58 protein-coding genes and 3 tRNA genes (2 of these 61 running past the window's edge) are annotated in these 56,196 nt (G+C 67.4%); 43 read left to right on the top strand and 18 right to left on the bottom strand.

The annotated features are described in order from the left end of the window. Together ABZV40_RS03095 and ABZV40_RS03090 are read right to left on the bottom strand one after the other, a co-directional pair. Nucleotides 1–172: the 5' portion of a hypothetical protein gene (locus tag ABZV40_RS03095; protein ID WP_355434860.1), read on the bottom strand. Its footprint begins 8 nt before the window's first position; 172 of the gene's 180 nt are visible here — the first part of the coding sequence; its start codon is at nt 170–172; its stop codon lies beyond the left edge, outside the window. Continuing rightward, nucleotides 172–414, bottom strand: coding sequence for a hypothetical protein (locus ABZV40_RS03090; RefSeq protein ID WP_355434856.1), 243 nt, complete (start codon nt 412–414; stop codon nt 172–174). The genes ABZV40_RS03095 and ABZV40_RS03090 overlap by 1 nt, the downstream gene beginning before the upstream one ends. Before the next feature lie 139 nt (nt 415–553). On the opposite strand from ABZV40_RS03090, the gene ABZV40_RS03085 reads away from it, so the two are divergent. From ABZV40_RS03085 to ABZV40_RS03070, 4 genes are all read left to right on the top strand, one after another. Beyond that, a complete protein-coding gene (locus tag ABZV40_RS03085; RefSeq protein ID WP_355434853.1) occupies nt 554–1,423 on the top strand; it encodes a GntR family transcriptional regulator in 870 nt (289 codons plus the stop codon). Continuing rightward, nucleotides 1,416–2,093 carry an HAD family phosphatase gene (locus tag ABZV40_RS03080; protein WP_355434850.1) on the top strand — a complete coding sequence of 226 codons (678 nt, stop codon included), beginning with the start codon at nt 1,416–1,418 and terminating at the stop codon, nt 2,091–2,093. Before ABZV40_RS03085 ends, ABZV40_RS03080 begins: the two co-directional genes overlap by 8 nt. Nucleotides 2,094–2,413: 320 nt before the next feature. Next, complete coding sequence (locus ABZV40_RS03075) at nt 2,414–2,629, top strand: KOW motif-containing protein (protein ID WP_355434847.1); 216 nt, start codon at nt 2,414–2,416, stop codon at nt 2,627–2,629. A gap of 231 nt (nt 2,630–2,860) precedes the next feature. Continuing rightward, nucleotides 2,861–3,526, top strand: coding sequence for a protein phosphatase 2C domain-containing protein (locus ABZV40_RS03070; RefSeq protein WP_355434844.1), 666 nt, complete (start codon nt 2,861–2,863; stop codon nt 3,524–3,526). Between the two features lie 6 nt (nt 3,527–3,532). Here the strand turns inward: ABZV40_RS03070 and ABZV40_RS03065 are convergent, their stop codons facing one another. After that, nucleotides 3,533–3,886: a helix-turn-helix domain-containing protein gene (locus tag ABZV40_RS03065; protein WP_355434841.1), complete on the bottom strand. Its 354-nt coding sequence runs from the start codon at nt 3,884–3,886 to the stop codon at nt 3,533–3,535. A gap of 83 nt (nt 3,887–3,969) precedes the next feature. Here ABZV40_RS03065 and ABZV40_RS03060 point away from each other — a divergent pair, with 83 nt between their 5' ends. The 3 genes from ABZV40_RS03060 (at nt 3,970) to ABZV40_RS03050 (ending at nt 6,031) form a co-directional block, all read left to right on the top strand. After that, on the top strand, nt 3,970–4,791 hold the full coding sequence (locus ABZV40_RS03060) for an NAD(P)-binding domain-containing protein (protein ID WP_355434838.1): 822 nt from the start codon (nt 3,970–3,972) through the stop codon (nt 4,789–4,791). Beyond that, a complete protein-coding gene (locus ABZV40_RS03055) occupies nt 4,788–5,522 on the top strand; it encodes an SDR family oxidoreductase (RefSeq protein WP_355434835.1) in 735 nt (244 codons plus the stop codon). Before ABZV40_RS03060 ends, ABZV40_RS03055 begins: the two co-directional genes overlap by 4 nt. Nucleotides 5,523–5,605: 83 nt before the next feature. Then, nucleotides 5,606–6,031 (top strand): carboxymuconolactone decarboxylase family protein, encoded by a 426-nt coding sequence (locus ABZV40_RS03050; RefSeq protein WP_355434831.1) that lies wholly within the window; start codon nt 5,606–5,608, stop codon nt 6,029–6,031. Between the two features lie 111 nt (nt 6,032–6,142). Here the strand turns inward: ABZV40_RS03050 and ABZV40_RS03045 are convergent, their stop codons facing one another. After that, the gene (locus ABZV40_RS03045; RefSeq protein ID WP_355434828.1) at nt 6,143–6,352 is read right to left on the bottom strand and encodes a hypothetical protein; all 210 of its coding nucleotides are present in this window, start codon (nt 6,350–6,352) and stop codon (nt 6,143–6,145) included. 195 nt (nt 6,353–6,547) lie between these two features. Continuing rightward, nucleotides 6,548–7,339, bottom strand: coding sequence for a GNAT family N-acetyltransferase (locus tag ABZV40_RS03040; RefSeq protein ID WP_355434825.1), 792 nt, complete (start codon nt 7,337–7,339; stop codon nt 6,548–6,550). 15 nt (nt 7,340–7,354) lie between these two features. On the opposite strand from ABZV40_RS03040, the gene ABZV40_RS03035 reads away from it, so the two are divergent. The 12 genes from ABZV40_RS03035 (at nt 7,355) to rplA (ending at nt 15,302) form a co-directional block, all read left to right on the top strand. Continuing rightward, nucleotides 7,355–8,107, top strand: coding sequence for a PhzF family phenazine biosynthesis protein (locus ABZV40_RS03035; protein ID WP_355434822.1), 753 nt, complete (start codon nt 7,355–7,357; stop codon nt 8,105–8,107). A 159-nt stretch (nt 8,108–8,266) separates the two neighbouring features. After that, the gene (locus ABZV40_RS03030) at nt 8,267–10,873 is read left to right on the top strand and encodes an EAL domain-containing protein (RefSeq protein ID WP_355434819.1); all 2,607 of its coding nucleotides are present in this window, start codon (nt 8,267–8,269) and stop codon (nt 10,871–10,873) included. A 74-nt stretch (nt 10,874–10,947) separates the two neighbouring features. Then, nucleotides 10,948–11,023 (top strand) — tRNA-Thr (locus tag ABZV40_RS03025). 42 nt (nt 11,024–11,065) lie between these two features. After that, a tRNA-Met gene (locus ABZV40_RS03020) sits at nt 11,066–11,138 on the top strand. 224 nt (nt 11,139–11,362) lie between these two features. Continuing rightward, nucleotides 11,363–11,527, top strand: a complete 165-nt coding sequence (rpmG, locus tag ABZV40_RS03015; protein ID WP_015105301.1) for a 50S ribosomal protein L33 — start codon at nt 11,363–11,365, stop codon at nt 11,525–11,527. 70 nt (nt 11,528–11,597) lie between these two features. Beyond that, nucleotides 11,598–12,047 carry a MaoC family dehydratase N-terminal domain-containing protein gene (locus ABZV40_RS03010; protein WP_355434816.1) on the top strand — a complete coding sequence of 150 codons (450 nt, stop codon included), beginning with the start codon at nt 11,598–11,600 and terminating at the stop codon, nt 12,045–12,047. Then, complete coding sequence (locus ABZV40_RS03005) at nt 12,044–12,454, top strand: MaoC/PaaZ C-terminal domain-containing protein (protein WP_355434813.1); 411 nt, start codon at nt 12,044–12,046, stop codon at nt 12,452–12,454. Before ABZV40_RS03010 ends, ABZV40_RS03005 begins: the two co-directional genes overlap by 4 nt. Nucleotides 12,455–12,622: 168 nt before the next feature. Next, a tRNA-Trp gene (locus ABZV40_RS03000) sits at nt 12,623–12,695 on the top strand. A 34-nt stretch (nt 12,696–12,729) separates the two neighbouring features. Beyond that, entirely contained in the window at nt 12,730–13,146 is a 417-nt protein-coding gene (secE, locus tag ABZV40_RS02995; protein WP_355434810.1) for a preprotein translocase subunit SecE, read from the top strand. 40 nt (nt 13,147–13,186) lie between these two features. Further along, nucleotides 13,187–13,990, top strand: coding sequence for a transcription termination/antitermination protein NusG (nusG, locus tag ABZV40_RS02990; protein WP_355434807.1), 804 nt, complete (start codon nt 13,187–13,189; stop codon nt 13,988–13,990). An 87-nt stretch (nt 13,991–14,077) separates the two neighbouring features. Further along, nucleotides 14,078–14,512 carry a 50S ribosomal protein L11 gene (gene rplK, locus ABZV40_RS02985; RefSeq protein WP_030473500.1) on the top strand — a complete coding sequence of 145 codons (435 nt, stop codon included), beginning with the start codon at nt 14,078–14,080 and terminating at the stop codon, nt 14,510–14,512. A gap of 79 nt (nt 14,513–14,591) precedes the next feature. Continuing rightward, a complete protein-coding gene (rplA, locus tag ABZV40_RS02980) occupies nt 14,592–15,302 on the top strand; it encodes a 50S ribosomal protein L1 (protein ID WP_109628839.1) in 711 nt (236 codons plus the stop codon). A gap of 56 nt (nt 15,303–15,358) precedes the next feature. On the opposite strand, the gene ABZV40_RS02975 is transcribed toward rplA, so the two are convergent. Further along, complete coding sequence (locus ABZV40_RS02975; RefSeq protein ID WP_355434803.1) at nt 15,359–16,129, bottom strand: methyltransferase domain-containing protein; 771 nt, start codon at nt 16,127–16,129, stop codon at nt 15,359–15,361. Nucleotides 16,130–16,138: 9 nt separating this feature from the next. Then, a complete protein-coding gene (locus tag ABZV40_RS02970; protein ID WP_355434800.1) occupies nt 16,139–16,897 on the bottom strand; it encodes a hypothetical protein in 759 nt (252 codons plus the stop codon). A gap of 242 nt (nt 16,898–17,139) precedes the next feature. Here ABZV40_RS02970 and rplJ point away from each other — a divergent pair, with 242 nt between their 5' ends. The 15 genes from rplJ (at nt 17,140) to ABZV40_RS02895 (ending at nt 37,409) form a co-directional block, all read left to right on the top strand. Next, nucleotides 17,140–17,694, top strand: a complete 555-nt coding sequence (gene rplJ, locus ABZV40_RS02965; RefSeq protein ID WP_355434797.1) for a 50S ribosomal protein L10 — start codon at nt 17,140–17,142, stop codon at nt 17,692–17,694. Nucleotides 17,695–17,749: 55 nt separating this feature from the next. Further along, on the top strand, nt 17,750–18,139 hold the full coding sequence (rplL, locus tag ABZV40_RS02960; protein WP_355434794.1) for a 50S ribosomal protein L7/L12: 390 nt from the start codon (nt 17,750–17,752) through the stop codon (nt 18,137–18,139). A 346-nt stretch (nt 18,140–18,485) separates the two neighbouring features. Next, a complete protein-coding gene (locus ABZV40_RS02955; protein WP_355434791.1) occupies nt 18,486–19,541 on the top strand; it encodes an ABC transporter ATP-binding protein in 1,056 nt (351 codons plus the stop codon). Continuing rightward, nucleotides 19,538–20,323 (top strand): ABC transporter permease, encoded by a 786-nt coding sequence (locus ABZV40_RS02950; RefSeq protein WP_355434788.1) that lies wholly within the window; start codon nt 19,538–19,540, stop codon nt 20,321–20,323. Before ABZV40_RS02955 ends, ABZV40_RS02950 begins: the two co-directional genes overlap by 4 nt. A 3-nt stretch (nt 20,324–20,326) precedes the next feature. Beyond that, nucleotides 20,327–21,136 carry an ABC transporter permease gene (locus tag ABZV40_RS02945; RefSeq protein WP_355434785.1) on the top strand — a complete coding sequence of 270 codons (810 nt, stop codon included), beginning with the start codon at nt 20,327–20,329 and terminating at the stop codon, nt 21,134–21,136. Then, nucleotides 21,133–22,449 carry an MCE family protein gene (locus ABZV40_RS02940; protein WP_355434782.1) on the top strand — a complete coding sequence of 439 codons (1,317 nt, stop codon included), beginning with the start codon at nt 21,133–21,135 and terminating at the stop codon, nt 22,447–22,449. The genes ABZV40_RS02945 and ABZV40_RS02940 overlap by 4 nt, the downstream gene beginning before the upstream one ends. After that, on the top strand, nt 22,446–23,477 hold the full coding sequence (locus ABZV40_RS02935) for an MCE family protein (protein ID WP_355434779.1): 1,032 nt from the start codon (nt 22,446–22,448) through the stop codon (nt 23,475–23,477). The genes ABZV40_RS02940 and ABZV40_RS02935 overlap by 4 nt, the downstream gene beginning before the upstream one ends. Continuing rightward, a complete protein-coding gene (locus ABZV40_RS02930; protein ID WP_355434776.1) occupies nt 23,465–24,475 on the top strand; it encodes an MCE family protein in 1,011 nt (336 codons plus the stop codon). Before ABZV40_RS02935 ends, ABZV40_RS02930 begins: the two co-directional genes overlap by 13 nt. Continuing rightward, a complete protein-coding gene (locus ABZV40_RS02925; protein WP_355434774.1) occupies nt 24,472–25,638 on the top strand; it encodes an MCE family protein in 1,167 nt (388 codons plus the stop codon). The genes ABZV40_RS02930 and ABZV40_RS02925 overlap by 4 nt, the downstream gene beginning before the upstream one ends. Then, nucleotides 25,635–26,771 (top strand): MCE family protein, encoded by a 1,137-nt coding sequence (locus tag ABZV40_RS02920; protein WP_355434771.1) that lies wholly within the window; start codon nt 25,635–25,637, stop codon nt 26,769–26,771. Before ABZV40_RS02925 ends, ABZV40_RS02920 begins: the two co-directional genes overlap by 4 nt. Then, nucleotides 26,768–27,997, top strand: coding sequence for an MCE family protein (locus ABZV40_RS02915; RefSeq protein WP_355434768.1), 1,230 nt, complete (start codon nt 26,768–26,770; stop codon nt 27,995–27,997). Before ABZV40_RS02920 ends, ABZV40_RS02915 begins: the two co-directional genes overlap by 4 nt. Then, complete coding sequence (locus ABZV40_RS02910) at nt 27,997–28,497, top strand: hypothetical protein (protein WP_355434765.1); 501 nt, start codon at nt 27,997–27,999, stop codon at nt 28,495–28,497. Before ABZV40_RS02915 ends, ABZV40_RS02910 begins: the two co-directional genes overlap by 1 nt. A 29-nt stretch (nt 28,498–28,526) precedes the next feature. Then, a complete protein-coding gene (locus ABZV40_RS02905; protein WP_355434763.1) occupies nt 28,527–29,354 on the top strand; it encodes a hypothetical protein in 828 nt (275 codons plus the stop codon). A gap of 568 nt (nt 29,355–29,922) precedes the next feature. Then, nucleotides 29,923–33,408 (top strand): DNA-directed RNA polymerase subunit beta, encoded by a 3,486-nt coding sequence (locus ABZV40_RS02900; RefSeq protein WP_355434760.1) that lies wholly within the window; start codon nt 29,923–29,925, stop codon nt 33,406–33,408. 104 nt (nt 33,409–33,512) lie between these two features. Further along, nucleotides 33,513–37,409, top strand: a complete 3,897-nt coding sequence (locus tag ABZV40_RS02895) for a DNA-directed RNA polymerase subunit beta' (protein WP_355434757.1) — start codon at nt 33,513–33,515, stop codon at nt 37,407–37,409. 389 nt (nt 37,410–37,798) lie between these two features. Here ABZV40_RS02895 and ABZV40_RS02890 read toward each other — a convergent pair whose 3' ends face one another. Beyond that, on the bottom strand, nt 37,799–38,080 hold the full coding sequence (locus ABZV40_RS02890; protein ID WP_355434754.1) for a DUF4287 domain-containing protein: 282 nt from the start codon (nt 38,078–38,080) through the stop codon (nt 37,799–37,801). Nucleotides 38,081–38,186: 106 nt separating this feature from the next. Between ABZV40_RS02890 and ABZV40_RS02885 the strand changes: the two genes are divergently transcribed. After that, nucleotides 38,187–38,603 (top strand): hypothetical protein, encoded by a 417-nt coding sequence (locus ABZV40_RS02885; protein WP_355434751.1) that lies wholly within the window; start codon nt 38,187–38,189, stop codon nt 38,601–38,603. Here ABZV40_RS02885 and ABZV40_RS02880 read toward each other — a convergent pair. The 10 genes from ABZV40_RS02880 to ABZV40_RS02835 all read right to left on the bottom strand — a co-directional run bounded on the left by ABZV40_RS02880 (nt 38,600) and on the right by ABZV40_RS02835 (nt 48,846). Next, nucleotides 38,600–39,037 carry a hypothetical protein gene (locus ABZV40_RS02880; RefSeq protein ID WP_355434747.1) on the bottom strand — a complete coding sequence of 146 codons (438 nt, stop codon included), beginning with the start codon at nt 39,035–39,037 and terminating at the stop codon, nt 38,600–38,602. The two genes, ABZV40_RS02885 and ABZV40_RS02880, sit on opposite strands and share 4 nt — an antisense overlap. Then, nucleotides 39,034–39,480 carry a hypothetical protein gene (locus ABZV40_RS02875; RefSeq protein ID WP_355434744.1) on the bottom strand — a complete coding sequence of 149 codons (447 nt, stop codon included), beginning with the start codon at nt 39,478–39,480 and terminating at the stop codon, nt 39,034–39,036. Before ABZV40_RS02875 ends, ABZV40_RS02880 begins: the two co-directional genes overlap by 4 nt. 88 nt (nt 39,481–39,568) lie before the next feature. Then, complete coding sequence (locus ABZV40_RS02870; RefSeq protein ID WP_355434741.1) at nt 39,569–39,865, bottom strand: zf-TFIIB domain-containing protein; 297 nt, start codon at nt 39,863–39,865, stop codon at nt 39,569–39,571. A 38-nt stretch (nt 39,866–39,903) separates the two neighbouring features. After that, nucleotides 39,904–40,728, bottom strand: coding sequence for a phosphotransferase (locus ABZV40_RS02865; protein WP_355434738.1), 825 nt, complete (start codon nt 40,726–40,728; stop codon nt 39,904–39,906). A gap of 12 nt (nt 40,729–40,740) precedes the next feature. Further along, the gene (locus ABZV40_RS02860) at nt 40,741–42,309 is read right to left on the bottom strand and encodes a hypothetical protein (protein WP_355434735.1); all 1,569 of its coding nucleotides are present in this window, start codon (nt 42,307–42,309) and stop codon (nt 40,741–40,743) included. After that, the gene (locus ABZV40_RS02855; RefSeq protein WP_355434732.1) at nt 42,306–42,803 is read right to left on the bottom strand and encodes a hypothetical protein; all 498 of its coding nucleotides are present in this window, start codon (nt 42,801–42,803) and stop codon (nt 42,306–42,308) included. The genes ABZV40_RS02860 and ABZV40_RS02855 overlap by 4 nt, the downstream gene beginning before the upstream one ends. Next, nucleotides 42,803–47,464 (bottom strand): hypothetical protein, encoded by a 4,662-nt coding sequence (locus ABZV40_RS02850; RefSeq protein WP_355434729.1) that lies wholly within the window; start codon nt 47,462–47,464, stop codon nt 42,803–42,805. The genes ABZV40_RS02855 and ABZV40_RS02850 overlap by 1 nt, the downstream gene beginning before the upstream one ends. Nucleotides 47,465–47,482: 18 nt before the next feature. Continuing rightward, nucleotides 47,483–47,794 (bottom strand): WXG100 family type VII secretion target, encoded by a 312-nt coding sequence (locus ABZV40_RS02845; protein ID WP_355434726.1) that lies wholly within the window; start codon nt 47,792–47,794, stop codon nt 47,483–47,485. Then, nucleotides 47,791–48,351: a YbaB/EbfC family nucleoid-associated protein gene (locus ABZV40_RS02840; protein ID WP_355434723.1), complete on the bottom strand. Its 561-nt coding sequence runs from the start codon at nt 48,349–48,351 to the stop codon at nt 47,791–47,793. Before ABZV40_RS02840 ends, ABZV40_RS02845 begins: the two co-directional genes overlap by 4 nt. Nucleotides 48,352–48,396: 45 nt before the next feature. Further along, the gene (locus ABZV40_RS02835) at nt 48,397–48,846 is read right to left on the bottom strand and encodes a hypothetical protein (RefSeq protein ID WP_355434720.1); all 450 of its coding nucleotides are present in this window, start codon (nt 48,844–48,846) and stop codon (nt 48,397–48,399) included. A gap of 532 nt (nt 48,847–49,378) precedes the next feature. Here ABZV40_RS02835 and rpsL point away from each other — a divergent pair. The 8 genes from rpsL to rplW form a co-directional block, all read left to right on the top strand. Then, nucleotides 49,379–49,753: a 30S ribosomal protein S12 gene (gene rpsL / locus ABZV40_RS02830; RefSeq protein ID WP_030473471.1), complete on the top strand. Its 375-nt coding sequence runs from the start codon at nt 49,379–49,381 to the stop codon at nt 49,751–49,753. A 1-nt stretch (nt 49,754) separates the two neighbouring features. After that, complete coding sequence (gene rpsG, locus ABZV40_RS02825; protein ID WP_189259753.1) at nt 49,755–50,225, top strand: 30S ribosomal protein S7; 471 nt, start codon at nt 49,755–49,757, stop codon at nt 50,223–50,225. 78 nt (nt 50,226–50,303) lie between these two features. Then, the gene (gene fusA / locus ABZV40_RS02820) at nt 50,304–52,406 is read left to right on the top strand and encodes an elongation factor G (protein ID WP_355434717.1); all 2,103 of its coding nucleotides are present in this window, start codon (nt 50,304–50,306) and stop codon (nt 52,404–52,406) included. Nucleotides 52,407–52,554: 148 nt separating this feature from the next. Further along, nucleotides 52,555–53,748 (top strand): elongation factor Tu, encoded by a 1,194-nt coding sequence (gene tuf, locus ABZV40_RS02815; RefSeq protein ID WP_355434714.1) that lies wholly within the window; start codon nt 52,555–52,557, stop codon nt 53,746–53,748. A 588-nt stretch (nt 53,749–54,336) separates the two neighbouring features. Continuing rightward, nucleotides 54,337–54,642, top strand: coding sequence for a 30S ribosomal protein S10 (gene rpsJ, locus ABZV40_RS02810; protein ID WP_003938093.1), 306 nt, complete (start codon nt 54,337–54,339; stop codon nt 54,640–54,642). Nucleotides 54,643–54,669: 27 nt separating this feature from the next. Further along, nucleotides 54,670–55,320: a 50S ribosomal protein L3 gene (rplC, locus tag ABZV40_RS02805; RefSeq protein ID WP_109628779.1), complete on the top strand. Its 651-nt coding sequence runs from the start codon at nt 54,670–54,672 to the stop codon at nt 55,318–55,320. After that, nucleotides 55,320–56,006 carry a 50S ribosomal protein L4 gene (gene rplD, locus ABZV40_RS02800; RefSeq protein WP_355434710.1) on the top strand — a complete coding sequence of 229 codons (687 nt, stop codon included), beginning with the start codon at nt 55,320–55,322 and terminating at the stop codon, nt 56,004–56,006. The genes rplC and rplD overlap by 1 nt, the downstream gene beginning before the upstream one ends. Beyond that, nucleotides 56,003–56,196: the 5' portion of a 50S ribosomal protein L23 gene (rplW, locus tag ABZV40_RS02795; protein ID WP_030473465.1), read on the top strand. It continues 106 nt past the right edge of the window; only the first 194 of its 300 coding nucleotides appear in the window; it begins with the start codon at nt 56,003–56,005; the stop codon falls past the right edge of the window. The genes rplD and rplW overlap by 4 nt, the downstream gene beginning before the upstream one ends.

The following is a 56,196-nucleotide window of genomic DNA, read 5'->3' as shown; positions in this document are numbered from 1 at the left end:
CCTGCGACGACTGGTCGAGGTGCTGCAAGATCTCGAACGCCCGACCCGAGGTCACCACGTTCCCGTCCTGGTCGATCGGCCCGCGGTACCCCGACTCACGCAGGTCGAAGAACCTCGTCTCCGCCGGGGTCTCCGGCTTACCGTCCACACGACGGCTCGACCCGCGCCCCATCACGCGGCCTCCGTCCCGGACGGAACGGCCGTGGCCTGAACGCGCAATACCCGCACGGTGCGACCAGTCAGCTTGCGCGCCACCCGGCGCTCCCAGCGCACCGCCGCAACGCCGTCCAGCAACCGCGACGTCGGAACCGGCATGTCCGCCAGCTCCGCGTCCACCTCCGCGATCAACACGTCGATCGCGTCCTCGTCCAGCCCGTCCGGGCTGAACGTCGCGACCTCCTGGTTCCTGTACACCTGGTGCTCTCCTTCAGCTTGACTCACCTGGCTAGTCAGGTGGTGACTGAGGATGAGCTTGGCCTACATGGCTAGTCATGTCAAGCGGTTGGCTGAACAAAGACTGTCTTGGCTAGTCAGGCCCTGTATCCTCGTCCGCATGGATGCGCTCGACTACCTGGACGACCTGGACCCCGATGACCCGCGTACGGAGTCACAGCAGATCGCGAACAAGCTTCGTGCGGCGATCTTGACGCGGAAGCTCCAGCCTGGTGACAAGCTGCCTTCGCAGCCTGAGCTTGCGGCGAGGTACGGCGTCGCACGGGAAACGGTGAAGGCGGCGCTTCGAGTGCTTGCCGGTGAACGCCTGATCGTTAGCCGTCAGGGCAGCGGCACGTTTGTGCGCGCCCAGACGGAGCGTCCTGTCGGACTAAGGCCGCATGTCGAAGCAGCATTCGAGCGAAACCATGTGTCAATTGACTTTGCCGGGTTTGGCAGTGAAACGTTGCGCAACACGCTGTCTGAGGTGCTCGACAAGGTGCGTGCCGGTCGTTTGACGCCGGAATCAATTGCGGTTCGGATCATGGTTTCTGACATGGCAGTTCCTATGGCGTTGCCATGCCGGGCAGATACGGGAAAGGATGACCCTGACGTCCGGAAGCGACAAGCGCGCATTACTAGGCGAGCCATTGAGAGCATCGTTGACGAGGTGCAGGAACTGGCAGATCTTGGGCTGGTGAAGTCTGCAACCGCTCAGGTTCGCGTTCACGGGGTCGCACCAGTGTTCAAGCTGTATATTCTGAACAACGAGGAAGCTTTCTTTGGCTTCTACCCGGTTGTTGAACACTCCGTATCGATCAACGGTGAAGCGGTGCCGATCTATGACCCGATGGGCAAGGATGCAACCCTCTTCCAGTATTCGGTAAGTGCTGAGGATGACACATCAACGGCATCTGAGTATGTATCGCAGGCTCGAACGTGGTTTGACTCGCTCTGGAACACAATTGCGCAGGAGTATGCACGTGACTGACTCGTACGAGTTGTTGCACCGGGCAAGCGCTGTGTTGTTTGACTTCGACGGCCCGGTTTGCAGTGTCTTTGCTGGCTACCCTGCTCCGACGATCGCGGGTGAGCTGCTGCAGTACCTATTGGGCCAGAACGTTGAGTTGACGTCCGAGGTTGCGAGCGAGACCGACCCGATGGAGGTCCTGCGGTGGACGGGCGCCAATGAACCGGGTCTGACGGCACAGGTGGAGGACCGCTTGTCCGATGCGGAACGGAAAGCGGTAGAAACAGCCGCGCCGACACCCTTTTCAACGGAGGCAATCCAGGCTGCTCGCAGCCGAGGGCAACGTGTCGCGATCGTAAGCAACAACTCTGCTGGGGCGGTCGAGAAGTATCTGTCTGCACACGGCCTTACCGCTCAAGTCGAGTTGGTGGTCGGTCGGGCCTATGCGGAACCCTCGCGTATGAAACCGAATCCAGAACCGTTGCTGCGCGCGGTCGAAGCATTTTCCTTGAGGCCGGAAGACTCTGTCCTCATTGGGGATGCGCTAACTGATATCGAAGCTTGTAAGCGGGCTGGTGTGCGTTCGGTCGGCTATGCAAAGGACGAGACCCGCGAAGTCGCGTTGACTAGTGCTGGTGCTGAACTTGTCATTACCAGCATGAGTGCTGTAGCCGGAGGGGGATTGGTCTAGTGGGCGGGGGTCCTTTCCTCTCAAGTCCGTAACTGCCGTAACTGCCGTAACCTCCCTGGTCAGGCGGTTACGGATAGCCGATCGGGCCCGTAACCGGGTACGGCTATCCGTAGGCGGTTACGGATGCCCAGACTCATCCGTAACCGCCTGACCTGCATGGTTACGGCAGTTACGGCAGTTACGGACTTTGAGGGGACGGGGTAGCCGCCGGCGATTCGGTGTGGCATTGGTTCACCCCCTCCGGCTACAGCAGTTCTTGTCTTGGCGTCCACGCGATCGAGTGATGGCCGTCGACTCATGCGGGTCGTAGCGTCCGCGGGATGGACGTAGACACGGCTAGGCGTACGTTCCCGCACGGCACGAGGGTTCGCGTCGTGGCTGGGCCACTTGCCGGGCAGACCGGGGCCGTCGTCGGCATCGATGTTGAGGTGGCTGAACAGGTTGGTGAGGCGGTGCTGACGATCGACGTGGGCGCAGACTTCGACGAGTCCGTGGCGCCCAGCGAAGTTGAGATCATCGGGCCGCCGTCAGCCTGACCGGCAAGCTAGAGTGCCCGCTGTACCGAGGACGTACCGAGGTACAGGCCCAGACAAGAGTTTTGGCAGGTCAGAGGCGCCTCTGGTGGCGGTCTGTAAATCCGTCGCGAAAGCTACAGAGGTTCGAATCCTCTACCCGCCACAGCAACGATGGGCCTCTGACCGAGCTGGTCAGAGGCCCATCGTCGTACAGCGGCCGTTGGTGCAGAGGGGGACTCCGTGCGCACGCAGATGGCGACCGAGGCCGGTAGATCGACCGCGCCGAGCGAGGACCGCGCGCTCGTGGGCCCGAACCTGCTCGCCGTGCTGGACGGCGTGACGGCCAAGCCGGAGAACGGCTGCGTGCACGGCGTCGGCTGGTTCGCCGACCAGCTCGCCGCGGAACTGCTGCGGTTCGCGCACCTCGGACCGGCTCCGGCGCTGGCAGAGGCCATCACGCAGACCCGCGAGCTGCACTCCGGCAGCTGCGATCTCGATCATCCCGACAGCCCCAGCGCGACGGTGGGACTCGTCCAGGTCTCCGGAGACGTGCTGCGGTACCTCGTGCTGGGCGACGCCACCGTGGTGATCGACACCAAGCAGCAGTTGCACGTCGTGAGCGACACCTCGACCAACCGCACGGCCGGTGCGAACCTCGCGGACGTTGAGCACGCGCTCACCGGGGAAATCCCGCTGCAGGAGGTGCGGCGCGTCGCGATCCTGTCCGATGGTGCCGCGCGGGCGGTCGATCTGTTCAATCTCTTCGATTGGCGTCAGGCGCTCGAACTGATGGCGGCGAACGGGCCGGACGATCTGATCCGCAAAATGCGGGCGGTCGAAAAGGAAGACGCCAAGGCCGTCGATTGGCCGCGCAAGAAGGTTTCCGACGACGCGACGGTCGTCTATCTGGAGCGGTAACGCTGCTCAGTGCCGCGGCGCGGGTTCCACGCCGCGGCGGCGCGCGATCGCCTGCATGTTGTCCTCGCCCCAGTCGCCCAACGGCAGCAGCGCCTCGTTCAGCCGCACCCCGAGCGGGGTCAACGAGTACTCGACGCGTGGCGGGACCTCGTGGAACACCTCGCGGTGCACGAGCTCGTCGGCCTCCATCTCACGCAGCACCTGGATGAGCATCTTCTCGCTGATGCCCGACACGGACCGGCGCAGCTCGCCGGTGCGCAGCGGGCCGTGGTGCAGCGCCCAGAGGATCAGGACCTTCCAGCGGCCGCCGATCACGTCGATCGCCGCGTCCAGGCCGCAGGAGTACTTCCGAGGCAACATGCTGGATCCTTACCGAAAGGTGGGTACCTGACAAAATAGTAGGTACTTGTCGCTTCGACAGTGGCCGAACGAGCATTTCCCGCATGGGGATCAAGAAAACCGTGAGCGTGCTCGGCCTGGGGCGGATGGGCAGCGCGCTCGCCACCGCCCTGGTCAACGAGGGCTACGAGGTCACCGTCTGGAACCGGTCGGACAAGTCGGCTCCGCCGAACACGAACCGGGTCGCGACAACGGAAGAGGCGTTCGAGGCGGACGTGGTCGTCACCTGTCTGTCCACTTACGACGCTCAGCGGCCGCTGCTCACCAAGGCCGTGAAGACGCTCGTCAACCTGACGTCCGGTACGCCGGAGGAAGCCCGCGCCACCGCGCGGTGGGCGGAGGAGAACGGCGTCGAGTACGTCGACGGCGTGATCATGGCTGTGCCGCAGCAGATCGGCACCGAGCAGGCGCGGATCCTGTACGGCGGACGGCAGGAGCACCACGTCCTGCAGGCGTTCGGCGAACCCGTCCACCTGGGCGAGGACGCCGGTCTGCCCGCCCTGTACGACCTGGCCCTGCTCGGGATCATGTGGTCGGTGTTCGGCGGATTCCTGCAGGCGCAGGCGCTCGTCCAGACCGCCGGGATCACGCCGCGGCAGTTCACGCCGCTGGCCACCGACTGGCTCGCCACCGTGAACACCTTCCTGCCCAGGCTGGGGGAGCAGACCCGGAGCGGGGACTACGAGACGGAAGTGTCCGCATTGGACATCAACGTCGAAGGGTTGCGCCTGCTCATCCGCGCCAGTGCGGAACAAGGTCTCGACGTCACGGTTCCGCAGGCACTGCACGAGCTGTTCCAGCGCGCCCAACGCAACGGTCACGGCGCGCACAGCGTGGCGAGCGTCATCGAGGAGATCCGGAAGTGAAGCACCTGGGGAAGAAGGCCGTCGTCATCGGCGGTACGCACGGCATGGGTCGCGCGACGGTGGAGAAGCTGGTCGCGAACGGTGTCGAGGTCGTGCTGACCGGCCGCACCGTGCGGCAGGCCGAGGGGCTGAAGGCGCACGCCGTCGCGTCCGACGTGACGAGCCCCGACGACATCGCCGAGCTCAAAGCCGAAGTGGCGCAACGGTTCCGCCAGATCGACCTGTTGTTCATCAACGTCGGCTTCTCCACTCTCACGCCGTTCGACTCGACCAGCGAGGCCGACTACGACCGCACGTTCGACGTGAACACCAAGGGTGCGTTCTTCACGGCCCAGCACCTGGCGCCGCTCATCGGGGAAGGCGGCTCGATCGTCTTCACCACGAGCGTCGCCACCGTCCTGGGCACGCCCGGTCTGAGCGTCTACGCGGGCGCGAAGGCGGCGGTCCGGGCGTTCGCGCGAGGGCTCGCCGCGGAGCTGGCGCCGGGGAACGTCCGGGTCAACGTGGTCAGCCCGGGCTTCATCGACACGCCGTCGATGGGTGTGACCGGTGTGCCGCAAGAGGTTCTGGACGCGTTCAAGGAGCAGGGCGACGAGAGGACACCGCTCAAGCGGCACGGCACGATGGATGAAGTCGCCGACGCGGTGCTCTTCCTGGCGTTCGACGCCACCTTCACCACCGGCGCCGAGCTGGCCGTCGACGGCGGTCTCGGCCAGGGACTGGCCGCGTAGAAAAAATCTTCGAGGAACCTGTCACACACGCGTCGCCCGTCGGGTCGAGAGGGCAGAAGACGATGAAGACAGGGAGAACGAAGATGAGGATCGCCAACCCGATCATGTCCGTGCCCGGCGCGATGAAGGCCTTGCTCGACCTGTCCGCGGCGGCCGGGAAGACGGGGCTGGACAAGGACTACGTGGAGCTGATCTGCCTGCGCGTCAGCATCGTGAACGGCTGCGGCATGTGCATCGACTACCACACCAAGCTGTTGCGCGAGGCGAAGGTGGCGGACGAGAAGATCTACGCCGTCGCCGGCTGGAGGGACGTGCCGTACTACACGGACGCGGAGAAGGCGGGGTTCGCGCTCGCTGAGGAGATGACGCGCGTGCACGTCAGCGACGACGTGTGGAACGAGGCCGCGAAGCACTACACCGAGGACCAGCTCGCGGGCCTCACGATCGCCATCGGCGCGATCAACCTCTGGAACCGGGTCAACGTGGCCACGCAGCAGAAGGTGGCCTGAACGAGGTTGAAGCCGGCGCGCAAGAGCTTCCTCTCTCTTGCGTGCCGGCCTCAGCGCGCAGCATACCCCATGTCGAACACATGTTCGATCATTGGGCGGTCAACACGCCGATCAACTGGCGGCGAGAGCCGCCCGGCCGTCGTCGGTCAGCTCGGCGCAGACACGCCGGCCGAACGAGGTGGGCTGCGCGGGGCGCAGCAGTCCCGCGTGCACGAGGTCGTGCGTCGCCATCTGGTCGCAGCAGGGCAGCCCGTCGACGTACAGCTCGGGCTCCGTGCCGCCGGTGACCTCGGCACGGCCCGCCTCGACGGCCCGCAGCATCGACCTTGCTCTTCCGCTGAGTTCCATCTCGACCCCCCAGGATGTGGTGTCCGAATCCGCTACCCCTTTGTCGAAATAGAGGCCGGATTCGTTCCACAAGTACGGTGTCGTTTGGGTTCTTCGCTTGTGTGAACGGGTAGATCATGCGCCACTAGGCCGTTCGGGTCGCGAAGACACGCCGGGAGAGCCGCGCGGTCACGATCTCAGGGCCGGGCGACGAACCCAAAGCGTCCAGCTCGGCCGGTACCCGTGCGAGTACCAGAACGGCGTCGAGCGCGGGTTCGGCAGGGCGTGGTGGAGCAGCGTCGACGCCACTCCGGAACCGTCCAGGAGGGCGTGCACGTGCGCCACGAGTGCGCTGCCCGCGCCCGTGCGGCGGGCATCGGGCCGTACGCCGAGGTGGCCGATGTACGCGAACGGGTGGGCGCGCGCGTACCGCTCGATCCACAACGCGTCCTCCGGCATGTCGACGTAAACCATGCCGACGGGCGTGTCGCCGCGGACCGCGAGCCACATCGACTCGGTGGGGCGGTCCAGCACGTCGGCCAGCGAGGCCCGCAGGTGCTGCGCGCTGTTGGGGCGTTCGGACACCATCCCGAAGGCCTCGTCGTACCTGATGGTGCCGAGGTTGAGCTCGACCGCGACGTCGAGGTCCGCGTGCGTCGCGGGACGGACGTGCACGTCGGACGGGCGCTGTGCGACGACGTGCCCGGCGCGGCGTTCGGCGATCACGACCAACGGCGCGAAGCCGTGGCGGATCAGCGGAAGCGCGTCGGTGGTCTCGTGGCTCGGCAGCGTCACGATCGCCGCGGTGTCCGGGTCGTCCACGCCGGTGAGCCGGGTTTCCCACTCGTCGAGCAACGCGGGCAGGTCCCAGCCGGGTTGCCAGGTCAGACCGTGGGTGCGCAGTGCCCCCCAGGTCGGGAGCAGTGAGTCCGGGTCCGTCTCGCGGTAGGAAAAGAGGTCGGCCACGCCCCATCTGAACATGGCAGGGTCACAGGCGTGGAGATCTACGTGGTGGATTCGTTCACCGACCGGCCCTTCGCGGGCAACCCGGCCGGTGTCGTGCTCCTGACGGAACCCCGTGACGACGCCTGGATGCAGGCCGTCGCCGCCGAGATGAAGCACGCCGAGACGGCGTTCGTCACCCCCGACAACCACCTCCGGTGGTTCACCCCGACGGTCGAAGTCGACTTGTGCGGGCACGCCACCCTGGCCACCGCGCACGTGCTGGGCGGGGAGCAGAAGTTCACGACGCGTAGCGGAGTCCTCACATGCGTCAACGACGACGGATGGGTCCGGATGGACTTCCCGGCGGACCCGCCAGAGTTGACTGACCCGCCAATCGGACTAGCGGAAGCGCTGCCACATGCGACGATCAAGTCCGTGTCGCGCGGGCGCTTCGATTATCTGGTCGAGGTGGCCGACGCCGCGGAAGTCCGTTCCTTGCGACCTGATGTCCAAGGACTGACACAGATTTCGTCACGCGGAGTAATCGTCACGGCGACTGGCGACGGTGAAGCGGATGTCGTGAGCCGGTGCTTCTACCCGCGGGCCGGAATCCCGGAGGACCCCGTCACCGGTTCGGCGCACTGCACGCTCGCGTCCTATTGGGTGCCGCGGCTGCAGCGCGCTGACCTGCTGGCGGAGCAGGCGTCACCGCGCGGGGGGTTCGTGCGCGCGACCCTCACCCAAGATCGCGTACTGCTCTCCGGGCAGGCCGTGACAGTGCTCCGAGGGTGGCTGAGTGTGTAACCACGTCTGGGTGAATCGACGTCACTAGGGGTGCTCGACCTGCCATTTCGTCCCCCGAGCGGGGTACATTGGTGCCCCTGGAGGGGTCCTGATCGCCAAGTGCGGGACCCCTCAGTCACGCCTTGAGGTTCCCCCACCCCAGGCCGACGAGGAGGCTGGATGTCCGACCGAGCGTCGGCCCCCGTGTCGGACTCGGCCGCCTGGTCGGCCAAGTCGACCAACCGCGCGTTCAGCGCGTTCGCCGTCACCCTCCTGGTGGCCGGCGTCGTCTGCGCGGGCATGGTCGCGGCCTGGCTGCCGGACAGGGAGACCACCTCCCTCTTCTGGATCGGCCCGCTGCTCGTCGTCGGCTTCCTGCTGGCCGAGCAGCTCGCCATCAACGTCGACGTCCGCAGCGGCGTCGCGTGGACCATCTCCTTCACCGAGATCCCGCTGGTCCTGGGCCTGCTCGTGGCCCCGTTCGAGGTCGTGCTCGCCGCGCACGTGGTCGCCGGCGTGGGCACGTTGCTGGGCAGGCGGATCCTCGACCGCGCCGTGTACAACGCCGGCCTGATGTTCATGGAGATCTCGGTCGCGTTCGCCGCCTCCGAGGCCGTGAACAAGATCGTCGGTGCCGGTGGGCCGTTCTGGGCGGGTGCGTTCGTCGGCACCATCACCGTGCCACTCCTCGCGAGCGTGCTGGGCCTCTGCGCGTTGCGGCTCATGGGCAAGTCGATGCGCGTCGGCAACAGCGTCCGTCTGGTGCTGCAGACGCTCGTCGTGGCGCTGCTGAACACCTCCGCGGGCCTCGTCGGCTACCAGATCGTCTCCACCACCGCGTGGGGCGGCGTCCTGATCGTCCTGGTGCTCGCGGGCATCGTGGCCACCTACCTCGCCTACTCGGGCCTGCTGCGCGAGCAGCGCGACCTGGAGGCGTTGAGCGAGGTCAGCCTCCGTGTCGCGAGGTCGGGACAGCACGGCACCGGCCCGCGCCAGCCCGACGACGACCTCACCACGGGCGCGGAAGAGGACGAGTGGCAGCTCATCGCGGAACGCATCCGCGAGCAGCTCAACGCCAACCGCGTCGTGCTGCGCCTGCGCACCGACCCGCAGGAAGCCATGATCACCCTCGTCGCCGGCGAACCGCTGCCCGACGAGATGACCGCGACCGACCCGCGGGCCGTGCGCGAGGACCCGATCCTGCAGCTGCCCGGCACGCACGTCCGGTACTACCGCGTGGCCGACGCGACCGAGGACGTCACCGAGGCCCTGCTGCGCCGTGACGCGCAGGAAGCGCTCGTCGTCCCGTTGCGCGGCGCGACCCAGCTGCTCGGCGCAGTCGAGGCGCACGACCGGCTGTCCCGCTGGCGCGGTTTCGGCAAGGCGGACATCCAGCTGCTGCGGACGCTGGCCTCGCACCTCGCGACGGCCGTCGACAACCGGCGCCTGCTCGCCCGGTTGCGCCACGACGCCTACCACGACCCGCTGACCGGTCTGCTGAACCGGCCCGGCTTCCGCGAAGCGTGCGCCGAGCCGCTGCGCGAGTCCCAGAGGGGAGTGGTGCTGCGGATCGACCTCGACATCCTGTCGACGGTGTCCGACGCGCTGGGCCAGGCCTGGGGAAACCGGATGGTCGTCGCCGCCGGACGCCGGCTGCGCGACGCCCTCGGCGCCGACGTGCCGCTGGCCCGGTTGGAAGGTGGCGCGTTCGCCGCGTTCCTCGACGACACCCGCGCCGCTACCGCGCACGAGATGGCCGAACGGTTGCGGGCAGGGCTTTCCGTGCCGTACCCGGTCGACCGGCTCACCGTCGAGGCCTCCGCGGTCGTCGGCTACGCGTCCAAAGCGGACTCCGAGACCGAGGACCTGGACCCGGACGCGTTGCTGCAGCGCGCCGACGTCGCGGTGCGCGCGACGTCGGAGGGCACCCCGGTCAAGGCTTATTCGCCCTCGATGGGCCAGATCTTCCTGCGCCGCTTCCAGCTCGTGACGCAGTTCCGCCAGGCCGTCGAGACCGGCCAGATCTCGGTGCACTACCAGCCGAAGGTCGCGCTGCCGTCCCGCCAGGTCGTGGGCGCGGAAGCGCTGGTGCGCTGGACACATCCGGAGTTCGGCCGCGTCGACCCGGACGAGTTCGTGCCGGCCGTCGAGGCCACCGGTCTCGTGGACGTGCTGACCGACTTCGTGATGGACAGGGCCCTGGAACGCGTCCGGCGCTGGCTCGACCGCGGGCTGCGGATGTCCATCGCCGTCAACCTGTCCGTGCGGACGCTTGGCGACGAGGACTTCCCGAACCGCGTGGCGGCGGCGCTGGAGCGCCACGACGTGCCGTCCGGGCTGCTGACCTTCGAGCTCACCGAGTCGGGCGTCATGGCCGATCCCGAGCGCGCTCTGCCGGTGCTGCGGCGCCTGCACGCGATCGGTGTCGTGCTGGCGGTCGACGACTTCGGCACCGGCTACTCCTCACTGGCGTACCTGCGGCAGCTGCCGGTGGACGAGGTGAAGATCGACAAGTCGTTCGTGCTCGGGATGGGCACGGACCTCGGCGACATGGCCGTGGTCCGGTCGATCGTCGAGCTCGGGCACTCGCTCGGCCTCGTCGTGGTTGCCGAGGGCGTGGAGGACGACGCCGCTCGCGACCAGTTGGTCGGGATGGGCTGCGACGTGGCTCAGGGGTACCTGATCTCGCGGCCGCTGTCCGAAGATCGGTTCGAGGCGTGGCTGCGTGCACGAACGGTGCAGGTCAGGGGTGCCCGCGATGAGACGGTGCTCACCTTGGTGCACTAGAGGCACCCCCGGATTTCGTTCTTGGTGGACGCGTGTTGTAGAGTTCTCCTCGCTCGGCAAGAACGAAAGAGCAAGCCCCTTTAGCTCAGTCGGCAGAGCGTCTCCATGGTAAGGAGAAGGTCTACGGTTCGATTCCGTAAAGGGGCTCCACTACTGGCCGCAGTGCTGAGCGCTGCGGCTGTAGTTGTGTAAAGCGGTGTAGCTCAGTTGGTAGAGCAAGCGGCTCATAATCGCTGTGTCGCCGGTTCAAGTCCGGCCACCGCTACGTGAGTGGGTGAGGTGTGTCCGCGGAGAGCGCGGACCTTCCTCACTCCGCAGTAACATTCCCTGGGGGCTTCGCCCCCAGACCCCCTTCAGTCGTCAGGTCTCTGATGGCGTGGGGGCTGGAATCGGGCAGCAACCTCGTTGCCCAACCCCGCCGGGCGGTAAGCCCGTACCGGATGCCTCCTCCGAGGCCGGGGACCATGAGCTCTCAGGAAGGCAAGGACCGTGGCTGCAACCGACGTACGCCCGAAGATCACCCTCGCGTGCGAGGAGTGCAAGCACCGGAACTACATCACCAGGAAGAACCGGCGCAACGACCCGGACCGCCTGGAGATCAAGAAGTTCTGCCCGAACTGCAAGACGCACCGCGCGCACAAGGAAACCCGCTGAGCGCGTAGCAGGTCTTCGACGAGGCCCGTCCCACATCTGGGGCGGGCCTCGTCGCATATAGGCTCCTCGGGTGCCTCTCGATCCCGCCTTCATCGGACGCAGTTATCCGCCGTCGCAGCCGTACGACGTGAGCCGCGAGAAGATCCGCGAGTTCGCCGACGCCATCGGTGCGACCAGCCCGGCCTACCGCGACGCCGACGCCGCGAAGGCGTTGGGGCACAGGGACGTCATCGCGCCGCCGACATTCGCGATCGTGGTGTCGATGAAGACCAACGAGACGGTCATGTTCGACCCGGAGCTGAAGCTCGACTACAGCCGCGTCGTGCACGGCGACCAGAGCTTCGTCCACCACCGGCCCATCACCGCGGGCGACCAGCTCGTCAGCGTGGCGCACATCGACGCCATCACGTCCCGCATGGGCAACGACATGGTGACCGTGCGGACCGAGATCAGCACGGTCGACGGCGAGCTCGTCACCACCGCCAAGTCGATGCTCGTCGTGAGGGGAGAAGACGCGTGACCAACGCAGCTGTCGGTACCGAACTGCCGGCCCTGTCCGTCCGCCTCAGGCGCGACGACCTGGTGCGCTACGCGGGCGCCTCGCTGGACTTCAACCCCATCCACTGGAACGAGAAGACCGCGAAGGCCGTCGGCCTCCCGGACGTCATCGCGCACGGCATGCTGACGATGGCCGTGGCGTCGCGGATCGTCGCGGAGTGGGTCGGCGACCCCGGCGCGATCGTCGAGTACGGGTGCCGGTTCGGCCGGCCCGTCGTGGTGCCCAACGACGACGAGGGCGCGCTGGTCGAGGTGACCGCGAAGGTCACCAAGGACTTCGAAGACGGAACTGTGAAGGTCAACATCAACGCGAGCTTCGAGGGCAAGTCGGTCCTGACCGGCGCATTTGCTCGCGTGCGTGTTTCCTGACACATGCGATCGGCCACAGTTGTACGACCCTGATTCGTGTTCTCGGCACTCGTATGGGTAGGCTGTGCGACAGGCCGCTCGACAGATGCTTGGGCGGTCTGGTTGGAGTGGTCGGGACTGGCTCCCGTACACTTCCTGCGTGGCCAGGGGGTCTCTCGTGGATCCCGAAGGGGTGTAGCTCAACTGGCAGAGCAGCGGTCTCCAAAACCGCAGGTTGCAGGTTCAAGTCCTGTCGCCCCTGCTGTCGAAGCGTCATGGGTGGAGTGGAGGACGGCATGAGCGAGGGCCGCGAGCAGGATCTGCCGGAGGAGCGCGAAGGCGCTGCCGTCCGGCCGTCCACTGCTGCGGCGCGGCGTGAACGTCGTGCCTCCTCTCGCCCGGCCGCCCGCAAGGACGGCAGCAGCGCTGAGTCGAAGAAGAGCGTCGTCAAGACCGACTCCTCGGACGAGGACGCGAAGAAGGGTCGCCCGACCAAGACCCGTGACGGACAGGAGAAGCGTCCCTCGCTGATCGGGCGGTTCTTCCGCTACCTCCGCGAGGTCATCGGCGAACTCCGCAAGGTGATCTGGCCGACGCGCAAGCAGCTCGTCACCTACACCGGCGTCGTGCTGGTGTTCGTGGTCTTCATGGTTGCGCTGGTGTGGGCTCTCGACCTCGGCTTCGGCGCGGCTGTTTTCGAGCTGTTCGGCTGAGCCGGACAGCTGCCGCTGCAATCAGGAAGCGAGATCCACAGTGACCTCCGATAACGGCGTCGACGCCCAGGAGCTGACCGACCTCACCGACGACGAGGTGTCCGAGGACACCGCGGTCGACGAGACGGTCGAGTCGGAGGCTGTGGAGTCCGAGGACGAGGGCACCGACGCGGACGTCGAGGCCGACGAGGACGTGGACGTTCTCGCCATCGACGAGACCCCGATCGACGAAGAGATCGCCGACCCCGCCGAAGAGCTGCGTCAGGCCCTGCGCCACGCGCCCGGTGACTGGTACGTCGTGCACTCGTACGCCGGTTACGAGAACAAGGTCAAGGCGAACCTCGAGACTCGTATCCACACGCTCGACATGGAGGACTACATCTTCCAGGTCGAGGTGCCGACCGAAGAGGTCACCGAGATCAAGAACGGCCAGCGCAAGCTGGTGCAGCGCAAGGTGCTGCCCGGTTACATCCTGGTCCGCATGGAGCTCACCGACGCGTCCTGGAGCGCCGTCCGCAACACGCCGGGCGTGACCGGGTTCGTCGGAGCCACCTCCAAGCCCTCGCCGCTCACCATCGACGAGGTGCTGAAGTTCCTCCTCCCGCAGGGCGAGCAGAAGCCCGCGGAGGGCAAGAAGGCCGCTTCGACGGCCGCTCCGAAGCCGACCATCGAGGTCGACTTCGAGGTCGGCGAGTCGGTCACCGTCATGGACGGACCGTTCGCCACGCTGCCCGCCACGATCAGCGAGGTCAACGCGGACGGCCAGAAGCTGAAGGTCCTGGTGTCGATCTTCGGCCGGGAGACGCCGGTCGAGCTGTCGTTCAGCCAGGTCTCCAAGATCTGAGCGGTTCCCTCTCGCGAGGGGGCCGATCGGCCACGCTGCGGCTGGCAGGGCCGCGCGCGGACACCGCAATAACAGGAAGTACGGACAATGCCACCCAAGAAGAAGAAGCTGTCAGCGATCATCAAGCTGCAGATCAAGGCTGGTGCCGCCAACCCGGCGCCGCCCGTTGGTCCCGCGCTCGGTCAGCACGGCGTCAACATCATGGAGTTCTGCAAGGCCTACAACGCCGCGACCGAGTCGCAGCGCGGTCAGGTCGTGCCGGTCGAGATCTCCGTGTACGAAGACCGCTCGTTCGACTTCAAGCTGAAGACCCCGCCGGCCGCGCGACTCATCCTCGCCGCCGCTGGTGTCGAGAAGGGCTCCGGCGAGCCGCACCGCGTCAAGGTCGCCAAGGTGACCATGGAGCAGGTCCGCCAGATCGCGCAGACCAAGATGGTCGACCTGAACGCGAACGACATCGACCAGGCCGCGAAGATCATCGCCGGCACCGCCCGTTCCATGGGCATCACGGTCGAAGGCTGACCAAGAACTTTCAAGCAAGCGTGGGAGAGCCGAGCGCGGCTCATTCACCACGAACTGATCCACGGTTAGGAACAGAGTTATGAAGCGCAGCAAGGCCTACAAGGCCGCCGCCGAGCTGGTGGACCGGGAGCGGCTGTACTCGCCGCTGGAGGCCGCCAAGCTCGCCAAGGAAACGTCCAAGGTGAAGCTGGACGCCACCGTCGAGGTCGCTATCCGCCTCGGCGTCGACCCTCGCAAGGCCGACCAGATGGTCCGCGGCACCGTGAACCTGCCGCACGGTACGGGCAAGACCGCCCGCGTGATCGTCTTCGCAACCGGTGACAAGGCCGCCGAGGCCGAGGCCGCCGGTGCGGACGCCGTTGGCTCCGAGGACCTGATCGAGCGCATCCAGGGTGGCTGGCTCGACTTCGACGCCGCGATCGCGACCCCCGACCAGATGGCGAAGGTCGGCCGCATCGCCCGCATCCTGGGCCCGCGTGGCCTGATGCCGAACCCCAAGACCGGCACCGTGACCCCCGAGGTCGCGAAGGCGGTGAACGACATCAAGGGCGGTAAGATCAACTTCCGCGTTGACAAGCAGGCCAACCTGCACTTCGTCATCGGCAAGGTGTCGTTCGACCCCGAGAAGCTGGTCGAGAACTACGCGGCCGCGCTGGACGAGGTGCTCCGCGCCAAGCCGTCCGCGGCCAAGGGCCGGTACGTCAAGAAGGTCACCGTCTCCACGACGATGGGCCCCGGCATCCCGGTCGACCCGAACCGCACCCGCAACATGCTGGTGGACGAGGCCTGAGCCTCACCGGTTTGAAGTGAAAGGCCCCCGGCGAACCGGGGGCCTTTCGCGTTGGCTCACCACGGTTTGCGTGCCGCCAGCAGGAACATCAGCGGTGCGGCCGTGAAGTCGCCGCTTCGCAGTTCCGCGAGCCAGCGCTCGCCGTCCGCGCGCTCGATCGCGCCGGCGCGGACCGCCCGTTCCGTGTTGCGGCTGAAGGCGAAGATCTTGTCCGCCAGGGCGAAGTCGCGGAACACCGGAGCCGCGGTGTGCACGGCCTCGACCTCGAAGCCCGCCGCACGGGCCAGGCGCGCCAGCTGACGGCCGATCGTGGCGTTGCGGACCATCGTCGAGCAGACGAACCGGTTGAACGCCCGGTTCATCTCCAGGTCGCCGTCGACGGTCAGCGAGTCCCAGTCCGGCTCGCCGATGCGCAGCAGCCCACCGGGTTTGAGCACGCGCAGGAGTTCGGACAGGACGGTGGCGGGGTCCGCGACGTGCTGCAGCGCGCGGTCCATCCTCGCCCGGTCGAAGGTGGCGTCCTCGAACGGCAGCGCGTGGCCGTCGCCCAGGCGGACCTCGACGTGCGGGTGGTCGTGGAAGCGGGTGCCCGCGGCGTCGACCATCTTCTGGTCGATGTCGACACCGACGACGCGCCCGGACGTGGTCACCGCGTCCGCCATGGCCTGGAGATCAGCGCCTGGACCGCAGCCCAGGTCGAGGACGGTGAGACCGGGCTCCAGCCTCAGCAGGTCGAGCAGTTGCCGCTTGTAGTCGACGGCCACCGCGGCCACGTCGTCCATGTACGCGACCTTGTCGGGGCTCGGCACCCCCAGTGCATTCGTCATGCACCCCAATCAACCACAGGTGCTGGGCGACCAGTCGGTGATGACCCAGCCGGAGCCGACCTTCTCGACGACGAACGTGCCGAGCCGCGGGCCGCCCTCGACGGTCAGCTCGCACGAGTTGATGGTGACCTTGGTGGTCGTCGGGGTCTTGAGCATCTCGGGCGGGAACATCACCTGCTGGTACTTGTCGACGCTCGTGACCTGCTTCTTGAGGGACTTGACCGCGGTCGCGCAATCGCTTGCGTTGTGGGCGTTGGCGAACTTCTGGCGGGTGTCGTCGCGCAGGAAGAGCGTGCAGGCACGGGTCGTGTCGGCGAACGAGACGTGCTTGTAGAACATGCCGACGGTGCCCTGCAGCCCTGCCGGTGCGGAGAGGCCCTGAGCCGGGCCGGTCACGCCGCCGCTGTCCTGGGCGATGTCACCGGGATCGTCGGTGCCGAAGTAGTGGTTGTAGGCCCAGAGGACCGAGATGACGACCAGGAGGAGGAACAGCATGCGCCAGAAGAGGCGGCTGGTGAGCACGAAGAGCCACCAGCGGTTCCTGGGTCGGTAGGGCTGGGGCTCGTAGGAGGGGTAGGGCTGCTGGGCCGCCTGCGGTGCCGCAGGCGGCGGCGTTCCCTGTGGTGCCGTCTGGCCCGTGGCTTCCTGTTGGCGCCGGAACTCCTGAAAGCGCTGGAACTCCTGGAACTCACGGAACTGCTCGTCCATCGGCGTGGCAGGGGGCTGCGGCTGGCGGGGCGCGAGGTCCTTGCCGGGCTCGTCGGTCACAGGTCACATCATGCCGATTTGGTTCGGTGGACACGACTCGCGTACTCTCATCGGTGGTTCTACCGAAGACCGCTGGTTTTCTCCGCGAGGAGAACGAAGGCCCCGTTGCAACACGGGCGGCCCGCGCAGGGAGGACGAGGCTGGCTTCTTGTTACGCCCCGTGCTGCTGTGCGCGTGGGCGTTTTTGTTGTTTCGGAGCCTTCTCGGCTGGCGGTCTACCCCAGCCCAGAGAGGAGGCGATCATGGCGAAGCCCAGCAAGGTTACGGCGGTCGCTGAGCTCGCGGACCAGTTCCGCACCAGCTCGGCAGCGGTTGTCACCGAGTACCGTGGCCTCTCCATGGCGCAGCTCACCACGCTGCGTCGCGCTCTCGGCGCGGGCACCAAGTACACCGTCGCGAAGAACACGCTGGTCAAGCTGGCCGCCGCGGACGCCGGCGTCGAGGGCCTCGAGGCCCTTCTGTCCGGCCCGACCGCCATCGCGTTCGTCGAGGGCGAGCCCGTCGACGCCGCCAAGGCGATCCGCGACTTCGCGAAGGACAACAAGGCCCTGGTCATCAAGGGCGGCTACATGGATGGCCGCCCGCTCTCGGTCGACGAGGTCACCGCTATTGCGGACCTCGAGAGCCGTGAGGTGCTGCTCGCGAAGCTCGCGGGCGCGATGAAGGGCAACCTGGCCAAGGCCGCGGGTCTGTTCAACGCCCCGGCTTCCCAGGTCGCTCGCCTGGCTGCTGCCCTGCAGGAGAAGAAGGCCGCTGCGGCTCCCGCCGCCGAGGCCGACGCTCCCGCCGAAAGCTGATCACCCGAAGACACACCCGACGCTTTCGCGCGGGAGATAGAAAGGAACGCCGATCATGGCGAAGCTCAGCACCGAAGAGCTGCTCGACGCTTTCAAGGAGATGACCCTCCTGGAGCTGTCCGAGTTCGTGAAGCAGTTCGAGGAGACCTTCGAGGTCACCGCCGCGGCGCCCGTCGCCGTTGCCGCCGTTGCCGGCCCGGCTGGCGCTGCTGCCCCGGCCGAGGAGGAGAAGGACGAGTTCACCGTCGTCCTCGAGTCCGCCGGTGACAAGAAGATCCAGGTCATCAAGGTCGTCCGCGAGGTCGTCTCGGGCCTGGGCCTGAAGGAGGCCAAGGAGCTGGTCGAGTCCGCTCCGAAGCCGCTCCTGGAGAACGTGGCGAAGGACGTCGCCGACGCCGCCAAGGAGAAGCTCGAGGCCGCCGGCGCCAAGATCACCCTCAAGTGATCTGGGCCCCTCCGGGGGCTCGCGCTCTGCCTCGCAGTGCCTGAACGGGCGTGCACCCACAACGGGGGTGCACGCCCGTTTTGCATGTCCGGCGCCCTGTGCCGCACATCACCCACACGTGTTTGTGAGGTGCACGCGGGGACCCTGCGTACTGCATATGAGTACGCAGGGTCCCCGCGTGCCGTCCGGAACGCGCGGAAGTGGTCGTTTTGTGCTTTACGAATCGGTGGCGTTATCGGAACGCAACCGCCGTTAGGCCAACTGGTGAGTAACCTGCCGCGAACGAACTCGTTGCCCCAGTGTGACGCCGATCGCCGCGGCGTCTTGGGCGTGTGCGGAGGTGCGGATGGGCGTCGAGGTGGTCGTCGAGGGTCTGACCAAGTCCTTCGGCAAGCAGACCATCTGGCAGGACGTCACGCTCACGCTGCCGCCGGGTGAGGTCAGCGTGATGCTCGGACCGTCGGGTACGGGCAAGAGCGTGTTCCTGAAGTCGCTGGTCGGGCTGCTCAAGCCGGAAAAAGGCAAGATCGTCATCAACGGGACGGATCTCGTGCGGTGTTCTGAGCACCGGTTGTACGAGATTCGGAAGATGTTCGGCGTGCTGTTCCAGGACGGCGCGTTGTTCGGGTCGATGAACCTGTACGACAACATCGCCTTTCCGTTGAGGGAGCACACTCGCAAGACGGAGGCCGAGGTTCGGCGGATCGTCCTCGAGAAGATGGAGATGGTCGGTCTCGTCGGCGCGGAGAAGAAGCTGCCCGGGGAGATTTCCGGCGGTATGCGCAAGCGGGCCGGGCTCGCGAGGGCGCTGGTGCTGGATCCCGAGATCATTTTGTGCGACGAACCCGACTCCGGGTTGGACCCGGTGCGCACGGCGTACCTGAGTCAGTTGTTGATCGACTTGAACGCTCAGATCGACGCGACGATCCTGATCGTCACGCACAACATCAACATTGCTCGGACGGTGCCGGACAACCTCGGGATGTTGTTCCGGCGCGAGCTCGTCATGTTCGGGCCGCGTGAGGTGTTGCTGACCTCGGACGAGCCGGTCGTCGAGCAGTTCCTCAACGGGCGGCGGCTCGGGCCCATCGGCATGTCCGAGGAGAAGGACCAGGCCACGATGGCCGCCGAGCAGGCGCACGCGGACGCCGGGCACTCGGACGGGTCGCCGGACGAGGACATGCGCGGTGTCGTGCCGCAGTTGGAGCCGACGCCCGGACTGCCTTTCCGGGACGCGGTGAGGCGGCGGAAGGACCGCGTCATGTCGATCATTCACCAGCTGCCGTACGAGGCGCAGCAGGGAATCATCGCGAGTCTCACGCCGGATGATCTGGTGCGGTACAACGTGCACGCTTCGGCGCCCACGCCCAGTCCCTGGCCTCGTCAGGGCGGTGTGCTGTGACCACGCAGACGACTTTTCCCGGCGCGGGAGCGCTGCGGGAGACCGGGAAGTTGTGCCAGCTCGGGATCGACGTCGTGCGGACGTCGTTCCGGCGGCCGTTCCAGTTGCGGGAGTTCATTCAGCAGAGCTGGTTCATCGTCAGCGTGACGGTGTTGCCGACGGCGCTGGTGTCCATTCCGTTCGGTGCGGTCATCGCGTTGCAGCTGGGGTCGTTGACCCGGCAGATCGGTGCGCAGTCGTTCACCGGTGCGGCCAGCGTGCTGGCGATCATTCAGCAGGCCAGTCCGATCGTGACGGCGTTGTTGATCGCGGGTGCGGGCGGCAGCGCGATCTGCGCGGACCTCGGCAGCCGGAAGATCCGAGAAGAGATCGACGCCATGGAAGTGCTCGGCGTGAGCCCGATCCAGCGGCTCGTGGTGCCTCGGGTGCTCGCGGCCATGCTGGTGTCGGTGCTGCTGAACGGCATGGTCAGCGTCGTCGGTGTGCTCGGCGGGTACTTCTTCAACGTGATCATGCAGGACGGCACGCCCGGTGCGTACCTGGCGAGCTTCTCGGCGCTGGCGCAGTTGCCGGACCTGTGGATCAGCGAGATCAAGGCGCTGATCTTCGGGTTCATCGCGGGCATCGTGGCGGCCTACCGAGGGCTCAACCCGGCCGGCGGGCCGAAGGGCGTGGGTGACGCGGTGAACCAGGCCGTGGTCATCACGTTCCTGTTGCTGTTCTTCGTCAACTTCGTCCTCACCACGATCTACCTGCAGGTCGTGCCCGCGAAGGGGAGCTGACGGATGGCGAACAAGGTGCTGTCCGGACTGGACGGGTTCGGCGACCAGCTGGCGTTCTACCTCAAGGCGCTGGCGTGGACGCCTCGTGCGCTCAAGCGGTACATGAAGGAGACCCTGCGGCTGCTCGCCGAGGTGAGCTTCGGGTCGGGGGCGCTCGCGGTCATCGGCGGCACGATCGGGGTGATGGTCGGGCTGTCGGTGTTCACCGGCACGGTCGTGGGTCTGCAGGGCTTCACGGCGCTCAACCAGATCGGCACCTCGGCGTTCGCCGGGTTCGTGTCGGCGTACTTCAACACCCGTGAGATCGCGCCGCTCGTCGCGGGACTCGCGTTGTCGGCGACGGTCGGGTCCGGGTTCACCGCCCAGCTCGGTGCGATGCGGATCTCCGAGGAGATCGACGCGCTGGAGGTCATGGGCATCCCGAGTCTGCCGTTCCTGGTGACCACGCGGATCATCGCCGGGTTCGTCGCGATCATCCCGCTGTACGTGATCGGCCTGCTGACGAGCTACCTGGCGGCGCGGACGATCACCGTGGAGTTCTACGGGCAGTCGGCGGGCACGTACGACCACTACTTCAACCTGTTCCTGCCACCGGTCGACGTGCTCTGGTCGTTCGGCAAGGTGCTGGTGTTCGCGGTCGTGATCATCATGACGCACTGCTACTACGGCTACCGCGCGTCCGGTGGTCCGGCGGGCGTCGGCGTGGCGGTCGGTCGCGCGGTGCGGACCGCGATCGTCACGACGGCGCTGCTCGACTTCTTCCTGAGCCTCGCGATCTGGGGCGCCACGACGACGGTGAGGATCGCGGGATGAGGAAGCGTGTGCTGGGCATCGCGTTCCTCCTCGCGATCGCCATGTTCCTGTCGCTGACGGTGGCGCTGTACAAGGACGCCTTCAGCGACTACGTGAAGGTCACGCTCAAGACCGACCACATCGGCAACCAGCTGCAGACGGCCAGTGACGTCAAGGTGCGCGGCCTGATCGTCGGGTCGGTGAAGTCCATCCGCACCAGCGGGGACGGCGCCGAGCTGGAGCTCGCGCTGCTGCCGGACAAGGTCGACCAGATCCCCGCCAACGTCAGCGCGCGGTTGCTGCCCAAGACGTTGTTCGGTGAGCGGTACGTCAACCTCGTGCTGCCGCAGCAGAAGAGCGCGGCGATCAAAGAGGGCGCGGTCATCCAGCAGGACAAGACCAGCAGCGCGATCGAGCTGGAACGCGTGCTGGACAACCTGATGCCGGTGCTGCAGGCGATCCAGCCGGAGAAGCTCGCCACCACGCTGACCGCGTTGTCGCAGGCGCTCGACGGCCGCGGCAAGCCGCTCGGCCAGACGCTGGTGTCGCTGAACTCCTACCTCGGTGAGCTCAACCCGCAGCTGCCCGCGTTGAAGGAGAACATCTCCAAGCTCGCGGACGTCGCCAACGTCTACGCGGACGCGGCGCCGGATCTGTTGCAGGCGCTCAACGACATGACCACGACGACCAAGACGGTCGTGGAGCAGCGGGACAACCTGCTGGCGCTGTACGGGTCGCTGACCACGACGTCGCAGGACCTCACCAGCTTCGTCACGGTCAACAAGAACAACATCATCGGGCTCGCCGACACCAGCCGCCCGACGCTGGAGCTGCTCGCCAAGTACGCGCCCGAGTACCCGTGCCTGCTCAAGGGGCTCGCGGATTTCGAACCGATCATCAGCAAGGCGTTCGGCGAGGGCACCAACGAGCCGGGGCTGCACATCACGCTGGAGATCACGCAGAACCGCGGCAAGTACAAGCCGAACCTCGATGAGCCGAAGTACTCCGACAAGCGCGGCCCTCGCTGCTACGACCTCGTGCCGCGGCCGGACCCGTTCCCGCAGTACCCGCCGGACGGGCCGGTGAAGGACGGGTCCAGCTCGCCGCCGCCCGCCCGCGTGGCGCACGACGGGATCCTGCCGCCCGCCAACGCCGGCAACACCTCGACGTCGTCGGCGCAGGACGTGCTGCGGCTCGCCAACTCGCCGGAGGAGGCCAGGTTGATCGCGGCGCTCTTCGGACCGCGGATCGGGGTGGACCCCCAGGACATGCCGGGCTGGTCGAGCCTGCTGCTCGGACCGCTGGTGCGCGGAACGGAGGTGACGGTCAAGTGAGGGGAGTGCTCGCTCCGCTGCTGAAGCTGGTCACCTTCGCGGTGGTCACGATCCTCGCCACGACGTTGCTCGCGGTCACCATCGCCAACGTGAACCTCGCCGGTGCCACGGACTACAAGGCGCGGTTCACCGACGTGACGGCGTTGAACAAGGGCGACGACGTCCGCATCGCCGGTGTGCGCGTCGGGCAGGTCGACGGCATCAAGGTCGTGGACCGCAAGACCGCCGAGGTCGAGTTCTCGCTCGACGGAGACCGCAAGCTGCCCGGCTCGGTCACCGCGACGATCAAGTACCGCAACCTGGTGGGACAGCGGTACATCGCGTTGGAGGCCGGCACCGGTGACACCAAGGCGGTGCTGCCCGAGGGCGGCACGATCCCGTTGGAGCGCACCAAGCCCGCGCTCGACCTGACCGTGCTGTTCAACGGCTTCAAGCCGCTCTTCCAGGCGCTGTCGCCGGAGGACGTGAACAAGCTGTCGTTCGAGATCATCCAGGTGCTGCAGGGAGAAGGCAGCACGATCGACAGCCTGCTGCAGCACACGGCGTCACTGACCAGCACGCTGGCGAGCAAGGACAAGGTGATCGGCGAGGTCGTCGACAACCTCAACACCGCGCTCGACACCGTGAACTCACGCGGTGAGGACTTCAACCACCTCGTGATCACGTTGCAGACGCTGGTGTCCGGGCTCGCGCAGGACCGCCAGCCGATCGGTGACGCCATCACCGCGCTCGGCGACCTCACCAACGCCACCGCCGGACTGCTGCAGCAGGGCCGCGAGCCGTTGAAGAACGACATCGCCCAGCTCGGCCTGGTCTCGCGGACCTTGGGCGACAACGAACAGATCGTCGACGGCGTGCTGCAGCGGCTGCCGAACAAGCTGGAGACGATCACGCGCACCGCGACCTACGGCTCGTGGTTCAACTTCTTCCTGTGCGAGGCCGGCGGCAAGGTCGCCGTGCCTCCGGTCATCTCGAACCCGATTCCGATCACGGCGTTGCCGGTGACACAGCAGAGGTGCCGCCGATGAAACAGCGCAACCCGATCAGGACCGGCGCGATCAGCCTGACGTTGATCGTCCTGCTGCTGCTGGCCGCGTTCTACTCGGACGACCTGCCGATCGTCGGCGGTGGCACGAGCTACGCCGCGGACTTCAGCGAGGCCGCGGGGCTGGTGCCGGGCAACGAGGTCCGCGTCGCCGGCGTGAAGGTCGGCAAGGTCACCAAGGTCGCGCTCAACGGCGACCGCGTGCGGGTCACGTTCAAGGTCAAGGACGCCTGGGTGGGCGACCGGACGACCGCCATGATCCGCATCAAGACGTTGCTGGGCCAGAAGTTCCTGTCGCTCGACCCGCAGGGCACCCAGCCGCTGTCGCCCGGCAACCCGATCCCGAAGGAGCGCACGCTCGCGCCGTACGACGTGAACGAGGCGTTCAACGGGCTCGCGACGACCGTCGGCCAGATCGACACCAAGCAGCTCGCGGACAGCTTCACGGTGCTGTCCGACACCTTCAAGAACTCGCCCGAGCACGTGCGGGGCGCGTTGGACGGCCTGTCCGCGCTGTCGAAGACGATCTCGTCGCGGGACGAGCAGCTGGCCAAGCTGCTGGACAACACCAGGCAGCTGACCAAGACGCTGGCCGACCGCAACTCCGAGTTCGAGAAGTTGCTCTCGGACGGCAACCTGCTGCTCGGCGAGATCCGCAAGCGGCGCGAGGCGATCACCGCGCTGCTGACCGGGACGCGCGACCTGTCCCGTGAGCTCAGCGGTCTGGTGCAGGACAACCAGAACCAGCTCAAGCCGGCGCTGGAGCAGCTCGGCAGGGTCACCGCGATCCTGCAGCGCAACCAGGACAACCTCGACCGCAGCCTCGCGTTGATGGCGCCGTTCTACCGGGTGTTCGCGAACACCCTCGGCAACGGGCGCTGGTTCGACACCTACATCTGCGGTCTGCTGCCGCCCTCGGTGAACCTCGGCGTCGTCGGGTTCAACGAGGAAGGCTGCCTGCCTCCGGGGGTGCAGCGATGACAACGGCGGCCAACAGCAAGCTGGGGCGCGCGATCGCGATGGCCTGCGTGCTCGCGCTCGTCGCGACGGCGGCGCTGTGGTGGATCTTCTCGGGCATGAACGAGCGCAAGGTCACCGCGCACTTCGCCGCGGCCGTGGGCGTCTACCCCGGCGGTGACGTGCGGGTGCTCGGCGTGAAGGTCGGCACGATCGACGAGGTCGTGCCGGAGGGCAAGTCCGTGCGGGTGGTGTTCAGCCTCGACCGCTCGGTGCGGGTCCCGGAGAACGCCCAGGCCGTCGTGGTCGCGCCGAGCGTGGTCAGCGACCGGTACGTGCAGCTCGCGCCCGCCTACACCGGTGGGCCGACGATGGGCGACAACGCCGTGATCCCGCGCGAGCGCACCGCGACGCCGGTCGAGCTGGACGAGCTCTACCAGTCGCTGGACAAGCTCACGACCGCGTTGGGCCCCAACGGTGCCAACGCCGACGGAGCGTTGGCGGACCTGCTCAACTCCGCGGCGAAGAACCTCGGCGGCAACGGTCAGGCGCTCAACGACACGTTGAAGAACCTCGGCCAGGCCACCCGGACGCTGTCGGGGTCCAAAGAGGACCTGTTCGCCACGGTGGACAACCTGCAGAAGTTCACCGCGATGCTGGCCGCGAACGACAGCCAGGTGCGGGACTTCAACAAGCAGCTGGCCGACGTCACCAAGCTGCTGGCCGACGAGCGCGGTGATCTCGGTGCCGCGCTGAACGAGCTGGCGACCGCGCTGCAGCAGGTGCAGGGTTTCATCAAGGACAACCGCGAGGTGCTCAAGTCCAACGTGGACAAGTTGGCCTCGATCACGCAGGTGCTGGTGAACCAGCGGGCGGCGCTGGCCGAGACGCTCGACGTGGCCCCGCTGGCGCTGGGCAACCTGCAGAACTCCTACAACGCGGCGTCCGGCACGCTCGACACCCGCGCGGACATCAACGAGCTCAACCAGCCGCCGATCGTGCTGATCTGCAAGCTGGTGCAGCAGGCCACGCCGAAGAACGTGCCGCCGGTGCTCGCCCAGACGTGCAAGCAGCTGGAGCCCGTCCTGTCCGGCGCGGTGCCGCTCCAGTCACCGGCGCAGATCATCAGCGACCTGAACGCGGGCAAGCTGCCGCTGCCCCTGCCGGTTGCGGGGGTGCCGCGGTGAAGAAGCTCGCGATCGTGTTGTCAGCGCTGGTCCTCGCCGGCTGTGGTTCCGGCGGGTTCGACGGCGTCTACAACATGCCGCTGCCGGGCGGTGCCGACGTCGGTGACCACCCGTACCGGGTCAAGGCGCAGTTCAAGGACGTGCTCGACCTGGTGCCGCAGGCGGGCGTGAAGGTCAACGACGTGCCGGTCGGACGGGTCGAGCAGATCGACCTCGCACCGGACGGCTGGACCGCCGAGGTGACCATGCTGGTCAACGGTGACGTGCAGCTGCCGGCCAACGCGTTCGCGAACCTGCGGCAGTCGGCGCTGCTCGGCGAGAAGTTCGTCGAGCTGGGCAAGCCCAAGGACGCGACCGGGAAGCTCGCGGACAACGCCGTGATCCCGTTGGCGAAGACGAACCGCAACCCCGAGGTCGAAGAGGTCTTCGGCGCGTTGTCGTTGCTGCTCAACGGTGGTGGTGTGGCGCAGCTGCAGAACATCACCAAGGAGCTCAACGCCGCGATGGAGGGCAACGAGCAGGAGATCCGCTCGTTGCTGGGCAACCTGAACACGTTCGTCGGGGAGCTGGACAAGCACAAGGCGGAGATCGTCCGCGCGCTGGACTCGATCAACCGGCTGGCCGGGACGCTGGCTCAGCAGCGGGAGAAGATCGCGGTGGCGCTGACGGACCTGGAACCGGGCCTGCGGGTGATCGCCGAGCAGCGCACGCAGCTGGTGACGTTGCTGCAGTCGCTGGACAAGCTCTCCGACGTCGCGGTGGACACGGTCAACAAGAGCCGGGACGACATCGTCGCGGACCTGAAGGCCCTGCAGCCGACGTTGCAGAAGCTCGCCGAGTCGGGGCAGAACCTGCCCAAGGCGTTCGAGCTGCTGCTGACCTACCCGTTCCCGGACGCTGCGGTCGACGGCATCAAGGGCGACTACTCGAACCTCTACGCCAACCTGGACCTCAACCTCGGCAACATCCTCGACAACCTCGGCCGGTCGCGGCAGTCCCCGCTGGACTCGCTCGTGCCGACCCAGGGCACGCCGCTGCCGTTGCCGAACATCCCGTTGCCGGGACTCAGCCAGGGCACCGGGTCCGGGCTGGGCGACCTGCTCGGCGGGCTGCTGGGAGGTGGTCGCAAGTGATCACGCGCGGGACGAAGGTCAAGATCGGCGCGTTCGTGCTGGTCGCGTTGCTGGGCATCTCGTACGTCAGCGCGTCGTACGTCGGGCTGTTCAAGTCGTCGTCGACGGTCGTGACCGTGCAGCTCGCCGACTCCGGCGGCATCTTCACCAACGCCGAGGTCACCTACCGCGGGGTGACGATCGGCCGGGTCGGGCAGCTGCGGCTCACCTCCGACGGCGTCGACGTCGACCTGGAGCTGAACTCGGACGCGCCGCGCGTGCCGGCGTCGACCGAGGCCGTCGTGGCCAACCGGTCTGCCGTCGGCGAGCAGTACGTGGACCTGCGGCCGAAGACGGACGACGGCCCGTACCTGCAGGCGGGCTCGGTCATCCCGCGGTCGGCCACGCGCACGCCCCCGCCGGTGGACGGGCTGCTGTCGAACCTGGACGCGTTCGCGTCGTCGGTGCCCACGGACTCGTTGCGGACCGTGGTCGACGAGCTGCACAACGCGTTCAACGGCACCGGTGGCGACCTGCAGGTGCTCATCGACAACACCGCGGCGTTCACCGCGGCCGCCCGCGAGCACCTGCCGCAGACGACGCAGCTGCTCAAGGACGGCAAGATCGTGCTGTCCACGCAGGCCTCTTCCGGTGGCGCCATCCGGTCGTTCAGCGGTGACCTGAGGTTGATCGCGGAGCAGCTGAAGGCGTCCGACGGCGACCTGCGGCGGTTGATCGTCGCCGTGCCGCCGGCGTCGGAGCAGGTGTCGGCGCTGCTGAAGGAGAGCGGCCCGAACCTCGGCGTGGTGTTCGCGAACCTGCTGACCACCTCGAACATCCTCGTGACCAGGCGCGACGGCCTGGAGCAGATCGCCGTGACGTACCCGATCGCCGTCGGTGGCGGGTTCACCGTGGCGCCGGGCGACGGCTCCGCGCACTTCGGGCTCGCGCTGAACGTGTTCGACCCGATGCCGTGCACCGTCGGTTACGAGGGCACGAAGATCCGTCCGGGCAACGACACCTCCGCCGCGCCGCTGAACACGCAGGCCTACTGCGCTCTCGCGCGCGGATCGGCGACTTCGGTGCGAGGCTCGCAGAATGCTCCGTACGGTGGGACGCCGACGACCCCGGTCGGCAACGCCACGACGCAGCCGGGGCAGGAGCCGACGGGGCAGCAGGCGGTCCAGGAGCTGCCGCTGCTGACGTCGCTCGGTCAGCTGCTGGGTTTGCCAGAGGAGAAGAAGTAGTGCGGATGTTCACGGTGGTCGCCGCGGTGCTGGCGGTGCTGACGTTCGGGTACGCCGCGTACTTCGGTGTCGCCTGGTACTCGGCGGCGCACTCGTCCGAGTCGGCGTTCGCCGCCACGCGCGACGACGCCCTGCGCTCCGGCCAGGTCGGCATCACGAACTTCCTGACGCTCGACTACAAGAAGGTCGACGAGGACCTGCAGCGCTGGCTCAACTCCTCGACCGGCGAGCTGCGCGCGGAGATCGACAAGGACAAGGACTCGCGCAAGAAGCAGCTGGTCGACGCGAAGTCCGTGACGACGTCGAAGGTGCTCGACTCCGCGATCACCGAGCTGGACGACCGCGCGGGCACCGCGTCGATGATCGCCGTCGTCGAGAGCACCGTGACCCCCGCCGACGGCAAGCAGGTCACCAAGATCAACCGGTACCTGACCAAGCTCACCCGCACCGACGACGGCTGGAAGCTGAGCCAGCTCGGTCCGCTGCGGGCCGGCGTCTGATTCGGCCAGAACTGATAGGACGAGTGCACGTGCCCCCATCCCGCCGCCGCCCGATCCCCACCCCGCCCGCTGGAGGCCGCCCGAAGGTCGCCGGCCTGCACCGGCGCACCGCCGAGGCGCCTGAGGCGTCCGAGGTCGCCGAGGAGGCGGTGGCTCCCGCGGACCAGGAGGCCGTGGAGGCTGCGGAGGTCGTTGAGGCGGCTGGGGAGCAGGAGGCCGAGGAGCTCAAGGCCCCGGCGGCGGTCGAGTGGACGCCGCCCGCCACGAAGCAGCCGAAGCCCTCGAAGGCCGCCGAGGCCGAGCCGGTCACCGCCAAGTCCGGTGCCAGGCCCGGCTGGCTGCTGCCCGCGGCGCTGTTCGCGGTCGCGGTCCTGTTCGGCGGCCTCGGCACGTTCTTCCTGGTCAAGTCGCGTTCGGTGTCCTACGACGCGGCACTGGTCGACTCCGCGACCACCTCGGCGGTGAACGGCCAGATCCGCGAGGCCGTCGAGAAGTCGTTCTCGTACAACTTCGCCGACGTCGAGTCCACCGAGAAGGCCGCCCGCGAGCTGCTCACCGGCAAGGCCCTCTGCCAGTACAACGCCGTGTTCGGCCCGGTGAAGGAGGTCGCGCCGCAGCAGAAGCTGGTCGTGACCGTCCGGGTGGTCTCCTCCGCGGTCTCGTCGCTGAAGGACGGCCACGCCACCGTCCTGGTCTTCGCCGACCAGGTCACCACCCGCACCACCGACAACCAGTCGGGCGGCGGCACCGCCATGCTGCGCGTGAGCGCCGTCGACTCCGGCGGCCGCTGGAAGATCGACAACATGGAGATGTTCGGCGCCACGGCCGACCAGGCCCGCCAGCTCCAAGGCTGCTGACCGCACGGCACGCGGGGGCCCGCCGTCCTCTTCTGGAGTACGAAAGCTCCCCGCGTACTTTCGCGGGGGCTTTGGGAGGCGGTCGTTTGGGTCGGGCCGGTGTTCGGAGGCCGGGTGGGGTGTCGTAAGATCAACAACCCTCAGAGGTGCCCTGGAAGCACTGCTGGAACACCCTCCGCCAGTCCCGACACACGTGATCTCCGTCACACAAATCTCGTGGCGCTCTGTAAGTCCGCTTGAAAGCCGCCAACTTCCCACCAAATCGGCCGCACGCGTGTTTGTGCAGGTCAAATGGGTGACGGACGGTGAAGAGCGCTCCATCCACAGAGTGGATCGGCTGTCCACATCTTGACTGCACGCTCATGCAGGGTCACTCTGTCGGTGAGCAAGAGGAGGGTCCTTCCAGGTGCCTCTCGACAGTCGCCGTGCGCGTGGCTAGACTGCCCCTTTGCGCTGCCCATTTTCCGCTTGCCCTTCGCCGAGAGCGTGGATTAGTCGGGCATCGCCGCACCCTTGACAGCCGTGCTAGTTCGCTCTAGCCAGCTACCTGTCCCTGGAAGGACGCATCTTGGCGATCTCTCGCGCGACCAAGGCCACTGCTGCGACCAACTCCACGTCGGGGATCCCTGGAGCGCCGAAGCGCGTCTCGTTCGCAAAGATTCACGAGCCGCTCTCGACGCCCAACCTGCTCGACCTGCAGATCCAGTCGTTCGAATGGCTCACCGGTGACGAGGCGTGGTTCCAGCGCCGCGTCGACGCCGGTGACGAGACCCCGACCAGCGGTCTCGAAGAGGTTCTCAACGAGATCTCGCCGATCGAGGACTTCTCCGGCTCCATGTCACTGTCCTTCTCCGACCCGCGCTTCGACGAGGTCAAGGCCTCGACCGAAGAGTGCAAGGACAAGGACATGACGTACGCGGCACCGCTGTTCGTCACGGCGGAGTTCACCAACCACACCACTGGTGAGATCAAGAGCCAGACGGTGTTCATGGGTGACTTCCCGATGATGACGGACAAGGGCACGTTCATCATCAACGGCACCGAGCGCGTGGTTGTCTCGCAGCTCGTGCGTTCTCCGGGTGTCTACTACGACACCGCGGTCGACAAGACGACGGACAAGGACGTCTTCAGCGTCAAGATCATCCCGTCCCGGGGTGCCTGGCTGGAGTTCGACGTCGACAAGCGCGACACCGTGGGTGTCCGCATCGACCGCAAGCGTCGCCAGCCGGTGACGGTGCTGTTGAAGGCTCTGGGCTGGAGCACGGAGCAGATCCGCGAGCGGTTCGCGTTCAGCGAGACGTTGCTGACCACGCTCGAGAAGGACCACACCGCGGGTACCGACGAGGCGTTGCTCGACATCTACCGCAAGCTGCGTCCGGGCGAGCCGCCGACGAAGGAGTCGGCGCAGGCCCTGCTGGAGAACCTGTTCTTCAAGGACAAGCGCTACGACCTGGCGAAGGTCGGCCGGTACAAGGTCAACAAGAAGCTGGGCCTGACCACCGACATCAACACCGGTGTGCTGACCGAGGACGACATCGTCACGACGATCGAGTACCTGGTCCGCCTGCACGCGGGTGAGACGCAGATGGACGGTGCCGACGGCACCGAGGTTCCCGTCGAGGTCGACGACATCGACCACTTCGGCAACCGCCGCCTGCGCACCGTCGGTGAGCTGATCCAGAACCAGATCCGCGTCGGTCTGTCCCGCATGGAGCGCGTCGTCCGCGAGCGCATGACCACGCAGGACGTCGAGGCCATCACGCCGCAGACCCTGATCAACATCCGTCCCGTCGTGGCGGCGATCAAGGAGTTCTTCGGCACCTCGCAGCTGTCGCAGTTCATGGACCAGACCAACCCGCTCGCGGGTCTGACCCACAAGCGCCGCCTGTCGGCGCTGGGGCCCGGTGGTCTGTCCCGTGAGCGGGCCGGCATGGAGGTCCGTGACGTCCACCCGTCGCACTACGGCCGCATGTGCCCGATCGAGACGCCGGAAGGCCCGAACATCGGTCTGATCGGTTCGCTCTCGTCGTACGCGCGGGTCAACCCGTTCGGCTTCATCGAGACGCCGTACCGCAAGGTCGTCGAGGGCCGGGTCACCGACCAGATCGACTACCTGACCGCGGACGAGGAAGACCGCTTCGTCAAGGCGCAGGCCAACTCGCCGACCGACGACGAGGGCAACTTCACCGACGACCGCGTCCTGGTCCGCAAGAAGGGCGGCGAGGTCGAGTTCATCGACCCGATGGACGTCGACTACATGGACGTCTCGCCGCGCCAGATGGTGTCGGCCGCGACCGCCATGATCCCGTTCCTCGAGCACGACGACGCCAACCGCGCCCTGATGGGTGCGAACATGCAGCGTCAGGCCGTGCCGCTGCTGCGTTCCGAGTCGCCGCTGGTCGGCACCGGCATGGAGCTGCGTGCCGCGGTCGACGCCGGTGACGTCGTCGTCGCGAAGAAGACCGGTGTGGTCGAGGAGGTCTCCGCCGACTACATCACCGTCATGGCCGACGACGGTGCGCGCAACACCTACGCGCTGCACAAGTTCCGTCGCTCGAACCAGGGCACCTGCATCAACCAGAAGCCCATCGTCAACGAGGGCGACCGGGTCGAGGCGGGTCAGGTCCTGGCCGACGGGCCGTGCACCGAGAACGGTGAGATGGCGCTCGGCAAGAACCTGCTCGTGGCGATCATGCCGTGGGAAGGCCACAACTACGAGGACGCGATCATCCTGTCGCAGCGCCTCGTGCAGGACGACGTTCTCACCTCGATCCACATCGAGGAGCACGAGATCGACGCCCGCGACACGAAGCTCGGCGCCGAGGAGATCACCCGGGACATCCCGAACGTCTCCGAGGAGGTCCTGGCGGACCTCGACGAGCGCGGCATCATCCGCATCGGTGCCGAGGTGCAGCCGGGCGACATCCTCGTCGGCAAGGTCACGCCCAAGGGCGAGACCGAGCTGACCCCGGAGGAGCGCCTGCTCCGCGCGATCTTCGGCGAGAAGGCGCGCGAGGTCCGCGACACCTCGCTCAAGGTGCCGCACGGTGAGTACGGCAAGGTCATCGGCATCCGCGTCTTCAGCCGTGAGGACGACGACGAGCTGCCTCCGGGCGTGAACGAGCTCGTCCGCGTCTACGTGGCCCAGAAGCGCAAGATCCAGGACGGTGACAAGCTCGCCGGCCGCCACGGCAACAAGGGCGTCATCGGCAAGATCCTCCCCGCGGAGGACATGCCGTTCCTCGAGGACGGCACGCCGGTCGACATCATCCTGAACACGCACGGTGTGCCGCGTCGTATGAACATCGGCCAGGTGCTGGAGACCCACCTCGGGTGGATCGCCAAGCAGGGCTGGAGCATCAACGGCGACCCGGACTGGGCGAAGAACCTGCCCGAGGAGCTGTACGACGTCGAGCCGGGCACCCGCACGGCGACGCCGGTGTTCGACGGTGCGAAGGAAGAGGAGATCACGGGTCTGCTGGGCTCGACCATCCCGAACCGCGACGGTGAGCGGATGGTCAAGGAGAACGGCAAGGCTCAGCTCTTCGACGGTCGCTCCGGCGAGCCGTACCCGTTCCCGGTGTCGGTCGGCTACATGTACATCCTGAAGCTGCTGCACCTGGTCGACGACAAGATCCACGCGCGTTCGACCGGCCCGTACTCGATGATCACGCAGCAGCCGCTGGGTGGTAAGGCGCAGTTCGGTGGTCAGCGCTTCGGTGAGATGGAGTGCTGGGCGATGCAGGCGTACGGCGCCGCGTACACCCTGCAGGAGCTGCTCACCATCAAGTCCGACGACGTGCTCGGCCGCGTGAAGGTCTACGAGGCCATCGTCAAGGGCGAGAACATCCCGGAACCCGGTATCCCGGAGTCCTTCAAGGTGCTGCTCAAGGAGCTGCAGTCGCTGTGCCTCAACGTCGAGGTCCTGTCTTCGGACGGTGCCGCGATCGAGATGCGCGACGGCGACGACGAGGACCTGGAGCGCGCGGCCGCGAACCTCGGCATCAACCTGTCGCGGTCCGAGTCGCCCTCCGTGGACGACGTCGTCAACTAGTCACCTCGCTCGGGTCAGGGAGCGCAATGCCTCCCGCGTAGCGCTCCCTGACCTTTCCGACCAGCTCCTGCTGCCACCGATCTAAAAAGGGGAAGAGAGTAGACGTGCTCGACGTCAACTTCTTCGATGAGCTCCGCATCGGTCTCGCGACCGCGGACGACATCCGCCAGTGGTCCTACGGCGAGGTCAAGAAGCCCGAGACCATCAACTACCGCACGCTCAAGCCCGAGAAGGACGGCTTGTTCTGCGAGAAGATCTTCGGTCCCACCAGGGACTGGGAGTGCTACTGCGGCAAGTACAAGCGCGTGCGCTTCAAGGGCATCATCTGTGAGCGCTGCGGCGTCGAGGTGACGCGTGCGAAGGTGCGTCGTGAGCGCATGGGCCACATCGAGCTCGCCGCTCCGGTCACGCACATCTGGTACTTCAAGGGCGTTCCCAGCCGGTTGGGCTACCTGCTCGACCTGGCCCCCAAGGACCTCGAGAAGATCATCTACTTCGCCGCCTACGTCATTGTGGGCGTGAACACCGAGCTGCGCCACAACGACCTGCCGACGCTCGAGAGCGAGATGCAGGTCGAGCGCAAGCGCGTCGAGAACCGCCGTGACGCGGACGTCGAGGCGCGTGCTCAGAAGCTGGAAGCCGACCTGGCCGAGCTGGAGGCGGAGGGCGCCAAGTCCGACGTCCGCCGCAAGGTCAAGGAGGGCGGCGAGCGCGAGATGCGCCAGCTCCGCGACCGCGCCCAGCGCGAGCTGGACCGGCTCGACGAGATCTGGAGCACCTTCACCAAGCTGGAGAAGGGCCAGCTCATCGCCGATGAGCTGCTCTACCGCGAGCTGTACGACCGCTACGGCGACTACTTCACCGGTGCCATGGGCGCCGAGGCCATCCAGAAGCTGCTGGGTGACTACGACGTCGACGCCGAGGCCGAGGTCCTGCGCGAGACGATCCGCAGCGGCAAGGGCCAGAAGAAGCTGCGCGCGCTCAAGCGGCTGAAGGTCGTGGCCGCCTTCCAGGCGACCCGCAACAACCCGCAGGGCATGGTCCTGGACTGCGTCCCGGTCATCCCGCCGGACCTGCGCCCGATGGTGCAGCTCGACGGTGGCCGCTTCGCGACCTCCGACCTGAACGACCTGTACCGCCGCGTCATCAACCGCAACAACCGGTTGAAGCGACTGATCGACCTCGGCGCCCCCGAGATCATCGTCAACAACGAGAAGCGGATGCTGCAGGAGGCCGTCGACGCGCTGTTCGACAACGGCCGCCGCGGCCGCCCGGTCACCGGTCCCGGTAACCGCCCGCTGAAGTCGCTGTCCGACCTGCTGAAGGGCAAGCAGGGCCGGTTCCGCCAGAACCTGCTCGGCAAGCGCGTCGACTACTCCGGCCGTTCGGTCATCGTGGTCGGCCCGCAGCTCAAGCTGCACCAGTGCGGTCTGCCCAAGCAGATGGCGCTGGAGCTCTTCAAGCCGTTCGTGATGAAGCGGCTGGTCGACCTCAACCACGCGCAGAACATCAAGTCCGCCAAGCGGATGGTCGAGCGTGCGCGCCCGGCCGTGTGGGACGTGCTGGAAGAGGTCATCACCGAGCACCCGGTGCTGCTCAACCGTGCTCCCACGCTGCACCGCCTCGGCATCCAGGCCTTCGAGCCGCAGCTGGTCGAGGGCAAGGCCATCCAGCTGCACCCGCTGGTCTGTGAGGCGTTCAACGCCGACTTCGACGGTGACCAGATGGCTGTTCACCTGCCGCTGTCGGCCGAGGCGCAGGCTGAGGCCCGCGTGCTGATGCTGTCGTCGAACAACATCCTGTCCCCGGCGTCCGGCAAGCCGCTGGCCATGCCGCGTCTGGACATGGTGACGGGTCTGTACCACCTGACCCGGCACAAGGCCGGCGACATCGGCGAGGGTCACTTCTACTCGTCGCCCGCCGAGGCCCTGATGGCGTTCGACCGCAAGGTCCTGGGCCTGCAGGCGATGGTGAAGATCCGCATCTCCGACAAGAACCCGCCCAAGGGGCAGGAGCCGGAGGGCTGGGAGCCCGGTCAGCCGTGGCTCGCGGAGACCACGCTGGGTCGCGTGCTGTTCAACGAGATCCTGCCGCAGGACTACGCCTTCATCAACGAGGTCATGCCCAAGAAGCGGCAGGCCGTGATCATCAACGACCTCGCCGAGCGGTACCCGATGGTCACCGTCGCCCGGACGCTGGACAAGCTGAAGGACGCCGGTTTCCACTGGGCCACCCGTTCCGGCGTGACCGTCGCGATCTCGGACGTCCTCGTCCCCGCCGCGAAGCAGGACATCCTCGAGGAGCACGAGCGCCTCGCGGACGCGGTGGAGAAGCGCTACCAGCGCGGTCAGCTCTCCCACGAGGAGCGCAACTCCGAGCTGGTCAAGGTGTGGACCAAGGCCACCGAGCAGGTCCACGAGATCATGGAAGACAACTTCCCCGAGGACAACTCGATCCGCGTCATCGTCCAGTCCGGCGCCGCCGGCAACATGACGCAGGTCCGTTCGCTCGCGGGTATGCGTGGTCTCGTGACCAACCCGAAGGGTGAGTACATCCCGCGCCCGATCAAGAACTCGTTCCGCGAGGGCTTGTCGGTGCTCGAGTACTTCATCGCGACGCACGGTGCCCGCAAGGGTCTGGCCGACACCGCGCTCCGCACCGCCGACTCGGGTTACCTGACCCGTCGTCTGGTGGACGTCTCGCAGGACGTCATCATCCGCGAGATCGACTGCGGTACCACGCGTGGCGTGAACATGACCGTCGGCGAGCAGCTGGGCGACAAGGTCGGCCTGCACGAGTTCGCGCAGACGTCGGTCTACGCCCGCACGGTCGCGGACGACATCCACGACGCGCAGGGCAACCTGATCCTGAACCGCGGCGACGACCTCGGCGACCCGGCGATGCAGTCGCTGGTCGAGGCGGGCATCCTCCGCGTGAAGGTCCGCTCGGTCCTGACCTGCGAGTCCGCGGTCGGTGTGTGCGCGTCCTGCTACGGCCGCTCGATGGCGACCGGCAAGCTGGTCGACGTCGGCGAGGCCGTCGGCATCGTCGCCGCCCAGTCCATCGGTGAGCCCGGTACGCAGCTGACGATGCGCACGTTCCACCAGGGTGGTGTGGCCGGTGACGACATCACGACCGGTCTGCCGCGTGTCCAGGAGCTCTTCGAGGCCCGCGTCCCGAAGGGCAAGGCGCCGATCGCCGACGTCGACGGCCGCGTCCGCATCGAGGACGGCGACCGCTTCTGGAAGATCACGCTGATCCCGGACGACGGCTCCGAGGAGATCGTGTTCGAGAAGCTGTCCAAGCGTCAGCGTCTCGCCAACACGGCGACCGGCCCGCTGCAGGACGGCGACCACGTGGCCGTCGGTCAGCAGTTGCTGGAAGGTACTCCGGACCCGCACGAGGTCCTGCGCGTCATGGGCCCGCGCGAGGCCCAGCTGCACCTGGTGCAGGAAGTGCAGAAGGTGTACCGCGCCCAGGGTGTGGCCATCCACGACAAGCACATCGAGGTCATCGTCCGGCAGATGCTCCGCCGGGTCACGATCATCGACTCGGGTGCCACGGAGTTCCTGCCGGGCTCGCTGGTCGAGCGGGCGGACTTCGAGTCGGGCAACCGCGCCGTCGTCGCCGAGGGTGGCGAGCCGGCCGCCGGTCGTCCGGTGCTGATGGGTATCACGAAGGCCTCGCTGGCCACCGACTCGTGGCTGTCCGCGGCGTCGTTCCAGGAGACCACTCGTGTGCTGACCGACGCCGCCATCAACGGGCGTTCGGACAAGCTCATCGGTCTGAAGGAGAACGTGATCATCGGTAAGTTGATCCCGGCTGGTACGGGCATCAACCGCTACCGCAACATCCAGGTCCAGCCGACCGAGGAAGCGCGTGCGGCTGCGTACGCGATCCCCTCGTACGACGACGGGTACTACACGCCCGACGTGTTCGGGACTGGAACTGGTGCCGCGGTGCCGCTGGACGACTACGACTTCGGGCGGGACTACCGCTAGTCGCTGGTTGACGTGGGACGGCCCCTGGAGCTTTCGCTCCGGGGGCCGTTTCCGTTTTCTGATCTTGTCGGACCTGCTGAGTACGTTGAGATGTAGGGGTTCCCGGTTCGGGGGGACGCCTGCGTCAGCGTGCGGTTCCGTTGCGAGCGGCGGGATTTGTGGGTGGTCGCCTTGCGAGACGCGAGTTTGCGGTGGTCACCTTGCTCAGGGCGGGTCCTGTTTAGAGCTTCGGGGCTCCGCCCCGGACCCCGCCAATCTGATCAAGGACCGGCCAGCGCCTTACGCGGGTTGATGGCACGCCGGTTGCTTTGGGCGGCTTGCGGTTGCGTTGGTGCTTGCGGTGTCGGGTCCATCTGGAAAGACGGGCTCGGCTGCGCCATCGCGGGTGATCAGCGGTTTGCGAGTCCGTCGAGGCGGAGTGTTGTCGATTCGTCTCGGTGGGTGCCGGTGGTGCCCACGTGCTTCTCGCTGATGGTCGGGCCGTTCTTCAGCACGTGGTAGAGCGCCATGCCGTGGCCTCGGCCCAGGTCGTAGTCGGTCTTCAGCCACTCCAGGACCACGCCTGCCTTGGTGGTGGCGTCGTAGCCGCGTTCTGCGGCCGCTGCCAGCAGTTCGGCCGGCGTCTTGCCGGTCTTCTTCTCCGCGCCGTCGAGGTAGGCCTGGAAGGACATGGTCGGCTCCGTTCGTCGTGTGAACCGAGCGTAGGACAACTATCCCTGTCTTGACAAGAAAATTTGTCGGTAGAATCTGGTTGCGCGTGCCTGCTTCTATGAGCACATGGGGGAACTGTGGTGGAGCGATGTTCGCGAGTGGTTCGACCCGTCGGACGCTTACCTGCATGACGGATGCGTTGTTGGAGCAGGGCGTGGTGGCCGGGCTGCTGTCGACGGGTTGGTGCAGGCGCGGGGCTGGAGGTCGGAAGTCCTGATGGGCGGAACGCTCGCGGTCTGGCCTGCGGAAGGGTTTCAGGTCAATTTCCTCCTCGTCGAGGGCGAGGATCTTGACTTCGACATCGACGTTCGAGAGTTGCAGGGGCAGGATCGAGTGGACTTGCTCGGCGCGTTCTTGCGTGCGGTGGGACAGGCGTTCGGGCGGCCGGTCGCGTTGGCCTTCGAAGGGCTCGACCCCAGGAACGTGCCGTACCTGCACTACGACTCGAAGGCTGATGACTTCGTGTTGGACCGGGAGTCCTAGCGGCGGCGGGCTCGGGCCAAGGCTCGGGCTCGGATGACGAGGTCGTCGACGAGGTTCTCGTCGACCAGGGGTGGGACGCCGGGCTCGTCGGTGCAGCAGCGGGGCTTGGTGCGCTTCTCCGAGAGGCGGGGGCGTACGCCTGCCATCTCGTAGAGGGCTTCGTAGAGGTCCAGGCCCGGGTCGTCGTCGTGCGGGCCGACCAGGAGGACCCACACGACGTCGGGGGACGGGAAGGCGACCACTACTCGGTCGGCGCCTCGCAGGTGCTTCACGCAGAGGCGGGGGAGGGGTTCTGGGCCCGTCACTCGGTAGCCGAGGGCGGCGCAGCCCGAGTGGGCGAGGTCGTCCAGGAAGCGTTCGTAGGCCAGGCGGGCTCGGCCGCGCAGGCCGTTGGCCTGGGCGTGTGCGGTGTGGGTTTCTACTACCTGGATCAAGCTTGGCGGACCACGCGTCCCTTGCCGCTGCGCATCTCGTCCAGGGAGGTGGCGAGGTCGGAGCGGTCCAGCAGTGACTGGTCGCTCAGGCGGCGGTGGACTTCGTCGATGAGGCCGCGGGTTTTGCCTGCGCGGCGGAGGTCGGAGACGAGGTGGAGGACCTCGTGCAGGCGCACGGTGTCGAGGAGCATGCGCGGTTCTTGGCTGTGGATGGCCAGTACGCCTTCGCGGGCCCAGGCCTTCACGGTTTTCTCGGTGAGGTCGAGGAGCTCGCCTGCCACCACGGGGCGCACCGGTGGGGCCTGGCGGAGGGTTTTGGCCACTACGCCATCGAGCTTGCGGCGGCGTTCGTCGTCTTCTGCCAGGGATGATGCCACGGACTCGATCTCTTCGATCGTTTCGAAGAGGTCCCGGATGTGGGCGGCCTCGGTCGCGACAGACATGGCTACTCCTCCCGTTGACTACCGATTATCTACCCGTTTTTCGGTAGTCGTCAACGGCCCCGGAGCAGGGATCCGGGGCCGCGCGGACTCACGAGGAGAAGAAGAGGCCTGCGAGCCCGTGGTGCTTGCGGTGGCCGTAGTAGCCGTGGCCGCCGTGGTGGTGGTGAACCTGCGGCGCGGCACCCCATGCGGGCTGGGCCGGGTAGTGCGCCGGAGGCGGCGGCGGGGCGACGGGCGGCGGCGTGTGCATCTGGGTTTCGAGGCGGGTGATCGACTCCAGCTCGCCGTAGTCGAGGAAGACCCCGCGGCAGCCGTCGCACTGCTCGATGTGGACGCCCATGCGGTCGAACGTGCGCATATTTGCATGACACTTGGGACACTGCATCGTGTGAGCCTCCTGGGTGGGACCGGACAAAAGCGATATTAGCGGCGGTCTCCGGTGTCGTGCGTCGCGATGATCCGACGGCACGCATCGATCAGCGGTTCCACTGCCTGCAGACCGGTCATGAGAGCCCGTGCCGCCATCTGAACAACGTATGCCTGGGCCGGGATGTTGAGGACGTCCCATTCCGATGTCGTCAGGGCCACACCGCCCGTTTCACGGTAGGTGTCGAGGAACCGCGCCCAAAGATCACCGGGCAGGATGCCCGCCGCGAACAACGCCGCAGGTCGCGCCAGGTCCCACACCGGATCGCCCACGCCGAGGTCGTCCACGTCGATGAGTCGCCAGGCCCCTCGGTGCACGAGCTGCCCGAGGTGCCAGTCGCCGTGGATCAGCGCTCGCCCGGCCAGGTCCAGAGACGGCAGCGCTTGGAACGCCTCCAAGACGACACCAGCGTCCGGCAGATCGGGTGGCAGGGCCTTGATGGCGCGCACGATCCGCTCCGGCGCTCCGGCCACCGGCCCCTGCGCGGGCAACGCGTGCAGCTTCGCCAGCAGCGCCGCGCTCTCCTCCCACGGCGCCGCGTCGGGGTCGGCCTGGCTCACCGGCGTCCCGTACGGCCACACCGTCACGGGCCGATCCTCGACGAACCGCAGGGGCTTGAGCGGCGGCAGCATCAGCTCCGGATGCGCCGCCGCGATCTCCAGGCGTTGCGCGAGGGCCTCGACGTCGGTGCCCGCCTGGTGCGCCTTGGCCACCACGTCGCCAACGCGCACCACCACGACGTCACCGCGGTCGCCGCCGAGCACCTCCGGATCGGCGGAAGAGCCGGTCAGCGAGGCCATCGCCGCGATCAGGTCGTCCACGTGCACAGTGAATCAGGCCCGCTGCAACGAACCCGCGTAGGCGTAGAAGAAGCCGATCAGGTAGGTCGCCGCGTCACCGGGACTGTCGAACTCGGCGTAGAAACGGCGTTCGCCGTCGTGCAGCCAGAACACCGCGTACCGGTCGACCTTGCGCAGCAGGCAGAGCGCGCCATCGGCGACGTCGCCCAGCGAGTAGCTCGCCGGGTCCAGGTTGAGGTGGGCCGCGACGGCCAGCACGGCTTTGCGGGCCTGGTCGAACTCGTCTGCGAGGCCGGGCTCGAAGAGCTCGAGGGTGTTCGGCTCCGTGTCGATGAGTGCGATCTGGTTGGTGGCCGCCGACAGTGCTCGTGCTCGCTGTGGGGACGGAACGCGAGCCGGCAGCTCGTACCGGTGCAGCCGGACGTGGGCCAGGAACGCGAGATCAGGACACACGCGGTGGGTGCGCAGGTAGTAGGCGACCGAACTGGACCACACCCAGCGGCCGTCCGTCTGGTAGGCCATCGGCACCCGCTGCGGACGTGCGGGGTCGAGCAGGTCGGGCACGAGCTCGCGGGAGGCGAGCACGACCGGTGCCTTGTCGAGGTAGGCGAGGACGGCCTCCACCTCGGAGCTGGACATGGCCGGGCGGAACAGTTTCGGCACGCCGTCTGTCGTGATGCCGTCGAAGGTGCGCACCAGTGACACCGGTTCCAAGTCGTCACGTGCCGGCATGCGGCTGCCCGGGTTGAACGGGCCCCAGTCGTCGTGGTCCTGGGCGGCTGCCAGTACGAGCCAGTCCGGGGTCTCCCACAGGGCGCGGGGGAAGTACGCGAGCTCGTTCCTGATATGCCGGTAGCGCGGGCCGCCGCGCCGGGGCCTGGGGAAGAACGACTTCCAGCGAGGTTCCACCGCCCAGTCGACTCGCAGGGTCGGCGACCCACCGCGCGTCAGCACGAAGTTCGCCCGGTACCAGGCACCGCCGGGGGTGTGGAACCCCGCCGCGCGCAGCCGGTGGAACCACTGGCTGACCTCCACGGGCGGCAGCCAGTGCACCTCGTCACCGGCCGCGGTGACCGCGGACGTGGTGAGCAGCTGCCAGCCCGCGAGGGCGTCGCACTCGACCCGGATCTCCGCCCAGCCGTCGGGCGCGTGGTCGGACAGGAGCACTGCGATCCGGTCCGCGATCTCGTCCACGGAGGTGTGTGGCTTCTCGTGAGGGCTCGGCGTCACCTGCAGGAACGGCACCGTTCCCGGCTGAAGTTCCTCCAGCTCGTCGAACCGCACCAGGCTGATCCGGTCGAACGCGGTGACCGGCATGGTCTGCCGGGGGAGGTTCTCGGTCTGCGGCGTGGCGGCGCGGACCAGCAGTCCGTCGGCGCGCACCTCGTCCACGTACAGCGCCTGCTCACCGGCCATCCCGACAACGTGCAGGTCGAAGAGCGACTCCACGAGGGGCAGCATCGTCAGGGTCTCGGACCCGCTCAGGCGCAGCAGACAGCCCCAGCCGTTCGTGGTCTTGAAGCCCGGCTCCGACTGCTCGATCTGGTCGTTGCTCACGGCGTGGAAGCCCTGCGGCAGGACCTCCGGAAGAACTGCCTTCATGACTGCGCCTCGGTGCTTTCGTTGGCAGTGATGCCGATGACGATGGTTTTGTGTGTCGTCTGCGGCTTGCGGGAGTTCTGCAGCTCCAGTCCCAGCCGCCGCAAAAGAGCTGCTTCCATCGTCATTTCCAGCTCGGAGGCGTTGTTGAACCGGATGGTCAAGTTCGGGTCCGCGCAGACGAATTTGACCAGGTCCCATCCGCGGATGGCGATGCGCTCAGTTCTACGGGTGAACGGGCTGTAGGCCATGTCGGTGTACAGGTCGAGAATCCGTGTCCCGCGCTCGTCCGTGCTGATCTCCAGCTCGTTCAGCTCTGTCGCGGCGGTGTACAGGTCATGCACGCAGAAGTCCCAGATGAGGCTGCGGATCGGGGCATGGCCGTGCAGCGTCCTCCAGATCGTCGCGTCGAACCTGTACCCGTACTTGTCCGGGTGATCTTCGATCGGCGCGGTGACCGGCAGGTGCGCGTCGAGGCTCGTCTCGGTGATGTGCATCAGCGGTCTCCCATCTGGCTCAGGTACTTGAACCTTCGGTTAACGAGCGCTCCCACAACCTTCGTGCTGGTCGGGTTGCCTGATCCGTCGAGCGTCACTTGGAGTTTCCAGATCCGGTAGATGTTCTCGTTAGGCATGCCGCCGGCGAACAGGTACTCGTTCTCGCGGTGCGGTGACGCCACGCCCGCATCGTGGAAGCTGGCGTCGACGTCGATGCCGTTCGGGTGGTACGCCTCGACGATGTAGTCGATCATCACGTGACCCGCTTCGACCTCGCCGGGAGGTAGCGCAGATGGGCTGCGGCTGATCGCGTGATCGAGGCTGTCGGTAAACGACACGTAGATGCTGTCGGTGTCGCCGCCGATGTGCGCTTCGGCGTTGCCTCTGGTGCCCTTGGGTGCGATTCCCGAGCCGTTCTCCACGCCGCGGATCTCGTAGCTCATCCGGCGGAACATCGCCTTCCTCGGGTTCAGGAAGTCCGGCTCGTTGCGGTGGATGAGCCGGTCGCCGTTGCCACTCGTGTTGAAGTGCAGCTGCGCGGGGTGGACCGGCACCACGGTGTTCGCGTACGCGCCGGGCGGGATCTGCGCGGTGCGTCCGGGTGGCAGGTCGTCCGACTTCGGCGTGAACGTGTGTGCCGGAGCCTCCGGCTGTCCGTACTTGGAGACGTGCTCGGCGAGCTCTTTCAGGTAGCCCGGTGTGAGCCTGTCGGGACGCTCCAGCGTCGGGATCTCGCGCGGAATCTCGATGAACTTGCCGTCGAGGCCGACCTTGTAGTGCACGACCTCGGACTTGAGCTTCATCCGGTCGTAGCCGAAGTAGAACCCCTTGTCCTTCGCGTACAGCTCCAGTGCCCGTTCGCGCAGGGCGAGCTCGGTCGCCGTGATCGGGCGATCGCGGGTCATGGTGAGCTGTTCTTCCAGCGGCACCCATTCGACGCCGTCGGGCGTCCGCTGGATCTCTTTCGGTTGCTCTGCAACGGGTGGCTGGTGGTGCTGCTGCGGTGCGTCGACCCGCTCCGGATGCTGCTGCGGTGCGACGACGGGTTCCGGTTGGTGCTGAGGCCGGTGCTCCGGTGCCGCGTGGCGCGGGTCCGGGCCGAACGACTGAGGCGGGGGCTGCATCGGGCGCGGCGGCAGGGGACGGCCGTCCGGACCGGGTGGCGGGACGGGACGCCGCTGGTCGTGGTTGGGGACGAAACCGGGTGCCTGGCGCGGGGGATGGGTCTGGTTCGGTGCAGGCGCCTGCCGGTGCTGCTGCTGGTTCGGGTCGAACCCGCCCTGGCCGAACCCACGTGGCCCGAAGGCGCCGGGCTGCTGCTGCGGGAACCGGCGAGGCTCCGGCTGAGGCATGCGCTGTTGCTGCTGGTGCCTCGGGTCGTGCCTCATCGGGTTCGGCTGGCCGCCTTGGGGGAGCCGGCCCGGCGGCGGTCCCTGCACGGGACGTTGCGGACCCCGTTCCGGTTGCAGGAAACCGGGAGGCGGGCCCTGGCGGTTGAACTGCTGACGGGGGTTCGGCTGGTGGTGGTTCGGCGGTGCCTGGTTCGGCGTCCACTGCGGTTGTTCGCCGCCGCGGATCGGGTGTGGTGGCGGAGCGTTGCGGGCGGGGACGAAGTGCCAGTTGTCGTTGGCGTCTGTGACCCACGTGCCGTCCTCGCCGCGGCGCCAGGCGCGCGGTCGGTCCTCCGGCGTCACGTCGCCCCAGGTCGGTGAGGAGCCGGGCGGGGTGGGCCTGTCGTGCTTGGTGCTCGTGCCGTCCGGCCGGAACGTGACCCAGTCGCCGTTCGGCGGCCAGCCCGGCGAGAAGTCGCCGCGCTTGGCGTCGAAGTGCGTCGAGCTCGCGAAGACGTTGCCCATGTCGTCGACCCACGCGTCTTTGGTGGGGGAGACGACGTCGACGCCGAGCTCCTGGCTCAGGCGGGCAGCGAACCCGTCCGACTTCGTGCCGGTCTGGCAGGAGATGAGGCGGATCGGCTGCTTGCCGTCCCAGTCGCCGCTGCCGCGGATGATGTCGGCGAGGTTCTTCGGCGTCAGCTCGGTGTTCCCGACGCGGACGCTGTCGGATGAACCGTGCAGGTCGACGGTGTAGCGGTGGGGGTCGGGAGCGACCATCGCCGCGGAGTGCGGGTAGGCCTTGTAGTTGCTGTCGTGCAACGACAAGCCGGCCTTGGTGTGCTTGACGTCGTTCTGCAGGTGCTTGAGGCCGTCCGGCAGCGGTACCGGAGTCCTGAGTCGCTTGCTCTCCTCCCACGGCGTGCGCGCGGACCGCTCGTGCGGCGTCGTGGCGTCGGAGGGCGGACGTGGCACGTGGCCAGTCGGCGGACCGGCGGGGTGTGGTGGCCCTGACTGGTGCGGTGCTGTCTGGTGCGGTGGCCCTGCCTGGTGCGGTGGCGCAGAGTGCGGTGGCGCGGCGTGCGAGGGCGGTCCCGCCGGGTGGGGTGCGCGCTGCGGGTTCGGGCCGACCGGCGGCGCGTGCTGCGATGACCGCTGGGGAGGCGGGCCCTGCTGGTGGTGCGCGGGCTGCGGGCCCCTGGGCGGTGGTGCCTGGTGCCGAGGGGGTGCTTGGTACTGCGGGGCGGACGTGTTGCCTGGTGGCGGCACGTGCGTCGGCGCCGGCTGCTGGGGCGACGGGTGCTGCTGCGGTGACGGGGAGTCTGCGGGCGGGCGGTTCGGTGGCGGCGCCAGTGAGGTGCTGATCGCCGCCTGGTGGACACCGTCCGGGGACGTGGTCCGCTGCGAGGGGTTCGACGGTGCCTGGGTCGGGCTGAGCGGTCCGCCGGGCCCGGGGCCGGACGGCGTCGAGTGCACGGGAGCGGGTCGACTGGGAGAAGGCCCTGCCGGTGGGTGGCCAGGCCCGGTGGGGGTGGGGCCGCCTGCGACTGGACCACCGTGTTGCGGTCCGACTGGCACCGGTCCGCCGGGCACTGGGCCGCCGGGGTGCAGGCCGCCGGGCACGGGGCCACCCGGAGTCGGGCCACCGGGTACGGGGCCGCTGGGAGTTGGGCCGGCTGAAGCTGGGGTGCTGTGGCTCGGGGCGCTGGGTGCGTGGCTGCCGGGAGTCGGGCCTCCCGAAGGCGTGCCTCCCGGGGGCGGTCCGCCTGGGGTGTGGCCACCGGGAGCCATCGGCGCGCCGCCCCCGAGCGGCGGCCCAGAAGTCGCGGGGCCTCCGTGAACAGGCCCGCCCGTGCCGCTCGGTGCGGGACCGGGCGAGGCGGGACCACTGTGAGCAGGGCCCGCGCTGCTCGGCGCCGAGGCGCTGACGGCCGGTGTGTGGCTGCTGCCGGCCGGCGACGGACTGTTCGGTGGCGGACCGCCCGCGGTGGGCGAGTGGGAACCGCCGGAAGGGCCGGTGCCACCTGCCGAGCTGGGGCTGCTGCTCGGCGAGAAGCCGCTCGAAGGCGCGTTCATCGGGGCTGCGGACGTTGACCGCGGTGCGGGCGTGGCGCTTTGTGGTGCCGCTGCTGGGGCGGGCTGGGCGGGTGCCTGCTGGAAACCCTGCGGAGGTGGTGCGGAAGAGGAAGCGGGTGCCGTGTCGGGGGTGGCCGGGCGGTGGGTCGGTTGCTCGACAGGAGGAGCCGCGAACGACGTGTTCACCGTGTCGGCGGCGCGGGGTGGTGGCGGGGTGTCCGCTGTGGACGGAGAGGACGACGGCGGTGCCGAAGGCATCGGCGGCGCGTGTGGGGCGTCCATGCGGGATGGGGCGTCCGGGCGGGACGTGGGCATGTCGCCGGCGGTGGGGACGTCGATGTGGGAGTTGAGGCCCTCGACGTGGGACTTGGCGCCGCTCACGGTGCCGCTGACGGCGCCGCTGGTGCCTGCTTTGAGGACGTCGTCGAGTTTGATGCCCTCCTCGCTCATGGCGCCTTCGACGAGGGCGCTGCCCATGCCGGTGATGGCCTCTTCGGCGGCGTTGCGGCCGATGGACCTGCCGAGGGAGTGGCCGACGCCCTCACCGAAGGCCTTGCCCATGCCCTCGCCGACGCCGAAGCCGACGACGCCCGAGATGAGGCCCGACTTGGCGGCGTCGAGGGTCAGGTTCGTGTCGACGGAGTCGCGCGTGCCCTCGGCCAGCTGGATGCCCTGGACGGCCAGGTCGGTGGCCACGGAGGTGGCCACCTCGATGCCGACCTGCATGGCGAGCTTGCCGAGGAGGTTGCGGCCCACCTGCTGCATGAGGCGTTGGACGAGCTGGCGGAAGATGATCTGCACGCCCGCGCGGGTGGCCATCTGGGCCGGGACGATGCCCGCTGTCGAAGCGCCGAAGGTGCCGACGGCGGAGGCGATCATCATGGCGATCTGGATGGCCAGGATCACCAGGGCGATGATGATCGAGAGCTTGGCGTACTCGACCTGCATCGCGCAGTTGCGGCAGGCCGTGGAGAGCTTCTCCGAGACGTCCTTCATCTTGGGCAAGGTGGCTTCCTCGCCCTTGACGAACTGCTCCCAGTACTTCTTGAACGCCTCGGCGGCCTCACCGTCCATGTGGGACGTCGCCTCTTTGACCGCGTCCTCGGCCTCGCGCATGGCGTTGCCGATGTCGGTCGCCGCGGTCTTCCACACTTCAGCGAGGCGCTGCAGTGCCGTCTCGTCGCCTTCGGGCCAGTCGTCGCCCACCACGATGGGGATCAACCAGCGGACCTCGGCGGGCATCTCGATGCCCACGCCATTCCCCCAGAATGCTCAGCCGCTGATGCCGCGTGCGTTGAAGTCGTCCTGCTGCTCCATGAGGTTCGCGGACTCTTCGAGGTTCTTGCCGATGTCCTGCAACGTCTGGGCGACCTTCGCCATCACCTCGCGGACGCCCTGCGAGGCGGGGACGTAGTCGGTGCCGAACTTCTGGCCCGCCTCGTCGTTGCCCCAGCACTGGCCCTCCGCGTCGAGGCCGCGGGCCAGCGCGGCCGCGTGCGTCGCCATCTCCTCGCCGGTGCGGCCCATCTTGGACGCCGCCGACCGCACGCCGGCCGCGTCCATCCACGTGTGGCCACCGGTCACCAGTTGTTCCCCCGGCCCATGATCGAGCTGCCGCCGAAGTCGTCGTCGTCCGGCTCGGAGGACGCGGCACGCTGCACGGGGCGGGCCTCGCGGCGCAGCACCGAGGAGCCGAAGTCCTCATCGGACGGTGGCGGCGGAGGTGGCGGCTCGTCGCGCTGCTCCACCTTGAAGATGTCCTTCAACGACGGCGCGCCCGGCACGATGTCGGGCAGGTCGACCATGCCCTCTTCCGACGTCAGCGGGGCCATCTGGGCGTTGACCTGGTCGCGGACGTTCCCGGCGGCGCGGCGGGCCACCTGCGTGATCGTCTGCGCCAGCTGCTCCGGTGTCACCCGTTCGAACGCCCGCGGGCCCAGCTCCAGCTTGTCCAGCACCCCGGTCGAGTCGACCGTCACCACGACGTTGCCGTCGGGGGAGGACGCCACGCCGGTCATCGCCGCGATGGCCGCCTGGGCGTCGCGCAACCCGTCGGTGCGCTGCTTGAGCTCCCTCATCAGGTTGTCGAGGGTGCCGCGCAACTCTGCGTTACGAGCCGCTAGCTGATCGTCGTCGAGCACCACGGCAACGTACCGAACCTCGGCGAGTCCCGTAGCCCGAACAGCTCAGTTGGTGATGCAGATCGTCTTCATCGGCTGCGAGTACGTCCTCGAGTCGTTCCCGGCGCACAACGAGCGGTCGGACGTGCCGTCGACGACCTTGGTCACCTTGCGGGTTCCCGTTCCGCACGCCACGCGCTGGAAGTACTGGTTCGTCGCTTTGAGACAGTCGCCCTCGCGGACGTTGAGCACGTAGCAGTACCTGGTCCCGCCTGTCTTCCGCGACCGCCCGGACGACTCGTCCAGGTAGTCACCGGTCGGGCACATCGTGCGCCTCTCGCGCGACGACACCCGGTACACGGCCTCGTCGGACGAACAGTCCACTTCGGCCATGTTCACGCTGGTGCCGTTCACGTCGACCTGCTTCGCGCACTCGCCGACGCCGGCCTGTTCGTGCCACCCGGAGCAGCCGGCGAGGGTCAGCGTCAGCGCGGCGAGCAGAACGGCGAGTTTCACGGCTTCCCCAGGCAGATGGTCGTGGCGGACTGTGCGTGGAAGGTGGGTCTTCTCGCCGGGACCGAGGCAGGCCCGGGCACGTCCCCGGATCGAGTGACCCAGTCGCCTGCGGACTGGTTGTGCCCGTCCTCGAGGTGCGGGCCGGCCAGAACTGTGAAACCCGCCACGGACGGAGCCGTCAGCACGCCCGGCACGATCCACTGCCGCCACACCGCTCGCGCCTTCCCGTCGGGATGAATCCGCAGGCCTGATGTCTACTGCACGTGCACGTGCGGCACCCCCGTTTTGACCCGGGTAGACGTGGGCGGGTATCTTTGCTACTCGTGCCCGACCCATGTCGGGCCGCTCCGCGTGCCCGTGAGGCAGCGGTGTCCTCCACTCGCAGTGGCAGTTGAAGCCCTTGGTGGTCTGAACTGTTGCTTGCGGACCTTGGGAGCGGGCGACACGCCCGACCTCGGGTGCAGAGAGGGAACAAGAAACACGAGGGTGAACCGCGAGGCGAACCCGCAAAGACGGAAGAAGCAGCCGGCGAATGCCAACGATCCAGCAGCTGGTCCGCAAGGGCCGCCAGGACAAGGTGGCGAAGCAGAAGACGGCGGCCCTCAAGGGCTCGCCGCAGCGGCGCGGTGTGTGCACCCGCGTTTACACCACCACCCCCAAGAAGCCGAACTCCGCACTGCGCAAGGTCGCTCGCGTGAAGCTGACCAGCGGTATCGAGGTCACGGCGTACATCCCCGGTGAGGGTCACAACCTCCAGGAGCACTCGATGGTGCTCGTGCGTGGCGGTCGTGTGAAGGACCTGCCGGGTGTTCGTTACAAGATCATCCGTGGCTCTCTCGACACCCAGGGTGTGAAGAACCGCAAGCAGGCTCGCAGCCGTTACGGCGCGAAGAAGGAGAAGAGCTGAGATGCCCCGCAAGGGACCGGCCCCCAGGCGGCCGCTGATCTCCGACCCGGTCTACAGCTCGCCGCTCGTGACTCAGCTCATCAACAAGGTGCTGATCGACGGCAAGCGCTCGGTGGCCGAGAAGATCGTCTACGAAGCCCTCGAGGGCGCTCGCGAGAAGACCGGCACCGACCCGGTCGTCACGCTGAAGCGCGCGCTCGACAACGTGAAGCCGGCTCTCGAGGTCAAGAGCCGCCGCGTCGGTGGCGCGACCTACCAGGTCCCGGTCGAGGTCAAGCCCGGCCGTGCCACCACGCTGGCGCTGCGCTGGCTGATCACCTTCTCGCGGCAGCGTCGTGAGAAGACCATGGTCGAGCGTCTGATGAACGAGCTGCTCGATGCGAGCAACGGTCTCGGTGCGAGCGTCAAGCGCCGTGAGGACACGCACAAGATGGCCGAGTCCAACAAGGCCTTCGCCCACTACCGCTGGTGATGTGACGCCCGGCCTCGCGAGAGGCCGGGCTCTCCCAGCCCTAGTGAGCTCACGAAGCTCAAGACAGGGGAAAGACCCGTGGCACAGGACGTGCTCACTGATCTTGCCAAGGTCCGCAACATCGGGATCATGGCCCACATCGACGCGGGCAAGACCACGACGACTGAGCGGATCCTCTTCTACACGGGGATCAGCTACAAGATCGGCGAGGTCCACGACGGCGCTGCCGTGATGGACTGGATGGAGCAGGAGCAGGAGCGCGGCATCACCATCACGTCGGCCGCGACGACCTGCTACTGGAAGAACCACCAGATCAACCTGATCGACACGCCCGGCCACGTCGACTTCACCGTCGAGGTCGAGCGCAACCTGCGCGTCCTCGACGGCGCCGTTGCCGTCTTCGACGGCAAGGAGGGCGTCGAGCCGCAGTCCGAGCAGGTCTGGCGGCAGGCGACCAAGTACGACGTCCCGCGCATCTGCTTCGTCAACAAGATGGACAAGCTGGGCGCGGACTTCTACTTCACCATCCGCACCATCTCCGAGCGCCTCGGCGCGAAGCCGCTCCCGATCCAGATCCCGATCGGTGCCGAGAGCGACTTCATCGGCGTCGTCGACCTGGTCGAGATGCGCGCTCTGACGTGGCGTGGCGAGGTCCAGAAGGGCGAGGACTACACGGTCGAGGAGATCCCGGCCGACCTCGTCGACAAGGCGCAGGAGTTCCGCGAGGCGCTTCTCGAGGCCGTTGCCGAGACCAGCGACGAGCTGATGGAGAAGTTCCTGGAGGAGGGCGACCTCTCCGTCGACGAGATCAAGGCGGGTATCCGCAAGATCGTCGCCGAGGGCACCGCCTACCCGGTGCTGTGCGGTTCCGCGTTCAAGAACAAGGGCGTTCAGCCCATGCTCGACGCGGTGATCGACTTCCTGCCGTCGCCGCTGGACCTCCCGCCGGTCGAGGGCACGCTGCAGGACGGCGAGACGCCGGCCTTCCGCAAGGCGGACTCCAGCGAGCCGTTCTCGGCGCTGGCGTTCAAGATCGCCGTGCACCCGTTCTTCGGCAAGCTGACCTACATCCGGGTCTACTCGGGCAAGGTCGCCTCCGGCACCCAGGTCGTCAACGCGACCAAGGACCGCAAGGAGCGCATCGGGAAGATCTTCCAGATGCACGCCAACAAGGAGAACCCGGTCACCGAGGCCATCGCCGGTCACATCTACGCCGTGATCGGTCTGAAGGACACCACGACCGGTGAGACCCTTGCCGACCCGGCCAACCCGATCGTCCTCGAGTCGATGACGTTCCCGGAGCCGGTCATCCAGGTCGCCATCGAGCCCAAGACGAAGGCCGACCAGGAGAAGCTGGGCACCGCGATCCAGAAGCTCGCCGAGGAGGACCCGACCTTCCGGGTCAACCTGGACGAGGAGACCGGCCAGACCATCATCGCCGGCATGGGCGAGCTCCACCTGGACATCCTGGTGGACCGCATGCGCCGCGAGTTCAAGGTCGAGGCCAACATCGGCAAGCCGCAGGTGGCGTACCGCGAGACCATCCGCAAGAAGGTCGAGAAGTACAGCTACACGCACAAGAAGCAGACCGGTGGTTCCGGCCAGTTCGCGAAGGTCCTCATCGACCTCGAGCCGCTGGAGAAGACCGAGGACGGCGCTCTCTACGAGTTCGTCAACGCGGTCACCGGTGGTCGCATCCCGCGCGAGTACATCCCGTCGGTCGACGCGGGTGCTCAGGACGCGATGCAGTACGGCGTGCTGGCGGGCTACCCGCTGGTCGGCGTGAAGGTGACGCTGCTCGACGGCGCCTACCACGAGGTCGACTCGTCGGAAATGGCGTTCAAGATCGCCGGCTCCATGGCGCTGAAGGAAGCTGCTCGTCAGGCTTCCCCGGCGATCCTCGAGCCGCTGATGGCGGTCGAGGTCACGACGCCCGAGGAGTACATGGGTGACGTGATCGGCGACCTGAACTCCCGCCGTGGCCAGATCCAGGCCATGGAGGAGCGCAGCGGTACCCGTGTCGTCAAGGCGCTGGTTCCGCTGTCGGAAATGTTCGGGTACGTGGGTGACCTGCGGTCCAAGACCCAGGGTCGTGCCAACTACTCGATGGTGTTCGACTCCTACGCAGAGGTTCCCGCGAACGTCTCGAAGGAGATCATCGCGAAGGCGACTGGGGAGTAACCCCACACCGGAGCACCGCAGTTCCACCGCGGGCTCTCCGGGGGTGACTCCCTGGGGTCCGCAATCCCGACCCTGACGTGTCAGTCCGGCGGGCGGCCACTACATTGCCCGCCGGACCAGCAAAGAAGAAGTCCAGGAGGACAATCCAGTGGCGAAGGCGAAGTTCGAGCGGACGAAGCCGCACGTCAACATCGGCACCATCGGTCACATCGACCATGGCAAGACCACGCTGACCGCGGCGATCTCCAAGGTTCTGCACGACGCGTACCCCGATGTGAACGCTTCGTTCGCGTTCGACCAGATCGACAAGGCGCCGGAAGAGAAGCAGCGCGGTATCACGATCTCGATCGCTCACATCGAGTACCAGACCGAGAACCGTCACTACGCGCACGTCGACTGCCCCGGTCACGCCGACTACATCAAGAACATGATCACCGGTGCGGCGCAGATGGACGGCGCCATCCTGGTGGTCGCGGCGACCGACGGCCCGATGCCGCAGACGAAGGAGCACGTCCTCCTGGCCCGCCAGGTCGGCGTCCCCTACATCGTCGTCGCGCTCAACAAGGCCGACATGGTCGACGACGAGGAGATCCTGGAGCTCGTCGAGCTCGAGGTCCGCGAGCTGCTCTCCGAGTACGAGTTCCCGGGCGACGACCTGCCGGTCGTGCGCGTTTCGGCGCTGAAGGCGCTGGAGGGCGACGAGACCTGGGGCAAGTCCGTCCTCGAGCTCATGGCGGCTGTCGACTCCGCGATCCCGGAGCCGGCCCGTGAGACCGACAAGGCGTTCCTGATGCCGGTCGAGGACGTCTTCACGATCACCGGTCGTGGCACGGTCGTCACCGGCCGTATCGAGCGCGGCATCATCAAGGTCAACGAAGAGGTCGAGATCGTCGGCATCAAGGAGACCTCGAAGAAGACCACGGTCACCTCGATCGAGATGTTCAAGAAGTTCCTCGACGAGGGCCAGGCCGGCGACAACGCCGCCCTGCTGCTCCGCGGCATCAAGCGCGAGGAGGTGGAGCGCGGCATGGTCATCGTCAAGCCGGGCACCACGACCCCGCACACCGAGTTCGAGGCTCAGGTCTACATCCTGTCCAAGGACGAGGGTGGCCGCCACACGCCGTTCTTCAACAACTACCGTCCGCAGTTCTACTTCCGGACCACGGACGTGACCGGCGTTGTGACGCTGCCTGAGGGCACCGAGATGGTCATGCCGGGTGACACCACCGGTATGACGGTCAAGCTGATCCAGCCGATCGCCATGGACGAGGGCCTCCGCTTCGCGATCCGCGAGGGTGGCCGCACCGTCGGCGCCGGCTCGGTCACCAAGATCATCAAGTGACCCAGCTGTAGCAGCAGTTCGGCGCAAGGCCGGGCCAACGACCTCGTTGGCCCGGCCTTCGTCGTTGTAGGACCCGATGTGTGCGTCAGCTCACGTCACACCGCGCAGGGTGAACGGGCGCAGATCGGCTGCGGGGGATTCCGTTGCCGGACAAAGAAACCGTCACGGTCGTCGCTCCACAAGCGACGGACGGGGTGGTTCACCGGCCAAGATCCGCACGTGATCTGCCTCCAACTCACCCACCCCGATTTGGACCGCCTCACGCCCGTGTGGCATCCTTTACGGGTTGCTCGACGAAGGCCGGGTCGCACTCGTGCGTGTCCGAGCCCTTCGACCGAGCGTCCGCGCCCTGTTAGTGAACGCCTCCTTGCGGAGATGGGCATCAGGGTGCATGGGCTGTGGTAGGCCCAATCCCACCGGGGAGACCTTGAGTGGGACCGGTATGCGCACCGGGCGCGACACGCCCGACCGCGTGGACCGGGCACCATGACACTTCAACAGGGGCGGAGCGCGCCAAGAGGCTGTAACAGGCCTCATCCGAGGCACCGCACCGCAGCGGTACGAGAAGCAGAGGAACGGCAAGCCATCATGGCGGGACAAAAGATCCGCATCCGGCTCAAGGCCTACGACCACGAAGCGATCGACGCGTCTGCGCGCAAGATCGTGGAGACCGTGACGCGCACCGGCGCTCGGGTCGTCGGGCCGGTGCCGCTGCCCACCGAGAAGAACGTGTACTGCGTCATCCGCTCGCCGCACAAGTACAAGGACTCGCGCGAGCACTTCGAGATGCGCACGCACAAGCGACTGATCGACATCCTCGACCCGACGCCGAAGACGGTGGACGCGCTCATGCGCATCGACCTGCCGGCCAGCGTCGACGTCAACATCCAGTAAGCGTTGGGCGCGGAGAGTAACGGACCAATGTCTGACAGGCAGATCAAGGGCATCCTGGGCACCAAGCTCGGCATGACTCAGGTCTTCGACGAGAACAACCGGGTCGTCCCGGTGACCGTCGTGAAGGCCGAGCCGAATGTCGTCACCCAGGTTCGCACCGAGGAGAAGGACGGCTACACGGCCATCCAGCTGGCGACCGGCGCGATTGACCCGCGCAAGGTCAACAAGCCCGTCGCGGGCCACTTCGCCAAGGCCGGGGTCACGCCCCGTCGCCACCTGGTGGAGCTGCGCACGGTCGACGCCAGCGAGTACGAGGTCGGCCAGGAGATCACCGCTGAGGTGTTCGAGGCCGGCGCTGTTGTCGACATCACCGGCACCAGCAAGGGCAAGGGCACCGCGGGTGTCATGAAGCGCCACAACTTCCGGGGCCTCGGCTCCAGCCACGGCACCCAGCGCAAGCACCGCTCGCCGGGTTCCATCGGTGGCTGCGCCACCCCGGGTCGCGTCTTCAAGGGTCTGCGCATGGCCGGCCGCATGGGCCACGTGCGCGTCACGACCCAGAACCTGAAGGTGCACAAGATCGACGTGGAGAACGGCCTGCTGCTCATCAAGGGCGCCGTTCCCGGTCCCAAGGGCGGTCTGGTGTTCGTCAAGACGGCCGCGAAGGGTGGTGCCTGATGTCGACGGTTGAGATCCGTACGCCGGACGGCAAGTCCGCCGGCACGGTCGAGCTTCCCGCCGCCGTGTTCGACGCGCAGGCGAACGTCGCGCTGCTGCACCAGGTCGTCGTGGCTCAGCAAGCCGCCGCGCGCCAGGGCACGCACGCCACGAAGACCCGCGGCGACGTCTCCGGTGGTGGCAAGAAGCCGTACCGCCAGAAGGGCACCGGTCGCGCCCGCCAGGGTTCGACGCGTGCTCCGCAGTTCGCCGGCGGTGGCACCGTCCACGGCCCGCAGCCGCGCGACTACTCGCAGCGGACGCCCAAGAAGATGAAGGCCGCCGCGCTGCGTGGCGCCCTCTCCGACCGGGCTCGCGCCAACCAGGTGCACGTCGTGTCCGGCCTGGTGGACGGGGACACCCCGTCGACCAAGACCGCGCGCAAGGTCCTGGAGTCGGTCACCCAGGCTCGTCGCGTTCTCGTGGTGCTCAACCGCACCGACGAGGTCGCGTGGGTCAGCGTGCGCAACCTGCCGCACGTGCACGTGATCGCGCCCGACCAGCTCAACACCTACGACGTGCTCGTCAACGACGACGTGGTGTTCACCAAGGACTCGCTCGACGTGTTCCTCGCCAGCAAGGCCCAGTCGGGCTCTGGCTCGGCCGAGGCCACGGCGGTCGTGGTGGACGAGGAGGCCTCGAAGTGATCCCCGACCACAGGGACATCTTGCTCGCCCCGGTGATCTCCGAGAAGTCCTACGGACTGCTCGAGGAGAACAAGTACACCTTCCTGGTGGCGCCGGGTTCGAACAAGACCCAGATCAAGATCGCCGTGGAGAAGGTCTTCGGCGTGAAGGTCGTCAGCGTCAACACCATCAACCGGCAGGGCAAGCGCAA

It is taken from the genome of Lentzea sp. NPDC004782, from assembly GCF_040609115.1.
GTDB lineage: Bacteria > Actinomycetota > Actinomycetes > Mycobacteriales > Pseudonocardiaceae > Lentzea.
The sequence above is the reverse complement of the archived record's forward strand: the minus strand, read 5'-3'. Positions and strand labels throughout refer to the sequence as shown.

Coding starts and splice junctions, on each gene's coding strand:
- ABZV40_RS02945 (WP_355434785.1), top strand. CDS start 20,327: ATGGCGAACAAGGTGCTGTCCGGACTGGACGGGTTCGGCGACCAGCTG.
- rpsL (WP_030473471.1), top strand. CDS start 49,379: ATGCCAACGATCCAGCAGCTGGTCCGCAAGGGCCGCCAGGACAAGGTG.
- ABZV40_RS03045 (WP_355434828.1), bottom strand. CDS start 6,352: ATGCTGCGGGCCGTCGAGGCGGGCCGTGCCGAGGTCACCGGCGGCACG.
- rplC (WP_109628779.1), top strand. CDS start 54,670: ATGTCTGACAGGCAGATCAAGGGCATCCTGGGCACCAAGCTCGGCATG.
- ABZV40_RS02975 (WP_355434803.1), bottom strand. CDS start 16,129: ATGACGAATGCACTGGGGGTGCCGAGCCCCGACAAGGTCGCGTACATG.
- ABZV40_RS02925 (WP_355434774.1), top strand. CDS start 24,472: ATGACAACGGCGGCCAACAGCAAGCTGGGGCGCGCGATCGCGATGGCC.
- ABZV40_RS03030 (WP_355434819.1), top strand. CDS start 8,267: ATGTCCGACCGAGCGTCGGCCCCCGTGTCGGACTCGGCCGCCTGGTCG.
- ABZV40_RS02940 (WP_355434782.1), top strand. CDS start 21,133: ATGAGGAAGCGTGTGCTGGGCATCGCGTTCCTCCTCGCGATCGCCATG.
- rplD (WP_355434710.1), top strand. CDS start 55,320: ATGTCGACGGTTGAGATCCGTACGCCGGACGGCAAGTCCGCCGGCACG.
- ABZV40_RS02885 (WP_355434751.1), top strand. CDS start 38,187: ATGGGGGAACTGTGGTGGAGCGATGTTCGCGAGTGGTTCGACCCGTCG.
- ABZV40_RS02855 (WP_355434732.1), bottom strand. CDS start 42,803: ATGCACATCACCGAGACGAGCCTCGACGCGCACCTGCCGGTCACCGCG.
- secE (WP_355434810.1), top strand. CDS start 12,730: ATGAGCGAGGGCCGCGAGCAGGATCTGCCGGAGGAGCGCGAAGGCGCT.
- ABZV40_RS02890 (WP_355434754.1), bottom strand. CDS start 38,080: ATGTCCTTCCAGGCCTACCTCGACGGCGCGGAGAAGAAGACCGGCAAG.
- ABZV40_RS03085 (WP_355434853.1), top strand. CDS start 554: ATGGATGCGCTCGACTACCTGGACGACCTGGACCCCGATGACCCGCGT.
- ABZV40_RS03070 (WP_355434844.1), top strand. CDS start 2,861: ATGGCGACCGAGGCCGGTAGATCGACCGCGCCGAGCGAGGACCGCGCG.
- ABZV40_RS03075 (WP_355434847.1), top strand. CDS start 2,414: ATGGACGTAGACACGGCTAGGCGTACGTTCCCGCACGGCACGAGGGTT.
- ABZV40_RS02870 (WP_355434741.1), bottom strand. CDS start 39,865: ATGCAGTGTCCCAAGTGTCATGCAAATATGCGCACGTTCGACCGCATG.
- rplL (WP_355434794.1), top strand. CDS start 17,750: ATGGCGAAGCTCAGCACCGAAGAGCTGCTCGACGCTTTCAAGGAGATG.
- ABZV40_RS03060 (WP_355434838.1), top strand. CDS start 3,970: ATGGGGATCAAGAAAACCGTGAGCGTGCTCGGCCTGGGGCGGATGGGC.
- rplK (WP_030473500.1), top strand. CDS start 14,078: ATGCCACCCAAGAAGAAGAAGCTGTCAGCGATCATCAAGCTGCAGATC.
- ABZV40_RS03050 (WP_355434831.1), top strand. CDS start 5,606: ATGAGGATCGCCAACCCGATCATGTCCGTGCCCGGCGCGATGAAGGCC.
- ABZV40_RS02875 (WP_355434744.1), bottom strand. CDS start 39,480: ATGTCTGTCGCGACCGAGGCCGCCCACATCCGGGACCTCTTCGAAACG.
- ABZV40_RS03065 (WP_355434841.1), bottom strand. CDS start 3,886: ATGTTGCCTCGGAAGTACTCCTGCGGCCTGGACGCGGCGATCGACGTG.
- rplA (WP_109628839.1), top strand. CDS start 14,592: ATGAAGCGCAGCAAGGCCTACAAGGCCGCCGCCGAGCTGGTGGACCGG.
- ABZV40_RS02955 (WP_355434791.1), top strand. CDS start 18,486: ATGGGCGTCGAGGTGGTCGTCGAGGGTCTGACCAAGTCCTTCGGCAAG.
- ABZV40_RS03040 (WP_355434825.1), bottom strand. CDS start 7,339: ATGTTCAGATGGGGCGTGGCCGACCTCTTTTCCTACCGCGAGACGGAC.
- rpsG (WP_189259753.1), top strand. CDS start 49,755: ATGCCCCGCAAGGGACCGGCCCCCAGGCGGCCGCTGATCTCCGACCCG.
- ABZV40_RS02860 (WP_355434735.1), bottom strand. CDS start 42,309: ATGAAGGCAGTTCTTCCGGAGGTCCTGCCGCAGGGCTTCCACGCCGTG.
- rplJ (WP_355434797.1), top strand. CDS start 17,140: ATGGCGAAGCCCAGCAAGGTTACGGCGGTCGCTGAGCTCGCGGACCAG.
- rpsJ (WP_003938093.1), top strand. CDS start 54,337: ATGGCGGGACAAAAGATCCGCATCCGGCTCAAGGCCTACGACCACGAA.